Raw genomic sequence first — 55,631 nt, forward strand, 5'->3', positions numbered from 1 at the left:
CAGACGTCCATGCGGCTGACGGGGTCGTACCAGTGCATGAGCAGCACCCTGCCGTCGCGATCCAGGCAGACGACCCGGGCCGCGGGTCGATCGCTGCTGTCCGCTTGCCCCTCCATGGCATCCACCGACCAGACGTTACCCCTGTCGCTCCTCCTCCAGCACGAGCGTCAGCAAGCCCGGGAAGCGATGGTCGAACTCCTCCCGGCGCAGGCGGTTGAGCCGTCGGGCGCCTTCGTCGCGCTGCTCCAGCAGCCCCACGTTGCGTAACACCGAGAAGTGGTGGCTGAGCGTGGACTTGGCCACCGGCAGGTGGGAGAACGTGCCGCAGGCGCGCGTCCAGTCGGGGACCTCCGCCAGCTCCCGCACGATGCGGCGCCGGATCGGATCGCCCAGCGCGTCGAGGGCGGCCTGCAGCGAGACCTCGATCGGGGATGTGTGTGTCAGACCGCGCGTCCTGTTCGACTGCGATCGAACATTCGGGTAGTGTTCCATCTCGATCGAACATTCTATGCGAGGGGAGCGGCCGTGGACATCGGGCGCGTCGGAGTGTGGCATCCCATGATCGGAAAGGCCCCCGCCGAGGAGGCACGTCAGGCGGCGGCCACGATCGAGTCGCTGGGCTACGGCTCGCTCTGGGTCAATGAGGGCAAGGGCAGCAAGGAGCCGCTCGTCATGTCGGCCGTCCTGCTGGCGGCCACCCGGCGCATCGCGGTCGGCACCGGCATCGCCAACCTCTGGGTGCGCGACGCCACGGCCATGGCCGCGGGGGCGGCCGCGCTGGGCGACGCCTTTCCCGACCGTTTCCTGCTGGGCATAGGGGTCAGCCATGCCCCTCTGGTAGCCGGTCGCGGCCACGACTACGCCAAGCCCCTGGCCGCGATGCGCACCTACCTGGAGGCCATGGACCAGGCCGACCAGACGCTGCCCGTACCGTCGACCCCGGCTCCCAGGGTCCTCGCCGCGCTGAGGCCCAAGATGCTGGAGCTGTCCAGGGACCTGGCGGACGGCGCCCACAGCTACTTCGTGCCGCCGGAGCACACCGCGCAGGCCCGCCGGATCCTCGGCCAGGGCCCCCTCCTGATCCCCGAGCAGGCGGTCGTCCTGGAGTCCGACCCGGCCCGGGCCCGCGAGATCGCCCGCGCCCACATGTCCTACTACCTGACGCTGCCCAACTACCTCAACAACCTGCGCACGCTGGGCTTCACGGACGATGACTTCGCCGACGGCGGCAGCAACCGCCTCGCGGACGCCATCGTGGCCTGGGGCAACGCCGACGCCATCACCAAGCGCGTGCACGACCACCTGGACGCGGGGGCCGACCACGTCGTCATCCAGCCCCTCTCCCCGGACACCCCGGACCTCGCCCACGCCCTCACCCAACTGACCGACCTCGCCCAACCCCTCGGCCTGTGACACCCCCGCCATCGGGACGTTTGACCTAGAGTGCGCTCCAACTCGTAGCGTGAGTCGCATGACAACGCCGCAACACAAGATCGGGTCGGGATTCGGGGCCAGGAGCACCGCGGACGACGTGCTCCACGGGATCGATCTCGCAGGAAAGCTGGCGATCGTCACCGGTGGCTACTCGGGCATCGGGCTGGAGACCACGCGGGCGCTCGCCGGAGCCGGAGCGCGCGTCGTGGTGCCCGCGCGCCGGCGCGAGGCCGCCGAGGAAGCGGTCGGGGGCATCGGCGGGGTCGAGGTGGACGAGCTCGACCTCGCCGATCTGGAGAGCGTACGGCAGTTCGCCGAGCGCTTCCTGGCCACCGGCCGCAGCGTCGAGATCGTCATCGACAGCGCCGGGATCATGGCCTGCCCGGAGACGAGGGTGGGTCCGGGCTGGGAGGCGCAGTTCGCCACGAACCACCTGGGCCACTACGCGCTCGTCAACCGCCTCTGGCCGGCCGTCGCCCAGGGGCAGGGACGGGTCGTATCCGTTTCGTCCGCTGGGCACCGGCATGCGGGCATCCGGTGGGACGACGTCCAGTTCGAGCGGGGCTACGACAAGTGGCAGGCCTACGGCCAGGCGAAGACCGCGAACGTCCTGTTCGCCGTCCAGCTCGACGCGCTCGGCCGGGACGCGGGGGTGCGGGCGTTCGCGCTGCATCCGGGCGCCATCCTCACGCCCCTGCAGCGCCACCTCCGCAAGGAGGAGATGGTCGCCGCGGGATGGATCGACGAGGACGGCAACGCCCTGGACCCCACGTTCAAGACTCCCGAGCAGGGCGCGGCCACCCAGGTGTGGGCGGCCACCTCGCCGCAGCTGGCGGGCATGGGCGGCGTCTACTGCGAGGACTGCGACATCGCCGAGCTGACCGCGGAGGGCGCCGGGCCCGGCGTGCGCGACTATGCGATCGACCGGGAGCAGGCCGCGCGGCTGTGGGCGCTGTCCGCCGAGCTGACCGGGGTCAACGCCTTCGGCTAGCGCTTCATGGCGCCGTCGGCGATGGCGTCGGCGGCGTCGCCGATGGCGATGCCGACGATCTCGAGGCGGCGTACCAGTTCCCGCCTTTTCAGCGCCTCCGCGGTCACCTCGCCCGAGAAGATGCGCGAGATCTCGTACTGGTACATCCGCCGGATCGACCCGCCCACCTTCTTCGCCTCCAGCGCGTCCAGAGCCACCGCGGACGGGCGGGAGGCGAGGTCGCGGACCGCGTTCTCCAGGGCTTCGATGCCGACGATGACCTGGTCAAGCAGCGGAGTGAAGCGGATCTGGTCAGGGACCCGGTAGAGGTGGGACTCGCGGACGAAGTCCCGCAAGGAGTCCAGGACGTCGTCGATGGCGCGTGACAGGCGGAACAGGTCCTCCGGGTCGATGGGGGTGACCAGGGCCGTTCTGAGCTCCTCGACGAGACAGGCGCGTTCCTCGTCGCCGATGTGCTCGATCGAGCGCATCTGCTCGTGCGCGCCCGTCCTGCCCACCTCGCCCCCGATCATGGCCATCGCCAGCCAGGCGCCTTCCTTGGTGGCCCGGAGCTGGCCGAGCAGGGCCTCCGTGAGCGCGCTGTCCATGCGGCCGGTCATGAGGTTGCGGATCCGCCGCAGCCGCTTCATGGTCCGGCCGCCTTCGTCGAGCCGGGGCGGCACGTCATGGGCCGGGCCGCCCTTGAGGAGTGCTTCACTTTCGCCGTCCCTTCATGAGAGTTCAACGCCGGCGATCCCCTTCACCAGCGCCGCGAGTGCCGCGCCCAGCAGGGCGCTGGCCGGCAGCGTCAGGAGCCAGGCCGCGACGATCTTGCCGGTGGCGTACCAGCGGACGCGGCCGCTGCCCTGTGCCACGCCCGCGCCGATGAGCCCGCCGGCGATGGCCTGGGTCATGCTCACCGGCATGCCCACGGCCGCGCAGGCGATCACCGCCGTGCCCGCGGCCAGCTCGGCCGCGACTCCGTGCGGAGGCCGGGAGGCGGTGAGCTCGCGGCCCAGCGTGCGGCCCGCCTTGGGGAGCCCGTACATGGTGCCGAGCCCGAAGAGGACGGCCACCAGCGACGTGTACGGGAGCGGCGCACCCGAGAAACCGAACACGATCATGAACACGGCCAGCATCTTCTGCCCGTCGTTGGCCGAGTAGGCGAGGCTCTGCAGGAGGAACCCCACCTGATGCCAGCGCCGCAGCCCGCTGGCCGAGGTCGTGATCAGGAGCACCCGGACGAGCCCCCAGCCCAGCAGCCCGCCGACGAAGGGCGCCGCCACCCCGAACGCCAGCACCAGCAGCACCGAGCCGGCCGACACCGGCAGCCCCCAGCCCAGCCCCGCGCCGGTGAGCCCGCCCACGATGGCGAGCGTGAGACTGGTCGGAAGCCCCTTCATGCTGAGCGCGGCCACCACGGCCAGCGACGAGATCACCGCTATGGTCATCGCGATCTTGCCGCCCGGCGCGTGGAACGAGGCCAGCCTGGTCGTGAACGTCAGCGCCACCTGATGCGTGACCAGCGGGACCACCGCCGCCAGCACCACGAGCACGAGGATGCCGGTGGCCGGGCGCACCGAGGGCAGCTTGAGCCCGGTGGCGAGGAGGGCGCCCCCGTCGTTGACCCCGGACACGACGGCGAAGAGGCCGGCGACCACGATCAGTACGGCGACGTCCAAGAACCGCGCTCCATCCCAGGCAGCGGGACAACCCGGGGTTGCCCCTCCCGAATCCGCGTTCCCCCCTGACTACCCGGGATCACATGGATGATGGACGATCGGACGCGTAACGTGTGTCGGGTACTCTCTGTGATGGTCACCGGCCAGGATCAGCCCTACGGTGATCGACGATCCCACGCCCGCGAGAGTGAAGGCATGACCAGCCCCGCCGAATACATCCTGACGCTGTCCTGCCCCGACCGGCCCGGTGTGGTGGCCGCCGTCTCCGGCCTGCTGGCCCGGCACGGATGCAACATCATCGAGAGCCAGCAGTTCGGCGACCGGGTCGGGCAGCGCTTCTTCATGCGTGTCCAGTTCGGGGGGCCGATGAGCGAGGACGAGCTCAACGGCGCCTTCGCGACGCTCGCACCGGACTTCGCCATGGAGTTCAAGGTGCGCGACGTGGCCAGGAAGCCGCGGGTGCTGATCATGGTCAGCAAGTTCGACCACTGCCTCAACGACCTGCTCTACCGCGTCAGGTCCAAGGCCCTGGACATCGAGATCGTCGCGGTCGTCTCCAACCATCCCGACCTGCGGCCGCTCACCCAGTCCAACGGGATCGACTACCACCACCTGCCGGTCACCCCCGAGACCAAGGCGAGGCAGGAGGCCGAGGTGCTGGCGCTGGTGGAGCACTACCAGGTGGACCTGGTGGTGCTGGCCCGCTACATGCAGGTGCTCTCGGGCGAGCTGTGCGAGAAGCTGGCCGGGCGGGCGATCAACATCCACCACTCGTTCCTGCCGTCGTTCAAGGGCGCCAAGCCGTACCACCAGGCCCACAACCGTGGTGTCAAGCTCATCGGCGCCACGGCCCACTACGTGACCTCCGACCTGGACGAGGGGCCGATCATCGAGCAGGAGGTGGCCCGGGTCAACCACAGCCACTCTCCTGAGGACCTCGTGGCGATCGGACGCGACGTGGAGTGCCTGGCCCTGGCCAGGGCGGTCAAGTGGCACGCCGAGCAGCGGGTCCTGCTGGACGGGCACAAGACGATCGTCTTCCCGCGCTAGCCACCCCCTGATCATCAGCTTCCCGCACGTGCTCGTGCACCAGATCCCGGTACGCCCGCGCCGACTCGGCCGGCGGGTGGCGGCGGCTGACGGTGGAGGGGAGCGTGCCTTTCACGGCGAGGGCGGCCACCTCGTCCAGGTCGCCGGGACGGGCGTGGGTGTAGACGGTCCTGAAGCCGGTGGACGGGTCGGCGCCTGACCCCGCCTGGTGCGCCCCTACGGCGTCCTTACGGCCTGTACGTCCCGAAGTACCAGGGGTTCCCCTCCGGGTCCTTGCAGGCGTACTCGCGGGACCCGTACGGCTGGTCCGTGAGCTCCATCGTGATCGCGGCCCCCGCGGCCCTGGCGCGATCGTGATGGGCGTCGGCGTCCTCGACCGCGACGTAGATCCCCGGCCCGCCGGCCCTCCCGGGGCCGATCATGATCAGATCGTCCCCGACCAGCAGCTCCGCGTGCTTGATCATGCCCTCGTCGTCCTTGGACGCCTCATGCACCCGGAACCCGAACGCGCTGGTCAGGAAGTCGATCGCGGCCTGGCAGTCCTGGTAGCGGGCTATTGCGTAAACGGTTCGGCTCATGGGACTCAGGATGCCGGGTGCGCCGCCGAAGGTCTTGGACGAATCTGACCTGGCGTCGTGTCGCCCAGCACCCGGAACTCGCGGTTCATGTGCGCCTGGTCGTAGAAGCCGCACTCCGCCGCCACGGAGGCGATGGCCAGCCCCGACCGCAGCAGCCGCGTCGCCCGCCCGAACCTGATCACCCGGGCCGCCGTCTTCGGAGGCAGCCCGACCTCGTCCTGGAAGCGGGCGACGAGGTGACGGTGACTCCAGCCGAGCGACTCCACGAGAGCGGACACGCCCACGCGGCCGCCCGACTCCAGCAGCCGCGCCCAGGCCCACGGCACCTCGGGCCGCAGGGCGGGCCTGGCGGCGATCCGCGTGCGGAGCAGCCGGTCGGCCAGGGCCAGCCGGTCCGGCCACGACGGCGTCGAGGCCAGCCGGTCGAGCGCGGTGTCCGCCCAAGGCCCCAGCAGGTCGCCGAGCGGCAGCACGAGGTTCGTCAGGTGCCGCATCGGCACCCCGTACAGCCTCCTGGCCCCGAACGGCGTCAGCACCACCTCCACGCCCTCGCACGGCCCTGTGACGCGCGTGACGGTGAAGCGGTCGCCGAGGCCGCCCGAGAACGCCGTGACCCGCCGCCCGCCCGCCTCCATCGGCGCGCCGAACGCGAGGATGAGAACGGCCCCCGGCATGGCCGTCTCGGACCGGACCACGGGCGAGTCGTAGTGCTCGCGGTACGCGCACAGCCGCGTCACGTAGGGCCGCAGCGCCGCGCTGGGGGTGGCCTCGACCATGGCCAGCCCCAGCGCGCTCATGCCATCGAGGCTATAGGCCGGTGTGCCGGGCGAGGAAGGTGAGCGTGTCGGCCGACAGGTCGACCGACCTGCTCACCGACCGTGCGCCGTGCCCGACCTCGGTCTCGTTGCGCAGCAGCACCGGGCGGTCGCCGGTCGAGGAGTGCTGCAGCGCCGCGCACATCTTCCACGCGTGCAGCGGATGCACCCGCGTGTCGGACTGGAAGACGGTGAAGAGCGTCGCGGGGTAGTTCACCGACTCCTGGACGTGGTGGTAGGGCGAGTAGCCCAGCAGCCAGCCGAACTGCTCGGGGTCCTCGACGGTGCCGTATTCGACGTTCCAGGTGGCGCCGAGCCCGAACTGCTCGTACCTGATCATGTCGAGCAGCGGCGCCGAGCAGGCCACGGCCGCGTACAGCTCGGGCCGCTGCGTCAGCGCGGCGCCCACCAGCAGGCCGCCGTTGGAGCCGCCGGAGATGCCGAGCTGCTCGGGCGTGGTCACCCCGCTGGCGATGAGGTGCTCGGCCGCCGCGTGGAAGTCGTCGAACACGTTCTGCTTGTTGCCGAGCATGCCGGCGCGGTGCCAGTCCTCGCCCTCCTCGCCGCCGCCGCGCAGGTTGGCGATGGCGTAGACCCCGCCGGCCTCGACCCAGGCCAGGATCGACGCCGAGTAGCCGGGGGTCATCGACAGGCCGAAGCCGCCGTAGCCGTACAGGATGGTGGGCCGCGGCCCCGACGTGTCGTCGTCGGGAGAGATGATCAGCATGCGGACGTCGGTGCCGTCCTTGGACTGGTACACGACCTGCGAGGTGCGCACCGGGGGCACCTCGACCGCGCCCGGGGAGGCGGCCCAGAGCGTGGTCTCGCCGGTCCTGGCGTCGTAGCGCTGGATGGAGGGCGGCTTGGTGTTGTCGGTGTAGGCGAACCACGCCTCGTGGCCGCCCTCGGGACGCTCGGAGATGCCGCCGATGGAGCCGAGCCCCGGCGTGGGCACCTCGCCGACGCGCTCGCCGGTCTCCAGGTCGTGGACGGTGATCTCGCTGATCGCGTGGCGGGTCCAGCCCACCAGCATGACCGGGCGCTTTAGGTCGTCGAGGATCGCGAAGTCGTTCAGCACCGCCTCGGGGTCCTCGGGGATGAGGTCGCGCCAGGTCTCGAAGCCCGGCTCGGCCGGGTCGGTGACGCACACCCGGGCCCTGGACGCGTCGCGGTCGGTGTGGACGTAGAGCCTGCCGTCGCGGCCGAACACCAGCCCCGCCTGCGCGTCCACGCCCTCCTGAACGACCCGCAGCTCCGGCCGGTCGGCCGGGGACGCGGTCAGGTCGGCCACCCACAGGTCGTTGCGCGGCGCGGTGCCCTCGTGTGCCGAGACCTGCAGCCAGCGGCCGTCACGCGAGACCGAGACGCCGTAGTAGTTGGTCATCTTCAGCCCCTGGCCGAAGATCATCACGTCGTCCTCGGTGGAGGTGCCGACGCGGTGCAGGTAGACGCGGCGGTGGAACTGCGTCTCGTTCTCCGGGACCTCGGTGCTGGGCAGCCTGCGGACGTAGTAGTACGCCTCCCCGCCGGGCAGCCACGCGACGGGGGAGTAGCGGCAGCGGTCGATCGGCCCCTCGACCCGCTCGCCCGTGGTGACGTCCATGACGTAGAGGATCGACTCCTCGTTGCCGCCCACGGAGATCTGGTAGGCCAGCAGCCGCCCTTCCTTGTCGGGCTGCACGGCGTCGAGCGTGGTCAGCCCGGACGGGTCGATCGCCATCGGGTCGATCAGCGCCCGCTCGGTCCCGTCGGGTTCGACGACGTAGTAGACGGCGTGCTCCTGGTCGGGCGTGCGGCGGCTGAAGAAGTGCCGCTCGCCGCGCCAGGCCGGTGCGCCGACCGAGCCGGACCTGAGCAGCTCGGCGATGCGGCTCTTGAACCGCTGCGTCCCGCTGCCCCTGCCGAACAGCTCGGCCTGCTCGAGCAGCCACCCCTTCGTCTCGGGACTGTCGGGATCCTCGAGCCATCGATAAGGATCTGGCACGGGCGTGCCGTGCAGGGTGTCGACGGTGTCTTCGCGGCGTGCGGTCGGGTACGGCTCCAGCTTCATGCTGGGAACCCTACTGCCAAAGGACATGCGTAAAGCGCTGGTGAAGCGGGCATAAAACGTAACGTGTGTCCCTCTGGTCCATTCCGGTTGGAGGATTTTTGGGGTGGCGGGGACTGCGGTGCAAACGCCAGACTTGGTGACAGGACGGTGCCGTGGTGACCATCCGCTGGGCCGTCCGGCGGAGGTCCACGTGACGGAAGCACAAGTGCCCCAGGAGGGGCCGACAGTCGGGACATGCCGCGGCATGTCCCCTTTGATACGCGCGCAGCAGGGAGAGGCCCCATGATGCGCCAGGTCCTGCTGCTGAATGCCACCTACGAACCGCTGACCACCCTTTCCCTGCACCGAGCCGTGGTGCTGGTGCTACGGGAGAAGGCCGACGTCGTCCACCGTGACGGAAGGGGCGCGGTGCTGCGCTCCGCCAGCCACACGCTCGACGTCCCCTCGGTGATCAGGCTGAGAAGATATGTCCGCATCCCCTACCGGTCCCGCATCCCGCTGACCAGGGCCGCCCTCATGCGGCGCGACGACTACCGCTGCGCCTACTGCGGGCAGCGGGCCGAGACCATCGACCACGTCATCCCGCGGTCCAGAGGCGGCACCCACACCTGGGAAAACTGTGTCGCCTCCTGCACCACGTGCAACCACAGGAAGGCCGACAAGTACCTGGAGGAGCTGGGGTGGACGCTGCGCGTCAGCCCGGCGGTGCCACGGGGCGCTCACTGGAGGCTCATCGGCGCGTCGCTGATCGGAGACCCCCAATGGGCGCCTTACCTCGAGGCCGCGGCCTGAGATATCGCTTTGTAAGGGGAGGCCACCGCCTGACACCATGAGCAGGCATGTGGACCTTCACCTCAGATGTTGAGGAGTACGCCGCGGTCGCCGAGCCGTTCCTGCTCGGCGACCCGGTGCGCAACACGGTCGCCTTGACCGTTCTCGCCAACCTGCGGGCCGGCATGCCCGCGAAGGGTCCCCGGTTCGGCTGGTGGACGGTCGACGGCGAGATTCGGGGCGCGGTCTTCCACACCCCGCCGCATCCGGTCGGGCTCGCCGACATGCCTCTGGAGGCCGTCGCACCGCTCCTGGCCGCGCTCGGCGACCCCGCCGAGGTCGTGGGCAGGGTGGAGCTGACCTCCGAGGTCAAGCGGCTGCTGGGGGAGCCCGGGCGCCTGGTGCCCGAGCGCCTCTACCGCCTGGGCACGCTCGCCGTCCCCGGCACGCCCGGGCGCGGCAGGCTCGCCGCCCCCGCCGACTTCCCGCTGCTGGTCAGCTGGTACCAGGCGTTCGCCGAGGAGGTCCAGATGGGCATGGGCGACGACGTGGCCGAGTCGGTCGCGCGGCGGCTGGCGGCCCGCGAGCTGTTCGTGTGGGAGGCGGGTGAGGCGGCGGTCTCGCTGGCCGCGCTCTCCCCGGCGGTCGGCGGGGTCTGCCGCATCGGGCCCGTCTACACGCCGCCCTCGTGCCGCAGGAACGGCTACGGCGCCGCGGTCACCGCGTACGCCAGCCAGGTCGGCCTGGCCGAGCGCTGCGACCAGGTGGTGCTCTTCACCGACCTGGGCAACCCCACGAGCAACGCCGTCTACCAGTCGATCGGCTACGTGCCCGTGTCCGACTACGAGCACATGACCTACGATGGCCCGCGTCCAGCGGGGCATCGCAGCTAGCAGGGGTCTGCGGCTACTCTTAGGCCATGCCGCGTTACGACTTCCGCTGCCGCGCCTGCGGCTCCACGTTCGAGGTCTCCCGTCCCATGTCGGCCTCCGACGACCCGGCCACCTGCCCTGACGGCCACGACGACACGGTGAAGCTGCTGTCCACGGTGGCGATGACGGGCGGCGCGGCCGCTCCCCGGGCGAGCGGCGGCGGCTGCTGCGGCGGTGGGTGCTGCTCCTAGAACGGCCTGGGACAGCCTAGAACACCTGGGCGGCGGTGAAGGTCGCCTGCGAACGCGTCAGCCCCTCCACCGCCAGCTTGGCGAGCCGCTCGACCGTGGCGATCCCCGTCTCCATGGTCGGGCTGCGCTCCGACAGCACCGCGATGAGCACGTCGTGCCCGTCCACGCCGAGCTGTCCCACGCTGTTGATCGTCCACAGCCCGTCGTGCGCGTCCACGGGCAGCCAGCCGTTCTTGAGCGCCACGTCGCCCCCGGCCGCGCTGACCCCCCACGCCTGCGACGGCTCCACGGACGACATGAGCTTCAGCGCGTAGCGCCGGTCGGAGGCCGGCAGCGGCCCTGCGGGGTCCGTGAGCCGCTCCAGCACCTTGACCTGGTCGGACGGCCGGCTGCGGGTCGTCCCCCAGTACAGCCCGGGTCCCGGCCACGTGTGCTCGACGCCGAGCTGGCGCAGGACCCGGGTGAGCCCCTTCTGGCCGCCGATCGTCAGGTAGAGCTCGTGCGCGCAGTCGTTGTCGCTCTCGCGGATCATCTTGGAGGTCAGCGTGCGCTCGTACGCGCTCAGCTCGCCCTGCTTGCCCAGGAGGAACGCCAGCAGGATGTCCACTTTCGCCACGCTGGCCAGCACGAACGGCGTGCGCTCGCGGTAGGAGTATCTGGCGCCGGTCGTGCGGTCGTAGACGGCCAGCGCCGCGCGCCCCGGGCGTTCGCGCAGGTAGCGATCCAGCGTGCGGTCGAGAGCGCGCCGCGCGGCAACGGGCAGCACGCTCTCGACGACCACCCCGCCCGGCCGCTCGAAGGAGGCGGCCTGAGGCGGGACGACGGTTGACGGGTTTGCACAGCCGGCCACGGCCAGCAGGGCAACGACGAGCGAGATCCCCCGAACGCGCATGTGCGGGAGCCTGCCAGCCGCCACCCCAAAGGCCGGGGGCGCGCAGGGTCAAACGTCGGTCAGTTTCCTAGGCGGCCCTGGGGCGCTTGCGGCGCTGGAACGGGAGGAACCGGTCAGCCAGGTGCGGACGGGACGGCGTGAGCGTGGGCTCGACCGCGATGATCCGGTCGAACCGGAACGCCCTGATCGCCCGGCGCATCCTGCACACGCCGACCAGATACCAGTATTCGCGGTGGACCAGGCACGTCACCGGCTCGACGTCGCGCGAGGTGATGATGCCGGAGGCGTCGCGGTAGTGGAGGCGGATCATGAGTCGGCTGGTGATGGCGTCGGCCATGAGCCTGGCTCTGGAGGCGACCTCGACCGGCAGCGGCTCGGTCAGGGTCGTGAGCGTCGTGGCGATGACGTCGTCGTCGAGCTCCAGGTGCTCGAGTGCGTGTTGCAGGCCGCGCCGTGCGGTGACGGCCTGCGGGCCCGCTCCGAGGTGAGCGAGGGAGAGGGCGAGGGCGGCGATCTCGGCGGTCGTCAGCGGGCGAGTATCGTGCTTCACGACTGTCGTCATACCCCGATATTAGAGATGACGACCGACATTTTTCGAAAGCCTGTGCGGCAGGCAAGGTCCTTGTCACCTGCCGCAGAGGCCTTACTTACCGAATCAGCGTGACAGCTGGGACAGGTCGCGCGAGGCGCCCGTGGACGCGGACGTGGTCATCGCCGCGTACGCCTGCAGGGCCGCGCTCACCGGCCGGTTGCGCTCGCGCGGCCGGTATCCGCCCAGGTCGGCCAGGAGCCGCTCGCGCCGCTCGGCCAGCTCGGCCTCGGGCACCCGCAGCTCCATCGACCGGTTGGGGATGTCGATGTCGATGATGTCGCCGTCCTCGACCAGCGCGATCGCGCCGCCCTCGGCGGCCTCGGGCGAGGCGTGGCCGATGGACAGGCCGGAGGTGCCGCCGGAGAAGCGGCCGTCGGTGACCAGCGCGCAGGCCTTGCCGAGCCCCTTGCCCTTGAGGAAGGACGTCGGGTAGAGCATCTCCTGCATGCCGGGACCGCCCTTGGGGCCCTCGTAGCGGATGACCACCACGTCGCCCTCCTTGACGCGCCCGCCGAGGATGCCCTCGACCGCGTCGTCCTGCGACTCGAACACCACCGCGGGCCCGCTGAACTTCCAGATCGACTCGTCCACGCCGGCGGTCTTCACCACCGCGCCGTCGCGCGAGATGTTGCCGTAGAGGACGGCCAGGCCGCCGTCGACGGTGTAGGCGTGCTCCAGGTCGCGGATGCACCCGGCCGAGCGGTCGAGGTCGAGGTCGTCCCAGCGGTTGTCCTGCGAGTAGGCCTTGACCGTGCGCACGTTGCCGGGGGCCGCGTGCCAGAGCTCGACGGCCTCGGGCAGCACCGTCGGCGACTTGGCGTCCCAGGCGGCCAGCATGTCGGCCAGCGTGCCGCCGTTCACGGTGGGCACGTCGCGGTGCAGCAGCCCGGCCCGGTCGAGCTCGCCCAGGATGCCGGGGATGCCGCCGGCGCGGTGGACGTCCTCGATGTGGTACTTGTTCGTGGCCGGGGCGACCTTGCAGACGCACGGCACCCGCAGCGAGATCTCGTTGATCTCCTTGAGGCCGAAGTCGACGCCGGCCTCGTGGGCAGCGGCCAGGATGTGCAGGATCGTGTTGGTCGAGCCGCCCATCGCGACGTCGAGCGTCATGGCGTTCTCGAACGCGTCGCGGGTGGCGATCGCGCGCGGCAGCACCGAGGCGTCGTCGTCCTCGTAGTAGCGGCGGGTGATCTCCACGAGCTGGCGGCCCGCGTCCTCGAACAGCTTCTTGCGCGCCTTGTGCGTGGCCAGGATCGTGCCGTTGCCGGGCAGCGCGAGGCCGATGGCCTCGGCCAGGCAGTTCATGGAGTTGGCGGTGAACATGCCGGAGCACGAGCCGCAGGTCGGGCAGGCGCTCTCCTCCATCTCCAGCAGCGCGGCGTCGGAGACGGAGTCGTCGGCGGAGGCGATCATCGGGTCGATGAGGTCGAGCTTCTTGCCGGGGATCTTGCCGGCCTCCATGGGCCCGCCCGAGACGAAGATCGTCGGAATGTTCAGCCTGAACGCGGCCAGCAGCATGCCCGGCGTGATCTTGTCGCAGTTGGAGACGCAGATCAGCGCGTCCGCGCAGTGCGCGTTGACCATGTACTCGACGGAGTCGGCGATCAGCTCGCGCGACGGGAGCGAGTAGAGCATGCCGCCGTGGCCCATCGCGATGCCGTCGTCCACGGCGATCGTGTTGAACTCGCGCGGGATCGCCCCGGCCTCCCGGATCGCGGCCGAGACCACCTCGCCGACGTCCTTGAGATGCACGTGACCCGGCACGAACTGGGTGTAGCTGTTGGCCACCGCGATGATCGGCTTGCCGAAGTCGCTCCCGGCTACGCCGGTCGCCCGGAGCAGGGCCCGAGCACCGGCCATATTCCTGCCGTGGGTGACTGTACGTGACCTGAGGGCGGGCATTGCGCATCTCCCATCGCTAGCGAGTCTTCACATGTTACGGCCACTGCCCGGCAACTGAGACACGTGTCCACACATCGGACGGTTGGTTACCGGATCGAGGCCGAAAAAGCAGCCACCCGCGCCCGAACTCGTGTTACAGAGATCAAATGAGCAACGGGGCAGTCATGCTCGACGACCCCGCCAGGGTCGGCAACTTCATCCACACGATAGACCGCCTGTGCCGCAGACCGGCCAGGGGCGAGGGGGTGCAGGACTCGCCGCACGTCGCCAGGCAGCCGCGGCTGGCCAGATGGCGAGGGGGAGAGGACAAGAAACAGCACGTCGACCGGATGGGCATCCCGCTGGTCCAGCTGAGCGAGGCGGGGGACTGGCCGGAGATCCTGGCGGCGCAGGGCAGGCAGGCCACGCACGTCATCTCGCGCGGGATCCCGCGCGCCCGCCCCGACATCCAGCAGGGCGAGGGGGTGCCGAAGATCCTCTCCCGGGTCGTGTCGGCCCTGCGCGGCACGAGGCTCCGCTTCCCCCGCTATCAGCTGACCGCCCAGGTGGTCGAGCGGCTGGCCGAGTCGCACGGCAAGGAGGACCAGGCCCGCCGCGTGCTGCGCGAGTCCGACCACAACTGGGGGTGGGGCGTCGACACCGCGGGCAGGGGCGCCGAGCACGTCCCTTTTCCGCTCAACCTGCTGCTCAAGCTGTTACCGGGCTTCCTGCACGACCTGCGGCTCAGCGGGCGCGTGCCCGGGTTCGGCGGGCGTTTCCGCTGGCTGCGGCGCGCGCTGTCGGACGACGACACCAAGGCGCCCGGCGTCGCCGCCCTGCTGGCCGACCTGGACCCGGCCGACGAGCCGGCCGTCGCGCGGCTGCTGCTGCGCGCGTTCATGGACGACCTGAGCGGGCAGTACCGGCGCTCCCCGCTGCACGTGCGGGGCGCGGGCCACGTCTTCTACCCGCTCCTGCTGCTCAACGAGCACGGTGAGGCGCTCGTCAAGCTCGTCGAGGAGCGGCGCGCGAACCTCGGCAGGTTCGATCCGGTCGTGGTGGTCTCCTACACGCCGGACGCCGTGCTCCTGGAGGACGACGAGGAGCCGCTGTGGCGGCTCATCCGCTGGCGCCGTGAGCTGGTCACGGCCGAGGATCGCGACACGTGGCGCCGGGTGCTGGACACGCCGCTCACCATCTCGGCGCCGTCAGTGCCCGCCGACCTCACCAGGTACGACGTCGCCGACCCCGCGTGGGTGCCGCCCGCCCGCGTGGCGCCGTGGTGGTCGTCCTGGACCGCCATCGCGCTGTTCTGGATGGCCCTGGCGGGCGCCGTCGGCGCGTACGCGGGCCAGACCGCCGCCTGGCACCGCAACGCCTGCGCGACCGGCCTGTGGACGCCGTGGACGGAGAGCGGCAGGCAGCTGGCCGGCACCGAGTGCGTGGGCGTGGCCGAGCCCGACTACCTGTTCTCGCCGGGCAACGCCGAGATGCGGCAGGTCCAGGCCGTGCTCCAGCAGGAGAACGAGCGGGCCGCCACGCTGCACGAGGGCAGCGCCCGGCCGTACGTGACGATCGCCTACCTCGCGGCGCTGACCTCGACGGACCGGGACACGCTGGCCGCCGCCCGCGAGGGCCTGGCGGGCGTGGCCATCGCGCAGAAGCGGCAGAACAACTCCGCCGGCGCCAGCGAGCCGCTGGTCCGCATCCTTCTGGCGAACGCGGGCGGCAGGATGCAGCACGGCTCGAGCATCGCCCGGCTGCTGCTGCGCTACCGTGACGAGGAGGCGCCCATCGTGGGGGTGGTGGGCCTGGACCAGAGCCGCCAGGAGACCGTCGCGGCCATCCAGGAGCTGGGCAAGGCCGGGCTGCCCATGGTGGCCTCGACGCTGTCGGCCGACCGCCTCGTGAACGAGTCGCCGTTCTACTTCCAGGTCGCCCCGCAGAACTCCCGCCAGGCGTGGATGGCGGCCGCCTTCGCCGACTCCCTGGTCAAGAAGGGCGAGGTCAAGCGGCGGGCCCGGGTCTACTACTCGCACGACGTGACCGACTACTACGCCTCCAACCTCAAGGCCCGGGTCATCGCCCGGCTGGAGGAGCGCGGGTTCGCGGTCGAGGGGCTCAGGTTCACGCCCGTCGGAGGGGCCAAGCCGGGCCCCGACGACCGCAGCGACGACGCCTACGCGGGGGAGCCCAGGGACGCGGGGGTGTCGGCGTGCGGGTTCGACGGGCTGGTGTACTTCGCCGGGCGCGGGATCCCCGACTTCGCCGAGTTCGTGAAGGGGGTGGCCGACAAGTGCGCGGACGCGCCGCCGACCATCCTCGGCGGCGACGACGTCACCAGGTACGTCGCGGACGTGCGCATCAGATCGGCCGTCAGCGGCGTGGGCTACTACTACGAGTCGTTCGCCGCCGCGCCGAACAAGTGCGGCGAGCCGCAGCGGCACGACTTCTACGCGGCCCTGTTCGCCACGTTCCCCTTCGAGTGCGAGGAGCCGGGACCGGGGCGGACGCTGGACGGGCACGCCGCCCTGGCCTACGACGCCACGGAGACGATGATCACCGCCATCCGGCGGCTCGGCAGGGAGCGGCACCGCGTGCCGGTGAACTCGTACACCGTCTGGCGCCAGCTCGGCACGCTCTACACGCCCGACCAGAGCGGGCACGCCATCGAGGGCGCCACGGGCGCGCTCGATTTCGGCGCGGACTCGCCCCGGCAGTATCCCCTGGACAAGGCCGTGCTGATCCTGCGCGCCAAGGGGGCCGAGCGGCCGACCCAGGTCGGCCTGTGCGGCGACGTCACCCGTTCCAGCCGGAGCGAGGTCTTCCCGTGGTGCGCCTCGGCCCCGGAGATCTACCGCTAGGCCGGCAGCCGTACGGCGGCGAGCTGGGTCGCCTGGGCCACCAGGCGGCCCTTGTCGTCCCAGACGTGGGCCACCTCGTCCATCCGGTCGCCGCCGACGTCCGTGGCCGCCAGCCGCACCCTGATCGGCCCGGGGGCAGGCAGCCTGCGGATGTACGCCGAGAGCTGGATCGTCGGCACCCACCCGGACAGGCCCAGGTCGTACGACACCGGCGGCACCGGGTCGAGCGCCACCAGCAGGCTCAGCGGGTCCCAGTCGGAGCCGTCCGCCAGCCGCTGCCAGCTCGCGATGACGCCGGTCCGCGTGGGGGCCCCGAACGCGAAGGACAGGTGCTCGGGGACGATGCGCTCCTCGACCACGGCCATCAGCGGCACCGTGAGTTCCGTGCCGGGAGGGTTGGTGGGGGCCAGGAAGCAGTCCTGCTCGGGCGGCAGCTCGACCGGCTCGTGCGACGACCACCAGGGGCCGGTGTCGTCCAGCAGGCCGAGCGTGATGTGCGACTCGACGCGGACGCGGCCCTCCTGCACCAGCGCGGCCCTGACCTGGGCCACGCTCCTGCCGACCCGCAGCGTCTCCACCCGGGCCACGGCCTCGCCGGGCTCGGGCGGCTCGATGAAGGAGCCGCTGACGGCCGTCACGTGCGGATGGTCCGCGCCCGCCGGGCTCTCGCAGGCGGCCCTGGCGAGCACGGCCAGCAGGTAGCCGCCGTGCAGCCGGTTGCCGACGCTCCACTGGGCGTCCAGCACGGCCCCGAACTCGCCCTCGCCGCGATCGGTCAAGGCGGTCGCTTCGCTAAAATTCCCCATTTTTCAGTAAATCCCTTCCCCAGGGCCTCAGATTGACACCGTTAACCTGACGGCGTCAACCTGAGACCCATGACCACCAGACGCGTACGCGCCAGGCGCGGAGAGGGAGCGCTGCTGCGCGAGGAGATCCTGCGGGCGGCCGAGGACCTGCTGGACGAGTCCGGCAGCGAGGACGCGCTCACGCTGCGCGCGGTCGCCCTGCGGGCCGGCGTCTCCACGCCCTCCGTCTACCTGCACTTCGCCGACAAGGAGGCGCTGGTCGAGGCCGTCTGCCTGCGGGTCTGGGGCGAGTTCGGCCGGATGTTCAGCGAGAACCTGGGCGGCGACCCGTTCCTCGCCCTGGGCAGGTGCGGGCGCGCCTACGCCCGCTTCGCCCTGGAGCATCCCGTGCAGTACCGGGTGCTGATGATGCGGGCCACGACCGGGCCGGGCGTGCCGCCGGCCGCCGCCGAGTGCTTCCGTCACATGGTCGGCGCGGTCTCGGCCTGCGTGGAGACGCGCGTGCTGGAGGGCGATCCCGAGGAGCTCGCGCTGGGCATGTGGTCGGCCGTGCACGGCTGCGTCTCGCTGCTGATCGCTCAGCCGTCGTTCCCGTGGCCGCGCGACAGGGAGGCGCTCATCGACCAGATCGTCCGCGTCGCCGGGTTCGGCACCGCGCTGTACTCGCGCCTGCCGCAGGCGCTCCCGCCGAGCGCGGACCTGGCCGCCGCCCTGGACGACTTCGGGTCGCGCCTGGCCTCAGACGCCGACAAGCCCCGCGGGAACGAGCCCGGCGGGGCTGGGAAATGACCGTCGGCCCGGACCCCGCCATATCGAACGGGTATGCCCGGGCCGGGGCCTAGTCTTCGCCGTAGCGGGCCGGCAGCACCTGGGCGGCGATGTCGAAGATCCGGTCGATCTCGCCGTCGGTCAGGGCCCGCTCCCGCTTGGTGATCCATCTACGTGCGCGGTCGCCCTGGTAGACGTCCACGCCGCGGATGGTCATGATCTTCCATGGCACGGGCGGGCCGTAGATGGCGAGCGAGGGCACGACCGAGACCTCGCGGCCGAACGACTTGGTGATCAGCTCGCTGGCCTGCGACGCCTCCCACTTCGCCTCGGTCAGGCGGGCCTTCTTGTCGAAGGGGCCGTGGAAGAGCTTCTTGCCCATCTGCACCCGCACAGGGAGCCGCTTGTCCCACTTCTCGGAGTCGACCGCGTACACGCCGGTCGGGCCCACCACGAGGTGGTCGATCTGGGCCTCGCTGTTGGGGATCGCCCTGGCGTGGAGCGTGCGATAACCGCTGCGTTCGAGCTTGCGCAGCTGCGCCTCGGTGCGGCGCTCCGCCACGGACGTGCGCCGCCAGGCGGGCACGGACGAATGGGATCGCTGGCGATAGACCGCCTCGGCGACGGCCGCGATCACACCCGCGGTCACGCCCAGCCGCCAGTCGCTCACGAGGAAGCCCACCACCACCGCGACGGCGATCCCCACCAGCGCGCGGTTGCGCAGGCGGCGGAAGTGCGGTGTCTGCAGCAGGCTGCGCACGGACGCGCGCTCGACAGGCGCGTACGTGGAGGTGGGCGCCGAAGGCTTCGCGGCGGCGGTCTGCTCGCTCTCTGGCCGGTCGCTCACCCAGATAGGTGACGCATTGTGACCGTCTTCTCGCTGGATGTCGGAGTCCACGTAACTCACCGTAGCTCGGAGATCGGAACGATTCCTAGTGTTGCCCTGTCCATAGTTTTATGGCCCAGCTCATCGTGTTCCACGCATGTTTTCGGGGTATGTTCTACGTTCTTCTCTAGAGATGTCGTCTCAAAAAAGATCTTACCTGGTGGACACTCCCAGGTGAGGTCTGGCCCCCTGACCGCATCGGGATTACGTTCAAGATGTGTACAGCGCAGGCGAGATTCTGCTGTTTCTCATCGGGGTGTCGTTCGGGCTGTTCATCGTGATCAGCCTGCTGGTCATGCTGCCGGGGCGTAGCGCGCAGCGCCGGGTGGAGTCCGGCCCGGTGTGGCTGGGCGGCCCGTCCAGGAGCGAGCGCGGGGTCAGCACCTCGGACCTGGTGCTGGCCGACCGGGTGGCGCACTGGGCGGACGTTCCGGAGCACGACTGGGTGGCCGCCGCCGAGACAGCCGAGCCCGGCAGACACCTCGGCGGGGCCTCCGCGGGATGGTGATGTGACGATGCGAGGACTGACCGCCGCACAGGCCGACGACGTCAGACGTGCCCTGCACACCGCCGAGCGGCGCAGCGGGCTGCGGTTCGGGGTGTTCCTGGGGGATCCGGTGGGCTCGCGCCGCCACTTCGCCGAACGCCTGCACGCGGCCCTGGGCGAGGAGGCCGACGACGCCGTGGTGCTCCTCGTCGACCTGAAGGGCCGGGCGCTGGAGATCGTGACGGGGGAGAACGCCCGCAGGCGGCTGACGGACGGCGCCTGCCGGCTCACGGCGATGTCGATGGCGACGGCGTTCAGCGTGGGCGACCTGGTGGGCGGCCTCCTCTACGGCATCGGCGCCCTCGGGGAGCAGGCCACCGCCCGCCGCTAGAGACGTCGGAGCAGGTCGACGATGTGCTCGCTGACCCCGCTCAGCAGCGTCGCGGGCTCGATCGGCGCGGCCGCGACGGCCGAGAACAGCGAGGGCAGCCCGGGCAGCGGGAACCCGTCGTCCTTCATCGCCGCGGACCCGACGGGGTTCTTGTCGAGGGCGGCGCGGCTGCGCTCCCACGCGTCCAGCACCTCCTCGGGCGACGGCACCCCGAACCCGTGCCCCACCGGGGCCGCGTGCCGCAGCCGGACGAGGGGGGTGTCGGCGAAGGTGAGCGCCGTGCGGGCCCGGACATGGAGGTCGGCGCGCGGCTCGGGCGCGATCCAGTCCATGGCCGTGCACGGGTTGCGGCAGGTGGCGACGCAGACGGCCAGCGCGCCGGCGACCTGGCTGTGCTGCCGGTCGAAGTACGCGCGCCAGCCCTCGCCCGGCTCCACCGACACCCGCAGCGTCCGGTTGGTGGCGGACTGCTCGGACTTGGTGTGGTCGCACTCCCGGTCGCCGATCACGCCGAAGCGGCTGCCCGGCGCGCTCAGCCCGTCGGGCCAGCGGGCCGGGTCGCCGGCGTGGCCGAGCTGGGGCTCGAAGGCCAGCAGCGGCAGGTATTCGCTGGCGATGTGGACCGCGGCGATCATCGGGCTCAGCTCGCGCCGGTGCCACCGTACGGCGATCACCTCGAGCAGCAGGCCGTAGGCGGGCCGCAGCGACTCGAGCGCCCCGCGCGGCTGCTCGCGCGGCGTCTGCGGCATGTGGCAGGCCCGTGCGCGCCGCCGCAGGTCGGCCGGGACGCCCTTGGCCTCGGCCGCGAAGTCCTCGGCGTCGAGTGAGAGCAACCGGTGACCGAACTCGCAGACCTCGGCGATCTCCGCGGCCGGCGCGAGCGCGCCGAGGTCGGCGAAGGCATAGCGGCGGGCCAGGGCGACGAGCAGGTCACGAGTCGATTCCACCCGATGACTCTCTCACGATCGACGAGTGGCTGAGGACACGAAAAAAGCCGTCATCCCGGGCACGGAGAGCGGATGCACTGGATCTCGCCGGAAGAGTGGCTGATCGTGGGATCGGCGGTCGGGGGCTCCTCCGGACCGGCCGTGGTCGGCTCCGCCGTGGGCTCGGGCTCCGAGGTGGTCGGCGTGGGGGTGGGCGTCACGGTCGGGGTGGCGGAGACCGAGACGCTGGGGCTCGGCACGTGCGTCACGCTGCCGGTCGCCGTCGGCTTGGGGGTCGGCGCGCGCCTGGCCGGGGGCGTGGACGGCTTCCTGGCGCTCGGCGACGGCGGGGCGGCGGTGACCGAGGTGGCGTCCACGGTGGGCGGCACCTCCTCGACGGTGGTGGCCGGGCCCGCCGGGCGCAGCCAGACGGATCCCGCCACCACCCCGGAGACGATCACCGCGGCGGCGGCGGTGAGCGCCGCCCGCAGCGTGCGGTTGCGGCGCGGCGCGAGCGGCCGGTCCGGGGCGTCCATCGCCTTGCGCGCGGCCTCCGCCAGCGCCGCGGCCGACGGCCAGCGCCGGTCGGGCGTCTTCTCCAGCGCCCGCGCCACCACCTGGCGCGGCCCCGGGGGCACGTCGTCGGGCAGCTGCGGGATGGGGGCGTTGAGGTGCTTGAAGATGATCTGTACGGGTGTGTCGCCCTGGAACGGGAGCTCTCCCGTCAGGCACTCGTACGCCACCACGCCCAGGGCGTAGACGTCGACCGACGGCGTCACGTCGCTGGCCGTGGCCAGCTCGGGGGCGCAGTAGCCGGCCGAGCAGAGCATCGTGCCCGTGGCCGTCAGATGGCCGGCCGAGGCCGAGTGGGCGATGCCGAAGTCGGTCAGCACCACTCCGCCGTCGGTCCTGATCATCAGGTTGGCCGGCTTGACGTCGCGGTGGACGATGCCCTGCGCGTGCGCGGCGGCCAGCGCGTCGCCGACCTCCGCGATCAGCCGCATGGTGGCCTCGGCGCCGAGCGGGCCGCGCCGCAGGACGCGGTCGAGCGACTCGCCGCGCACGTATTCCATCACCAGGAAGCTGACCTGGCGGCCCTCGACCTCGCAGATGCCGTAGTCGTAGACGTCGACCACGCCGGGATGCCGGAGCGTGGCCATGGCGCGGGCCTCGTTCTGGAAGCGCTGGGTGAAGGCCGGGCTTTCCGACAAGGCGGGCATGAGCACCTTGACTGCCACCGCGCGCCCGAGAACCGTGTCGTCGGCACGCCACACCTCGCCCATGCCACCGCCGCCGAGGCGGCCGGCGAGCACGTAGCGATCATTGAGAGTGGTCCCGGCCCCTAGCACGTACCCGAGGCTAACATCGTGTCAGGTGTGCTTTCGGCAAGTCGGTGAACACTCCCGCGAGGCGTGTCCAGTGCTCCTTCGCGCAGGTGACGGGCGGGCGATCGAGGCCGGCGGGCAGCGTCACCTCCCGGCCGCCCGCCAGGTCACGCCCGGTCCAGACGTCGACCCAGTCGCCGTCCGGAAGGTAGACCGAAATTTCCGAAATACCGGGTTCGGTCACGGGAGCCACCAGGAGCGCGTCCCCGAGCTTGTACTGCAGGGGGTGGCGCCAGATCCTCGGGTCGCGCGGATGGTCGAAGAACAGGCCGCGCATGAGCGGCGCGCCGCCGCCGACCGCCGTACGGGCCTGCTCCACCAGGTACGGCACCAGCCGCTCGCGCAGCTCGGCCAGCCGCCGGAACACCGGGACCACCCGCTCGTCCCCGGTCCGGGCGGCGACGTTCCACGGCGTGCGATCCCTGAGGGGCGTGCGGTGGTGGTTGAACTCCGAGTGGTACTGCATGATCGGCATGAAGGCCGCCGCCCCCGCCGCCCGCAGGTACAGCTCCGCCTCCGGCACCTCGCCGGAGAAGCCGGCCAGGTCCCAGCCCCAGTAGACGATCCCACAGGCGGAGGCCGTGATCCCGGCCCTGATCGACGACCTGAACGCCTCCCACGTGGAGTCCTCGTCCCCGGCCCAGAACGCGCCGTGCGGCTGCGACCCGGCGAACCCGGCGCGGCTGAACGTCACGGGCGCCTTGCCGCACGACCGCAGCAGGTCGCCGAAGGCCCGGGCGTAGTGGACGGGGAACAGCCCGTTGCCCTCCGCGCCGTCGCGCCCGTCGGCGTAGCGCAGGTCGTGGCCCCAGGCGTGCTCGCCGCCGTCCGTCTTGAACCCGTCGACGCCCACCTCCTCGACCAGGTAGCGGCGCTTGGCCGTCCACCAGTCGCGTACCTCCTGGGAGGACAGGTCGGGCATGAGCGCGAGCGGGAACCACCAGCCCCGGTTGCGGTAGGGGCGGCCGTCGGGCTCGCGCACGCCGTAGCCGCGCTCGACGAGCTGCCCGGCGTCCACGGCGGCCTGGTGCCTCGGGTGGGGGCGCGTCTTCTGCAGCGGGATCTGCCAGAGCAGCACCTTGATGTCCCTGCGGTGCAGCTCGTCCACCATGCCCTTGGGGTCGGGCCAGGGCCCGTCGGGCGGGAAGGTGTAGTCGGCCAGGCGGTGCGGCTCCTCCGAGGGCTCGTACTCGGCGCCTCTGAACGCCGTGAAGGTGCTCTCGTCGCTCCACGCCTCGATGACCAGCGCGCCGACGGGGATGCCGTGCTCGCGGTGCCGGTCCATCTCGGCCAGCACCCGCTCCTGCGTGTTCCACTCGTTGCCGCTGGCCCACAGCCGGAACACCCACGGCGGCAGCTCCGTGGGCCGCCCGACGTCGTCGAGGAAGCCGCGCAGGACGTCGGCGGGCGCGGCGCCGTCGTGGAAGCGCACGCCCAGCTCGCCGTCCCGGCCCACCTCGGCCTCCACCCGCACCCGGCCGGGCGTGGAGGCCCCCACGTCGTACCAGGTGCGCCGCGAGGTCCGCACGTGCCAGCCCCAGCTCGCCCCCTCGCCGACGACCATCGCGAACGGCATCGGCAGGTAGGTGCGGCCGTGCCGCCCCTGCGACTTGTACTGCTCGAAGACGACCGCGTCGAGCTCGCGTCCGCGCTGGTCCACGGCGTCGAACCGCTCGCCGAACCCCACGACGTGCTCCTCCGGCCCCAGTTCCAGCTCGAAGCGCACCCGCAGCGGCCCGTCGCCGTCCGACAGCCACCGCACGCTCCCCGGCACGATCCGGTCGGCGCCGGTGACGTCGAGCTTCCCGCCGGCGTCCGACCAGCTCGCCGCCGACACCTCGAACCACCTGCCGGTACGGGTTCCGCCGTCGGCGGTCGTGGCGCGGAAGCGGTAGGCGTAGCGGTGCCCGGCCCGCAGCGCGGGTGTCCGCACGGCCCACGAACCGGCGGCGGCCCGCGTGGCCCGGGCCTGGGCTGCGGCGAGATGCCCGCCGTCCACGCCCGAGCCGGGCCCCGCACCGGCGTCGCGCCTGGTCAGGGGCAGCTCGATCGGCGGCGCGCCGTCGGCGGCCCACTCGCACACCACGGCGGCCACGTTCGCCGAGGCCCGTACCCGCAGCTCCACCGGCTCGCCGTCCACGGGCCTGGCCGGGACGCGCTGGTCCTCGGTCTCGGCGTACGGGTGCCCGGAGCCGTGCGGCCGATGCCGGATCATGCGTGTACTCCCAACTCGTCGGCGAGGATCAGATACATGCCGTGCGACCACAGCAGCGGCGTGGCCACGGGCCCCCAGCGGTCGAGCCACTCCTGCCGCCGCCCGGGCGCCAGCAGCAGGTCGGACACCTGCTCGGGCAGGTCACCGCCGGGCGCGGCCTGGGCGGCCATCCAGTCCAGGTAGCCCCTGGCCTCGGCAAGGCGTCCCGCCCTGGCGTGGTTCCAGCCGAGGAAACCGGCCAGCAGCACCCACCGGCCGCCGCCGTAGAAGGTGTCGGCGAGGTAGCGGTAGACCCCGCCGTCCCTGGCGAGCACGCGCTCCACCTCGGCGACCGTGGCCGCCCCGACCGGGTGCGCGGCCGGGTAGAGGCCGAACGGCTCCACGCACGCGAGCAGGCTGGCGTCCACGGCGTCGCCGCCGAGCCACTTCCGCAGCCGCGGCGGGCCGGACCCCTCCCGGGTGAGGCCGTCGCGCTCCACCAGCGCCGTGATGCCCTCGACCGCCTCGGCGGCCGACGCCTCCTCGGCCGCGCTCAGCACGCCGAGCGCGGCGGCGGCCCGCAGGCTGGCGTGGATCGCGCCGAGCGTGGCCACGTGCCGCTGCTCGACGTGCTCCTCCCACCAGTCGTAGCAGGGCAGGTGCCAGAACGCCGTCAGGTACCGGACGGTCGCCCTGACCCCCTTCTCGACGCCGGGGACCGCCCTGCCGTGCCGCGCGGAGTGCTCGCGCAGCGCCCAGAGCCACGTCCCGTACCCGTCGAGCTGGAAGTCCCACCAGTCGTCGTCCCCGTCCACCCCGTCGAGGGTGAAGCGGGTCGGCAACATCTCGGCGACCGGTACGGCCTCGCCCCGGGCGGCCCGCGAGACCAGCGAGTCCACCTGGCCCGCCCGGTCGGCGACCGTGCGGGCGCACCAGGCGTGGAAGGCGTCCGCCCCGGCCACGTCGCCGTGCCTGCTCACCCCCTCGGCGATGAACGCCCCGTCCCGCAGCCACGAGTAGCCGCGGTAGGCGGAGAAGGTGGGCGAGGCCGGATAGGCCCCGGTGGGGGACTGCAACCTCTTGATCACGTCGAGGCTGTGCGCGACGAGGGACAACGAGAACTCTCCTAATGATCAGCCGAGCAGGGCGTTCACGTCGGCGGCGGCGGCCTTGAGCGCGTCCGGCACCGGCTTGCGCCCGGCCGCGGCCTCGCCGAGCTGCTTGGTCACCGCGTCCTGCATCTCCTGCTGCCGCTTGATGACCGGCGGCAGAGCGATGGACTTGAGCGAGTCGAAGACGGCCTGCCGGTTGGCCGGCTTCGGGTCCTTGAGGTAGCCGGCGAGCACCTGCTGGTCGGCGACCGGCGGCAGCTCCCAGGAGGACTCGACGCGCGTGGTGGCCGCGGTGTCCGACGAGGACAGGAAGCGGGCCCACGCCCACGCCTCCTTGGAGTGCTTCGTGGTGGCGGAAGCGGCCACCGCGTTGTGGAAGACCGCGCTGGCCTTGGCGGCGTCACCGGGCTCGACGACCACGTCCCACTCGAACGGCACGTCCTTCAGCCCAGCGAACTGCCAGATGCCGTTGTGCCACATGGCGAGCTTGCCGGACTTGAAGAGGTTCGTGTCGTAGTCGGCGGTGCCGCCGATCTCCGTCTCGGTCGGCATGGTCTTGCCCACCTTGGAGACCAGCCACTGCGCCGCCCTGACGCCCTGCGGGCTGTCGAAGGCCGCCTTCTTCCCGTCGGCCGACAGGAACTCGCCGCCCGCCTGCTTGAGCGTCTTGTAGAACTCGAAGAACTGCACCGGCTGGAAGTCGCCGTACACGCCCTTCTTCCGGTCCGTCAGCTTCGCGGCCGCGGCCTGCTCGTCGGCCCACGTCCAGTCCGCCGTCGGCAGGGCGACCCCCGCCTTCTCGAACAGGTCCTTGTTGAAGAAGAGCACGACCGTCGAGAACGACGCGGGCAGGGCGTACTGCTTGCCGTCGCGCTTGAACGCGTTGAGCGACTCCTGGGCGTAGACCGAGGTGTCGCCGTCGCCCGCCACGCCGCCGAGGTCGAGCAGGGATCCGGCGCTGGCGTAGGTGACGAAGTTCTCGTAGTTGAGCTCGAACGTGTCCGGCGCGGTGCCGCCCGCGATGCTGGTCTGGAGCTTGGTGAAGTACTCGTCGAAGGGTGCGGTCTCGACGACCACGTCCACCTTCGGGTTCTCCTTCTCGAAGGCCTTCTCGATCTTGTCCAGGTCTTTGACGTGGTCGGGGGCCGCCGAGAAGGTGAAGTACCGCAGGGTCACCCTGCCGTCCGCGCCGGTCGTGGCCTTCGTGGCCGAACCCTGGGAGCAGGCGGAGGCGAGCAGCGCCGTGGCCGCCGCGATGATGAGGAAATGTCTGGACATGGGGGGATTCCTTTACTTGAGCCCGCTCTGCGCGACGCTGGCGATGACGTGCTTCTGCGCGAAGACGTAGAGGATGAGGATCGGTACGACGCTGATCACCGAGCCCGCCATGACCACGTCCCACTCGGTGGTGAACTGGCCGTGCAGCGTGGCCAGGCCCAGGGGGAGGGTCATGAACTCGGGCGACTTGATGATGATCAGCGGCCAGAGGTAGCTGTTCCAGCTGGCCATGAAGCCGAAGATGGCGAACGTGGCCAGCGCCGGGCGGATCAGCGGCAGCACCACGTGCAGAAAGATCCTGAAATGTCCGGCGCCGTCCAGCACCGCCGCCTCGTCGAACTCCCGCGGCACCTGGTTGACCGCCTGCCGCAGCAGGAACACCCCGAACGCCGAGGCGATCGTCGGCGCGAGCAGCGCGAAGTACGTGTCGACCAGGTTGAACGTACGCATCTCGATGAACAGCGGCACGACCAGCACCGGCAGCGGCATCATCAGCGTCGCGAGATAGACCGCGAACAGCGCGCCCCTGCCGGGGAACGGCAGCCGGGCGAACGCGTAGGCCGCCATCGCGCTCGTGACGAGCTGCAGCGCGGTGGAGGCGGCGCCGATCCAGGCGCTGTTGAGCACGATGCGCCAGAACGGCAACGTCTCCAGCAGCTTGCCGTACGCGTCGAGGCTCGCGCCCTCGGGCGTGAAGTCGGGCGGCACGGCCAGCACCGCGTCACCCGGCGTGACGGACGTGATCACCGCCCACGCGAACGGGAACAACATGACCAGCGCACCCAGGCCGACCAGCAGGTAGCGCAGGACCCTACCCATAGGTCACCCACCGCCTCTGGCCCCGGATCTGCACGATGGTCACCAGCAGCACCACGGCGAAGAGCAGCCATGACAGCGCCGAGGCCGCGCCCGCCCTGCCGTACCTGAAGGTGAGGTCGTAGATCTGCGACACCACCACCTGCGTCGCGCCCCCGGGACCGCCGCCGGTCATGATCTTGACCTGGTCGAAGACCTGGAAGCCGTTGATCAGCGAGATCACGATCACGAAGAACGTCGAGGGCGACAACAACGGCAGCGTGATGTGCCGGAACCTGCGCCAGGCCGACGCGCCGTCCACCATGGCGGCCTCCTGGTACTCGCGCGGGATCGCCTGCAGCCCGGCCAGCAGGATGATCATCACGAAGCCCAGGTCCTTCCAGGCCGAGGCCAGGATGATCGACGGCATCGCCCAGTCCGGGTCGGTCCACCAGCCGGGTCCGCTGATCCCGAGCAGGCCGAGCGCCCAGTTGACGATGCCGCTGGCGGGGTTGAGCAGCCACTTCCACATCAGCGCGACGACCACCCAGCTCGTGATCACCGGCAGGAAGTAGATGCCGCGCAGCAGGCTCCGGCCCCGCATCGCCCGGTTCAGCAGCACGGCCAGGCCCAGCCCGCCGGCGTAGACGAGCGGCAGGTAGCCGGCGATGAAGGAGAGCGTGTGCAGGAAGGCCGCCCGGGTCTCGGGGTCCCCGATCAGCTCGGCGTAGTTGTCCAGGCCGACCCAGCGCATGTCGGTGATGAGGTCCCATTCGTGCAGGCTCGTCCAGAACGAGCCCAGCATCGGAATGAGCGTGTAGAGGGTCAGGGGGACCAGGCTGGGGAGCAGGAACACGGCGACGGTGACCCCGTACCGCCAGCCCTTCCTGGGCGGGGCGGGGGTGAGGGTCACGGCGTCGCCCCGATCAGGCGGGCCCGCACCAGGCGGCCCTGCTCGCCCGCCGCCCCCGCCGCGTCGAACGGAGTGGCCAGCACCAGGGCCGCCGCGCCCTGCGCCCAACTCGTGTCGTCCCAGCTCTCCACCTCGACGGAGATGTCGCGCCGGCCCGGGTAGAGCTGCGCCCTGAGCGCCGCGTCGAAGCTCGCCCGCCAGAGCGGCCAGTCGGCCGTCCCCTCGCCGAGCACCACCACGACCTCCGGGTCGACGACGTTGATGAGCCCGGCGGTGGCCCGCCCCAGGATGGCCCCGGCCTCGGCGAACACCTCCCGCGCCCCCGCGTCACCCCCGGCGGCGGCCCGCCCGAGCGCCGGCAGATCGAGCTGGACGTCCTTGGCCCGGGCCGCGGCGAGCAGGCCCGCGGCGCCGACGTACGCCTCCAGGCAGCCCCGGGCCCCGCATCCGCACACCGGCCCGCCGGGGTCCACCGGCAGGTGGCCGAACTCGCCCGCGCCGCCCCGCGCCCCCCGGTACACCCGCCCGTCCGCCACGATCGCCGCGCCCACGCCGCGCCCGATCGTCACCACGAGGAAGTCCCGGTGCGTACGCCCCCGCCCGTACAGCCGCTCGGCCGCCGCCAGCGCGTTCACGTCGTTCTCCACCAGCACCGGCAGTTCGAGCCGCCGCCGCAGCCAGTCGCCCACCGCCATGGCCTGCCACCCGAGCGTGGGCGCGTTCACCGTCCCGGCCGCCTGGTCGTCCACGCTGCCCGGCACCCCGACCCCGATCCCGAGCAGCGGCGGCGTCCGCTCATCGGCCGAGCTCTCCGACACCACGGACGTGATCGCCCCGGCCAGCGAGTCGAGCGCGTCGGGCGCGGACGGGTCGAACGGCCGCTCCCACGAGCCCAGCACCTCCCCGTCGAGCCGCACGTCGACGAGCACCAGGTGGTCGGCCGTCACCTTGACGCCCAGCGCCCGCCCCGCACTCCCGACCAGCCCCAGCCGCACGGCGGGCCGCCCGCCGCGCGACGGCTTCAGGTCGAGCTCCTCGAGCATCCCGTGCCCCATGAGCTCTCGCGTGAGCTGCGTGACGGTGGCCGGGCTGAGGTCGAGCCGGCGCGCGATCTCGCTGCGGCTGAGCGGCCCGACCGTGCCCAGCAGGGCGAGGATCGCCGTCCGGGTGAGGTCTCCGCGATCGGTGCTTACCATGCGATGAGGGGACTTTCTTTAGAAGTAAAGTTAGTCCCGAAATATCCCTCTTGGTTCGCGTGCCTGTCAACCCCCGGAAACACGAGAGGACCCCCGCCCGCGGCGGGGGTCCTCTGTGAAGCGGCGCGTCAGGCGGACGCGGCGTCCTTCTCCCGGTTGCGCAGCGCCCGGCTGACGCCGTCGGCGCCCTCCAGGATCAGCCGCCGCAGCGCCTGCGGCGGCTGCTCGGCCTCCAGGTAGTCCTGCGCGGCCCGCACCGTCTCCGGCTCGATGAGCAGCGCGGGGAAGCACCCCACCGCGAACGTCGACGCCTGGTCGAACGTCCACTCCCGGTAGATCCGCCCCACCTCGGCGAAGTACTTCTCCCGGTACGGAGCCAGCAGCTCGGGGTGGTGCGGGTCCTGGAACCCGGAGATCGTCGTACGCGCGATGTGGTTGGCCAGCTTGCCGCCCACGACCCGCTCCCAGGCGGCGGCCTTGGCCTCGGCCGTCGGGATCGCGGCCCGGCACAGCGCCGCGGACCGCTCACCCGTCGCCGTAGGGTCCCGCTCCAGCTCGGCGTCGATGTCGGCCTCGCCCAGCCGGCCGCCGGTGACCAGCGCGTGCACGAGCGACCAGCGCAGGTCGGCGTCCACGCTCAGGCCCTCGGGCACCTCGGAGCCGTCGAGGATGCGCTGCAGCAGGTCGAGGTCCGCGTCGGAGGTGGCCACCGGCCCGAACGCCTGCAGGAACGCGAGCTGGTGGTCGGATCCCGGCGCGGCCTGGCCGAGCTGCTCGCGCAGCTCCGCGGCCAGCAGCGCCAGGCCCTCGGCCTGCCAGGCCGGGTCGGCGTACTGCTGGACGGCCATGCGCGCCTGGCGCAGCACCGCCTGCAGGACCGTGATGTCCTTGAGCGTGCCGGCGCCCGAGACGACCAGCCTGACGTAGTCGCGCGTGGCCATCTCGCCGTCACGGGTCATGTCCCAGGCCGCCGACCAGCACAGGGCCCGGGGCAGCGACTCGGTGAACGCCGCGATGCCGCCCTCGACCAGCGTCCGCATCGAGCGGTCGTCGAGGCGGATCTTGGCGTAGGTGAGGTCGTCGTCGTTGAGCAGCACCAGGTCGGGCTGCTCCTCGCCGACCAGCTGGGCCACGCTGGTGCGGGGGCCGACCACGTCCAGCTCGACCCGCTTGGTCCGCTTCAGCTCGCCGTCCACCAGCGAGTAGAGGCCGACCGCGACCCGGTGCGAACGCAGCGTCGGGTGCTCCGCGGGCGCCTCCTGCAGCACCTCGAAGCTGGTGAACCGCCCGTCGGACACCTCGAACGAGGGCCGCAGCGTGTTGACCCAGGACGTCTCCAGCCACTCCTTCGACCAGGACGACAGGTCGCGGCCCGAGGTCCGCTCCAGGGCGTTGAGCAGGTCCTTCAGCTCGGTGTTGCCCCAGGCGTGCTCGGCGAAGTAGTCGCGCACGCCGGCCAGGAAGTTGTCCAGGCCGACGTAGGCCACGAGCTGCTTGAGCACCGAGGCGCCCTTGGCGTACGTGATGCCGTCGAAGTTGACCTCGACCGCCTGCATGTCCGGGATGTCCGCGGCGATGGGGTGGGTCGAGGGGAGCTGGTCCTGGCGGTAGGCCCAGGCCTTCTCGACGTTCGCGAACGTGGTCCACGCGCCCTTGCCCCACCGAGTGGCCTCGGCCTGGGCCAGGACGGACATGTAGGTGGCGAACGACTCGTTCAGCCACAGGTCGTCCCACCAGCGCATGGTGACCAGGTCGCCGAACCACATGTGCGCCATCTCGTGCAGGATCGTCTCGGCGCGCCGCTCGACCACCGCGTCGGTGACGCGGGAGCGGAAGACGTAGTCCTCCAGGAACGTCACGCAGCCCGCGTTCTCCATGGCGCCCGCGTTGAACTCGGGCACGAAGCACTGGTCGTACTTCCCGAACGGGTAACGCACCCCGAACACCTTGTGGAAGAAGTCGAAGCCCTGCCGGGTGACCTCGAGGATGTTGTCGGGGTCGAGGTGCTCGGCCAGCGAGGCCCGGCAGTAGATCCCCAGCGGGATGCCGTCGTGCTCCGAGGTCACCTTGTGGTAGGGCCCCGCCACCAGCGCGGTGATGTACGTCGACATGGCCGCCGTGGGCGGGAACTCCCACCGCCTGGCCGGGGCCACCGCCCCGTGCTTGCCGCCCTGCTCCGGCAGCTCCTCGACCGCCGAGGCGGCCGCGTTGGAGACGACCTCCCAGTCGGCCGGGGCCAGCACGGTGAGCTGGAACGTGGCCTTGAGGTCGGGCTGGTCGAAACAGGCGTACATGCGGTGCGCGTCCGCCGTCTCGAACTGGCTGTGCAGGTAGACCTGCTTGTCCACCGGGTCGACGAAGCGGTGGAGGCCCTCGCCGGTGCGCATGTAGCTGCAGTCGGCGTCCACGCGCAGCTCGTTGGACTCGGCCAGCGACGGGAGCGGGAAGCGGCCCTTCTCCTCGTCGTAGGCGGAGACGTCGAGGTCCTCGCCGTTGAGTGTCACCTTGCGCACATGGGCGCCGTGCAGGTCGATGAAGGTGGAGGCGCCTGGCCGGGCGCTGCTGAAACGGACCGTCGTGACGCTCTCGAAGCGCTCCTCCCCCTCGGTCAGGTCGAGTGCGACCTTGTACGACTCGACCTTCAGCAACCGGGCGCGCTCACGAGCCTCGTCCCGGGTCAGATTGCCTGCCAAGTTGCGCTCCTTTTCACCACTTCATCGAAGTTTGTCGGTATCGTGCCACGCTGGGAATAGGACTCGATCCACCTCAGGTTACGGGTCCACATGAGCGAAAAGATTCCCGTGGATCTGTGGTTCGATCCTGCCTGTCCCTTCGCATGGGTCACGTCACGATGGCTTCTCGAAGTCGAGAAGGTCCGTCCCATCGAGCCTCGCTGGCGCATCATGTCCCTCTATGTCCTCAACGTGGACAAGGACATCTCGGACGAGTACCGCAAGTCGACCGAGCGGGCCAGGGGTACCGTCCGGGTGGTCGCCGCCGCGGCCGCCAAGCACGGCGAGCAGATCCTCGGCCCGCTCTACACCGAGCTCGGCACCCGCCTGCACAACCAGGGCCTGGGCAGGGAGCCTGAGCGCCTGCGCGAGGTCATCGAGAGCGCGCTGGAGAGCGCGGGGCTCGAGAAGGAGCTCATCGAGGCCATCGACTCCGACGAATGGGACGAGGCCATCACCACCTCCCACAACGAGGGCATCGACCTCGTCGGCCAGGAGGTCGGCACCCCGGTCATCCGGGTCGGCGCCAACGCCTTCTTCGGGCCCGTGATCACCAAGATCATCAGGGGCGAGGACGCGGGCCGCCTCTGGGACGGCGTGCTCGCCGTCACGTCCTTCGAGGACTTCTTCGAGCTGAAGCGCAGCCGGACCAAGCGCCCCGAATTCGACTAACCCTCTCATTCTCCCGGGGTCAATCATCGTACGCTGACGGAAGAACGCTGCTTGCGGTGTAGAAGACTTATCCCCGCATCAGGGCAAGCCTCTCACCGCCACCTGAGCTCCTGACAGGATGGTGGCTATGCGTCAGCTGTACATCGGCGGCTCCTGGACCGCTTCTGCGTCGGACGAGTCCATCGACGTCGTCAACCCGGCCACGGAAGAGATCATCGACCGGGTGCCCGCGGGGTCTCCCGACGACGTCGAGGCGGCCGCGGGCGCCGCCCGGAAGGCATTCCCCGGCTGGTCCGAAACGGCCGCCTCGGAGCGTGGCAAGCTGCTCGGTGACGCCGCCGAGCTGCTGAAACAGCGCTCCGAGGAGATCGCCAAGACGATCGCCACCGACATGGGGGCGCCGCTGGGCTTCGCGCGCAAGGTGCAGACGCTCATGCCGGCGACCGTGCTGTCCTCCTACGCGCAGATGGCCGAGACCCACCCCCGCGAGTCGCGCGTGGGCAACTCGATGGTGGTCAAGGAGCCCATCGGGGTGGTCGCCGCGATCACGCCGTGGAACTACCCGCTGCACCAGATCGTCTGCAAGGTGGCCCCCGCGCTGGCCGCCGGCTGCACCGTGGTGCTCAAGCCGAGCGAGGTGGCCCCGCTGGCGGCGTACGCGCTGGCGGAGATCTTCGCCGAGGTCGGCCTGCCGCCGGGCGTGTTCAACCTGGTCAGCGGGCGCGGCCCGGTCGTCGGCGAGGCCATGGCCGCCCACCCCGAGGTGGACATGGTCTCCTTCACCGGCTCGACCGCCGCCGGGCGCAGGGTGGCCGCGCTCGCCGCCGAGTCCGTCAAGCGGGTCGCGCTCGAGCTCGGGGGCAAGTCGGCGAACATCATCCTCCCCGACGCCGATCTGGCGCTGGCCGTCAAGGTCGGCGTCGCCAACTGCTTCGTCAACGCCGGCCAGACCTGCTCGGCGTGGACCCGGATGATCGTCCACCGCGACCAGTACGACGAGGCCGTCCGCCTGGCCGTCCAGGCGGCCCGCGGCTACACCGTCGGCGACCCCTTCGACGAGTCCACCAGGATCGGCCCGCTGGTCTCCGCCACCCAGCGCGACCGCGTGGTCCGCTACATCAACCGGGGCCAGGAGGAAGGAGCCCGGCTGGTGGCCGGCGGCACCGAGCGGCCCCTCGATCGGGGCTACTACGTGGAGCCCACCGTGTTCGCGGGGGTGGAGCCGGGGATGACGATCGAGCAGGAGGAGATCTTCGGGCCGGTGCTGTCGCTGATCCCGTACACGAGCGAGGACAAGGCCGTCGCGATCGCCAACGACACGAAGTACGGGCTGGCCGGAGCGGTCTGGGCGGCCACCGAGGACCGCGCCATCGCCGTCGCCCGGCGGCTGCGCACGGGCCAGGTCGCCATCAACGGCGGCCGCTTCAACCCGCTGGCGCCCTTCGGCGGCTACAAGCAGTCGGGGGTGGGGCGGGAGCTGGGGGAGCACGGCCTGGAGGAATACCTGGAGACCAAGGCCATGCAGCTGTAACGCCCACCCGGCCCTGCGCCGCACCGGGTGCGGCGTCGGTGTGGGGCGCCGCCCCTTGGGGGAGGGCGGCGCCGGTGGGTCAGATGAGGAGGCCGCCCGTGGCGACGAGGTTCTGGCCGGTGATCCAGCGCGAGTCCGGGCCGGCCAGGAAGGCCACCACGGAGGCGATGTCGTCGGGCTGCCCGAGCCGTTGCAGTGCCGTCATCGCCGCGGTCTGCTCCAGCGCCCCTGGCGGGTTGGTGCCCCGCAGCAGGTCGGTGTCGGTGGCGCCGGACGAGACCACGTTGACGGTGATCCCGCGCCCGCCGAGCTCCCGCGCCGCCACCTTGGCGAACTGCTCGACGGCCCCCTTGCTGCCGCAGTAGAGCGTCAGGGCGGGAGCGGGCACCTGGGTGTTGAGCGTGGAGATGTTGACGATGCGCCCGCCGTCGCGCATCACCCGCGCGGCCCACTGCATGGCCAGGTAGACGGCCCGGGTGTTGACCGCGAACACCCGCTCGTACTCCTCGTCCGTGATCTGCGCCATGGGCTTCTGCCCGAGGATGGCGACGGCGTTGTTGACCAGGATGTCGAGCCCGGGCAGCCGCGACTCGGCCTCGCCGAACAGCCGCGCCAGATCCTCCTTGCTGCCCAGATCCGCCTGTACGGCGTGCGCGCCCGTCTCCTTGGCGACCTGCTCGGCGGCCTCCACCGAGCGCTCGTAGCAGAAGACCACCTCCGCTCCCTCGGCGGTCAGCCGCTCCACGATGGCCTTCCCGATGCCCCTGGATCCCCCTGTGACCAATGCGCCTTTGCCGGAAAGTGTGCTCATGTGGCCAACCTATGCTCTGAGCATGATCTTGCGAGCTTCGTTTCGCGGCAGGCGATCGACGTACAGCCTGCCGTCGAGGTGCTCGGTCTCGTGCTGGAAGCAGCGCGCGAGCGACCCGCGCGCCTTGATCCGTACCGGCCGCTGGAGCCTGTCGATCCCCTCGACGGTCACCCCCGCGGCGCGTCCCACCGGGGCGTAGATCGGCAGCCGTGTCTGCCGGTCGGGCACGGACAGGCAGCCCTCCTCGTCCGTCACCTCCTCCGGGTCGTCGACGGTCAGCACCGGGTTGATCACGTGACCCTTGCGCCCGGCGATGTCGTACACGAACAGCCGGCGCGACACGCCGATCTGCGGGCCGGCCAGGCCCACGCCGTTGACCGCGTACATCGCCTGGAACATCTCGTCGATCAACCGGCGCAGCTCGCGGTCGAAATCCGTCACGGGATCGGCGGGCGTGCGCAGGACCGGATCGCCGATGACGCGGATCTCACGCATGGGCATCTACTTTCGTAAGGACTGGACAACGGTAGAGGTCCTTACTCTAGCCAGCGAGGCTCATCCGCGGGGGCTGTGGAAGACTGGGCGGGTGCGTGTCTACATCGGTGCCGACCATGCCGGCTATGAGCTCAAGAACCACCTCGTGTCCTGGCTGAAGGACCACGGTCACGAGGTCACCGACTGCGGTCCCTTCGTCTACGACGCCGAGGACGACTATCCCGCGTTCGTGCTGCGCGCCGCCGAGGGCGTCGCGGGCGACCCCGGCAGCCTGGGGGTGGTCATCGGAGGCTCCGGCAACGGCGAGCAGATCGCCGCCAACAAGGTGCGCGGCATCCGCGCCGCCCTGGCCTGGAGCGAGGAGACGGCCAGCCTCGCCCGCGAGCACAACAACGCCAACGTGGTCAGCGTCGGCGCGCGCATGCACTCCACCGAGGACGCCACCCGGTTCGTGGAGGTCTTCCTGGGCACGGTGTTCTCCGGCAGCGAGCGCCACAGCAGGCGCATCGCGCAGCTGACCACGTACGAGACGATCGGCCAGCTGCCCTCGCTGCCCTAGCCCTCAGCCCTTGCGCTTGGCGTCGCGCCTGGGCATCTCGTCGCGCAGAGGCCGCCGGTCGGCGGCCTCCTGCTGCTCCTTCGACGGTTTCGACACGTCGCGGGCGCGCATGGCGATGGTCGCGGTGATCTGCAGGCTTTGCAATGCCATGCCCTCGACCCTACGTCAGGATCATCAGAAGACGAGGCCGCACCACGGTTTCGGGCTCCATGACATCGCCGTGGCCAGCGCCCGTACCGAGCCGCTCGAGTGCTCGCGCAGCACGCCCGCCTCCAGCGACTCCACGAGCAGGCCGTCGCCCAGGTACGCCGAGCCGAGCGCGGCCACCGGCAGCGTCACGTCCGGCTCGTCCTCGACCTGCTTGCACTCGGCGCCGGTCTGGTCGGCGGTCAGCCGCCAGCGCCCGGCGTTCCACGGGCACACGTCGTCCTCGACCTCGATCACCACGTCCACCGGCGCCGAGTAGGCGCGCGAGGTCAGCGCCTTGTCGACCTCGACCACGCGTACCCACAGCTCGTCCGCCCAGGTCGCGCGGAGCTGGCGCTGGTCGGCGATCAGCGCGATCAGCGGGTCGTCCACCGGCCTGCCGCCCGCCTCGACCTTGGAGATGAGGTCGCGATCCAGGAGGTTGCGCCAGAGCAGGGCGTAGGCCGCCGGGTCGGTCGCCTCCAACTCGTGCAGCTTCAGCTCCCCGTCGGGGATGCCGTTGGCGTCCCAGGACCCCTTGATGCGGAACAGCGCGTAGCCGCGCACGCCGCCGTCGTCCTCGGCGAGCACCGAGCGCAGCGGCCCGTTGCCGCGCTGGTCGAACTCCTCGTCGGCCAGCACCGCGTCCCAGTTGTGCGGCTGACGGTCATAGCGGCCCGGCCGCCGGGTCGCGACGGAGGCGAACACCCGCTCCAGATCGGCGCGGACGTCGGCGGGCTTGGCCACCCTGATCCTGAGCGACGGGTCCGCGGGAGCGTTCTTGACGAACGCCGAGCCGGTCTTGTTGATGCGGAACGACAGCTCGTGCGAGGCCCTGCCGTAACCGTACCGGCCATAGATGACGGCCTCGGAGGCGTAGAGCGCGGCGACGCTCTCGCCGCGCTCGCGGATGTCGGCGAGCTGCCTGCGCATGAGCGCGGACAGGATGCCGCGGCGGCGGTGCGAGGGGAGGACGCTGACGCTCGTCACGCCCGCGACGGGGAGCCGGCCGCCCGGGACGGTCATGGTGAAGCTGAGGACGGCGGTGGTGCCTGCGATGACGTCGCCGTCAAAGGCCGCCAGTGTGCGATCGAACTCGGTCTCCGCCTTGAACCGTTCCTGTTGCTCGGGGTGCGGAGTCCAGCCGAACGCTTCTTCGAGGACCGGGAAGTAGACCGGCCACTCGGACTCGTCAATCGGACGGATCGGATACGTCATCTGTCCACGGTAGGAGCGGGCAAAGGGGGACGGCCACCCAATATACGTGCTTAATGATCAAGGCCTTGGTCAAGTGGGCTGCCCAAACACGGGTCAGACCGATACAGTCAGGCGCATCATGAGTACCCGTCCGGCGCCGCTGATCCCGCCACGGGTCCGCGCGGTCTTGGTGCGGGTGCCGTTTCTGGTGGCTGCCGTGCGGTTCTTCCGGCGTGGCCCGCTGGCCCGCGAACGCAACCTCCTCGTCGCGCTGACCACGCTCGCGCTCGTCATCGGGTTCCTGGCGGCGAAGGTGTCGACCGAATTCTTCTCGCCGTCGCTGCTCATCCTGGTCACCCTGATCGGCGGGCTCCAGCTCCGGCTGCGCAGCCTGGTCAAGCTGCTGGTGGGGGTCGGGGTCGCGCTCGGCTACATCGCGATCACGCTGGGCGTGGGCCGCGTCGGCCTGGGGCTCATGGTGACGATCGGGTTCACCACTGTGCTGGCCGTGCTGATGGCGCGCACCAGGGGCAAGCTGGGCGTCCAGGGGCTGCGCGGCGACGCGATGCTGCTGGAGCTGCGCGACCGGCTCAAGAGCCAGGGCGAGCTGCCCGCGCTGCCCAAAGACTGGGGCGGCAAGGTCGTCCTCAAGCAGGCGGGCGGATCCTCGTTCGGCGGTGACTTCCTGGTCTCCATGCGCGACGGCAACTCCGTCGAGATCGCGCTGGTCGACGTTTCAGGCAAGGGAGTCGACGCGGGCACCAGGGCGCTGCTGCTGTCGGGGACGTTCGGCGGGCTGCTCGGCTCGGTCGAGGACTTCCTGCCCGCGTGCAACACCTACCTGCACCGGCAGCGGGGCGACGAGGGCTTCGTGACGGCGGTGCACGTACGCCTCGACCTCGACACCGGCGACTACACGATCACCTCGGCCGGCCATCCGCCGGTGGTGAAGTTCGACGCGGGCACCGGAAACTGGCAGGTGGCCTCGGCCAAGGGCGTGGTGCTCGGCGTGGTCCCCGACCTGCACTGCGAGCCCGACAGCGGCACCCTGCGCAAAGGCGACGCGCTGCTGCTCTACACCGACGGGCTGATCGAGCAGCCGGGCCGCGACATCGACGCCGGGCTCGACCGGCTGCTGGGGGAGGCGGAGCGGCTGCTGCCGTCCGGCTTCCGCGACGGCGCCAGGGCCCTGGTCAACGCCATGGCCTCGGGGCACAACGACGACTGCGCGCTGGTGCTGATCTGGCGGCCTTAGGCCGGTTCCGCCCGGTGACGTTTCACACGGGGCGGTCGTGATCGTGCTCACTGGCAGCGTCCTCGCCGTGCTGAGATCCTCTAGGGGTTCGGGCCCGGCGGAGCGGCGCGGCTCCTCCGGACCCGTCTCAGATCCACCCGGAGTCGCTCGCGATGCGTACGGCGTCGAGACGGTTGCGGGCGCCCGTCTTGCACATGATCCGCGACAGATGGTTACGCACAGTGCCCACCGACAGGAAGAGCTGATCGGCGATCTCCGTGGAACGCGCGCCGCCCGCGGCGATCCGCAGCACGTCGAGCTCCCGCCGGGTCAGCGGGTTGGTCGCGCATTGGAACGCGGCCACGGCCAGCTCCGCCTCGATGGCCCGGCGGCCCTGCGCGACCTGGCGCACTCCTTCGGCGAGGCGCTCCGGCCGTACGCACAGGCTCATGAACCCCAGCGTGGGCCCGGCCAGCGCCTTGCGCACCTGCCCGGGGTTGGGACGGGCCGACAGCATCAGCACCCCGCACCGCGGCGCCTGCTCGGCGAGCTGGACGGCCACCGGCAGCCCCGGCAGGTCGAGGTCGACGACCGCCACGTCAGGACCGCACGCCAGCGCCGCCCGCACCGCCTCCTCGGGGCAGCCGACCTCGGCGACGACGCGCAGATCGGGCTCGGCCTCCAGGGTGGCGAGCAGTCCGCGGCGGACCAAGGGCAGGTGCTCGGCTATCAGTATCTGAATCAAGACGTCCCCCTCCGTCGTCACCCAGAGTGATTGTTCGAAAGCGGACTGTCAATCCTCTCTAAATAGCACGCAAGCCGTGGAGCGGGGGTTGTTCGACTACTCTGGGGCTGTCGGACGGTTCGTCCACCCCTGTCGTCGGCTACGGAGCGCGCATAGATGAACTGGCTCTACATCGTGGGGATCATCCTCTTTCTCCTCGGGCTGATGTTCTCCATCGCGTTGCACGAGATCGGACATCTCGTGCCGGCCAAGATCTTCGGCGTCAAGGTGACCCAGTACATGGTCGGCTTCGGCTCGACGGCCTGGTCGCGGCGGAAGGGCGAGACCGAGTACGGCGTCAAGTGGATCCCGTTCGGCGGCTACATCCGCATGATCGGCATGCTGCCGCCGCGCCCGGGTGACGACCCGGCCAAGCTCAGGAGCACCTCGACGGGGCCGTTCCAGGGCCTCATCGACTCCGCGCGCGAAGCCGCGCAGGAGGAGGTGCGCCCCGGCGACGAGGACCGGGTCTTCTACCGGAAGAAGTGGTGGCAGAAGGTCATCATCATGTCCGGCGGCCCGGCGATGAACTTCGTGCTCGCGTTCGTCTTCTTCAGCATCCTGCTGGTCGGCATCGGCCTGCCCACCTGGGCGCCGATCGTGTCGCCCGAGACCGACACGTGCGTGATTCCGATCTCGGAGCACCGCAACACCTGCAAGTCCACCGACAAGCCCACCCCGGCCGCTCAGGCGGGCATGAAGGCCGGCGACCGCATGGTCTCCTTCGACGGCCAGAAGATCGGCTCCTGGGAGGACGCGACCCGCCTGATCCGCTCCCACGGCGCCGGCCCGGTCGCGCTCGGCATCGTCCGCGACGGCAAGCCCATGACCCTCAACGTCACGCTCATCGCCCAGGACCGGCCCAACCTGCAGGACCCGAAGAAGATCGACAAGAACGTCGGCTTCCTGGGCGTCCTGCCCACCGAGGTCATGCAGCAGCAGAGCGTCGGCCAGGTCCTCGGCTACATGGGCGAGCTGATGGGCCGGGTGGCGGGCTCGATCGTCAACCTGCCGCAGAAGATGGTCGGCGTCTGGCAGGCGGCCTTCTCCGGCGAGGCACGCGACCCCGAGGGCCCGGTGGGCGTGGTCGGCGCGGGCCGCATGGGCGGCGAGATCCTCGCCTCCGACCTGTCCAACGAGAAGAAGATCGCCATCTTCGTCAACCTGCTGGCCGGGTTCAACCTGGCGATCGGCATGTTCAACCTCATCCCGCTGCTGCCGCTCGACGGCGGCCACATCGCCGGCGGGCTGTGGGAGGGCCTCAAGCGGGCGTACGCCAAGATCATGCGGCGGCCGGAGCCCGCCTACGTGGACATCGCCAAGGTGCTGCCGCTGACGTACGCGATCGCGCTCGTCATGATGATCATGGCCGGCCTGCTGGTCTACGCCGACCTGGTCAACCCGCTCACGCTGACGGGCTGACGCCGCCGCCGTGGACGCCCTGGAGCGGCTGCGCGCCCTCTGCCTCGCGCTGCCGGAGGTCACCGAACGGCTCAGCCACGGGGAGCCGACCTGGTTCGTCCGTGGGAAGAAGACGTTCGTGATGTTCGCCGACCACCATCACGACGACCGGCTCGCCTTCTGGTGCGCCGCGCCTCCCGGGGCCCAGGGGGAGTTGCTGGCGGAGGACCCGGAGCGCTTCTTCCGCCCGCCGTACGTGGGGCATCGGGGGTGGCTGGGGGTCTATCTGGACGTGGAGGTGGACTGGACGGAGGTCGCGGAGATCGTCGCCGACGCCTACCGCCAGATCGCCCCGAAGTCGCTGATCGCCCGCATGCCCTGACCGGCGGGTCCGAATGGCGTTGATTTCTCCTGGGCCTGGTCATGCGGAAGGCCACCTCCGTGATGGAAGTGGCCTTCTGAGCTGGTCGGGGCGACAGGATTTGAACCTGCGACTTCTTGCTCCCAAAGCAAGCGCGCTGCCAAGCTGCGCCACGCCCCGCCTCGCCGAGTGCGCATGCGCTCCGGGACTCCGGTACGCTTACGCCCTAACGACCGGATGAAGTCTAGACCAGAGTTCGACCGGTTCGCGCGGACGTAGCTCAATGGTAGAGCCCTAGTCTTCCAAACTAGCTACGCGGGTTCGATTCCCGTCGTCCGCTCCAGACGGCGAAAGGCCAGGTCACCCCGGGTGGGGGCCTGGCCTTTCGTGATCTCGGCCCTGGTGACGGGAATTCTGATCAGTACTGTGGCAATCATGCGTGTGAGGCAGATCGTGGTGGATTGCCGGGATCCGCAGAGGCTGGTTCGCTTCTGGGCCGCTCTGCTCGGCGGGGACCCGGTGGATCGCGCCCGGGGCTGGTCGCATGTCGAACCGCCCGGGAGCGTACGGCTGGCATTCCAGCCGGTCGCCGAGGACAAGGCCATCAAGAACCGGCTGCATCTGGACATCGAGGTCGACGTCATCGCATCGGCCATCGCCCGCACGCTGCAACTGGGCGCCACGCGGATCGGCGAGACGGTGACCGACGACCAGGGCTCCTTCCAGGTGATGGCCGACCCGGAAGGCAACGAATTCTGCCTGGTCTCTCCCGCCTGAACAGTCCCGGGGCCTCGTGCCGAGGATGACCTGGCCGCCGGGGTTGTGCCTATACTCCGCAAGTGGCTGCTGAGACGATCTTCGGAATCCCGATCCGGTACGAAGGCGATCCGTCTCGATTGCCGATCACGGACCCGGTCCGCTCGGTCGAGATTCTCAGGGGCGTGACCGTGGAGATGGACCGGTTCGTGGCGGGCCCGCGGTCGTAAGGCATGCGCGCGCGAGCGATCTCCCGTGAGGGCCTCGTCGAGGAGCTGGCCGAACTGGTCGCCGGGCGGCCGGGGTGGGTGCGGGTGGCCGTGGACGGGGCTCCGGCGGCGCGTCCCGGGACGCTGGCGGACGAGCTCGTCGCCCCGCTCCGGCTGCGCGGGCGGCCCGTGCTGCGCGTGTCGGCGGACGACTTCCTGCGGCCCGCGTCGCTGCGGCTGGAGCATGGCAGGACCGATCCGGACGCCTTCTACGAGGACTGGCTCGACGTCAAGGCGCTGCGGAGGGAAGTGCTGGAGCCCTTGGACGAGGGCGGCTCCGGGCGGGTGCTGCCGCGGCTCTGGGACAGCCGCGTCGACCGGGCGTACCGGGCGCCGTACGAGGAGCTGCCCCCGGGCGGTGTGCTGATCGTGGACGGGACGCTGCTGCTGGGACGGGGGCTGGCGTTCGAGGCGAGCGTGCACGTGTGGCTGTCGGCGGGGGCGCTGGAGCGCGGGACCCCCGAGGACGAGCGGTGGCGGCTGCCGGCGTACGAGCGGTACGAGCGTGATGCGCGCCCCCAGCAGACGGCCGACGTCGTGGTCAGGGCCGATCACCCCAGCAGACTCGCCGTCGTGACCCGCGACGCGTGATGCTGGAACGCGGCCCGTGAGCGGCGCAGACTGGGGCGATGATCCCCAGTCACTGGTACAACATCGTTCCCGACCTGCCCGCCCCGCCACCGCCGCCGCTGCACCCGGCGACGCGCGAGCCCGTGGGGCCCGACGACCTGGCTCCGCTCTTCCCGATGGAGCTGATCGGCCAGGAGGTGAGCGGTGAGCGGTTCGTCCCGATCCCGCAAGAGGTGCTCGACGTCTACCGGCTCTGGCGGCCGACGCCGCTGATCCGGGCGCGCCGGCTCGAGAAGGCCCTCGGCACGCCGGCCAGGATCTACTACAAGTACGAGGGCGTCTCGCCCGCCGGGTCGCACAAGGCGAACACGGCCGTGCCCCAGGCGTACTACAACGCCCGCGAAGGGGTGCGGCTGCTCACCACGGAGACCGGCGCCGGGCAGTGGGGGTCGGCCCTGGCGTTCGCCTGCTCCCAGTTCGACATCGAGTGCCGGATCTGGATGGTGCGCGCCTCGTACGACCAGAAGCCGTACCGCCGCTCTCTCATGCAGGTGTACGGCGCCACCGTCCACGCCAGCCCCTCATCCATCACCGGCTCGGGCAGCAAGGTGCTGGCGGACGACCCGGACTCGCCCGGCAGCCTGGGCATCGCGATCAGCGAGGCCGTCGAGGTGGCCGCCGCCACGCCCGACGCCCGGTACGCGCTCGGCTCCGTCCTCAACCACGTGCTCCTGCACCAGACCGTGATCGGTGAGGAGGCGCTGGAACAGCTGCCCGAGATGCCGGACCTGGTCATCGGCTGCACCGGCGGCGGCTCGAACTTCGCCGGCCTCACCTTCCCGTTCCTGCGCGAGAAGCTGGCAGGGCGGATCCGGACGGTGTTCAGGGCGGTCGAGCCGGCCGCCTGCCCATCGTTCACACGCGGCGTGTACGCCTACGACTTCGGCGACACCGCGGGCCTCACGCCGCTGCTGAAGATGCACACGCTGGGGCACGGGTTCGTCCCCGACCCGATCCACGCGGGCGGCCTGCGCTACCACGGCATGTCGCCGCTGGTGTCGCACATGTACGAGCTGGGCCTGTTCGAGGCGGTCACCCGCGCCCAGAGCGAGTGTTTCGAGGCCGGTGTCCGCTTCGCCAGGACCGAGGGCATCGTGCCCGCCCCGGAGCCCACGCACGCGCTCGCGGAGACGATCGCCGAGGCCCTGCGGTGCAAGGAAAGCGGCGAGGAGAAGGTGATCCTGACCGCGCTCTGCGGCCACGGCCACTTCGACCTGGGCGCGTACGACCGCTACCTGGCCGGGCACCTGGAGGACTACACGCTGCCGCAGGACCGCATCGAGCAGGCTCTGACCGAGCTGCCGGGATGAAAGCGGGGTGGCCGCCGCGAGAGGCGGCCACCCGGTCAACGCGCCGTGGGGCGCTTGCCGTGGTTCGCCTTCTTCTTCTTGCGTGCCTTGCCCTTGCGTGCGCGCCTGGCCATAAGCTCGCCTCCGGTGATCGGGTACGCCCCGAGCCTCCCCGCCCGTGCTGACCAGCGCAAGCGCAGCACGCGAACTAACATTCCCCAACAATTCCGTGTCATAATTTGGTGGAATCTGTTGGAAGGAGCGGGCGTGCTCGCACAGCAGCGTCAGCAGACGATCCTCGAACGCGTGCGCAGCAACGGCGGCGTCCGGGTCGCGGACCTCGTCCGCGAGCTCGGTGTGTCCGACATGACCATCCGCCGGGACCTCGAGGTGCTGGCCGAACGCGGGTTGCTGGAGAAGGTGCACGGCGGCGCCACCGCCCTCGGCCCAGGCTCCACCGAGGAGCCGGGCTTCACCGCGAAGTCGGCCCGCCAGCAGCAGGAGAAGGAGGCCATCGCGCGCCGCGCGGCCGGCCTCGTCCGGCCGGGCACGGCCGTGGCGCTCTCGGCGGGCACCACCACGTGGGCGCTGGCCCGCCACCTGATCGCCGTCCCGGAGCTGACCGTGATCACCAATTCGATCCCCGTCGCCGAGGTCTTCCACCGCAACCCGCGTCCCGACCGCACGGTCGTGCTGACCGGCGGCGTGCGCACGCCGTCCGACGCGCTGGTGGGCCCGGTGGCCGTGGCCGCGATCCGCCGCCTGCACGTGGACACGCTGTTCCTCGGCGTGCACGGGATGAGCGTGCGGGCCGGGTTCACCACCCCCAACCTGCTGGAGTCGGAGACCGACAGGGAGCTGGTGGCGGCCGCCACCCGGCTGGTCATCCCCGCCGACCACACGAAGTGGAACACGGTCGGCATCAGCACCATCGCCGAGCTGACCGAGGCCGACGTGGTCATCAGCGACGCGGGGCTGCCTGAGGACGCACGCATGGAGCTGGCCGAACGGGCCGGAGAACTGATCATCGCGGAGGGCTTGTGAAGCGCACCATCACCCACCTGGCCGACGGCCGTGAGCTGATCTATTTCGATCGGCGGGACGACGCCGACCGGAGCGCGATCGACCGGCGGGTGCTCGACCCCCGGCCGGTGGCCTCCGAGCTGCGCTACGACCCGCTGACCGAGGAGTGGATCGCGGTGGCGGGGCACCGGCAGACGCGGACGTTCCAGCCGACCGGCTCGGCGAACGAGTGCCCGCTGTGCCCGTCGTCGGACACGCGCTCGACGGAGGTGCCGGCGTACGAGTACGACGTGGTGGTGTTCGAGAATCGATTCCCCTCCTTCTCCGGCAATTTCGGGACTTATGCGGATGCGGGGGGCCTGAGTGAGGTCCGGCCGGGAGTGGGGCGGTGCGAGGTGGTCTGTTTCACCTCTGAGCATTCGTCGTCCTTTTCCAGGCTCTCCGACGACCAGGTGGAGCTGGTCATGGAGGCGTGGGCCGACCGGACGGCCGAGCTGTCCGGAATCGAGGGCGTGGAGCAGGTGTTCTGCTTCGAGAACCGGGGCGAGGAGATCGGCATCACGCTCGCCCACCCGCACGGCCAGATCTACGCCTACCCGTACGTCACGCCCAGGACCAAGCTCCAGCTCGCCGCCGCCAGGCGCTACTCGAAGGGCAACCTGTTCGCCGACGTGCTGGCCGCCGAGCGGGCCGCGGGGACGCGCGTGGTGGCCTCCAACGAGCTGTGGACGGCGTTCGTGCCCGCCGCCGCGCGGTGGCCGTACGAGGTGCACATCTACCCGCACCGGCAGGTGCCCGATCTGGCCGCGCTGACGGAGGAGGAGCGGTCGGCGTTCGCGCCCCTCTACACCTCGGTGCTGCGGGCCTTCGACGACCTGTTCGGCGTGGTGATGCCGTACATCTCGGCCTGGCACCAGGCGCCCGTGCGGCAGGACCGCGAGCTCGGCTATCTGCACCTGGAGCTGTTCAGCATCAGACGGGCGCCGGGCAAGCTCAAATACCTGGCCGGGTCGGAGTCGGCGATGGGTGCCTTCGTGAACGACGTGCTGCCGGAGGAGGCCGCCCGGATGCTTCGATCACAAGTAGATCACTATTAGATTTCTAATGGGGGTCGCATTACTCGTGATCTACCACTAATATCCCTTTTGTGTCGGCCGTAACGTCCGGCACACGCCTAATCCCGGGCGAGTCGCCCTGGAGCCGGGGACCCACCCGCACCTGGGGTGAATCCACTTCGGTGGTAGGGCACGCAGCTCCCAGCCCGAACCCGTCAGCTAACCCGGCCGGCAGAGGGAGAGGAACATCCACGTGGCGGCTCCGTCCCCCGCGACTTTCGCCATCGGCCTCGTCACGGCCGCCGCCGTCGCCCTCCTGCCGGCGACCGCGGCCGCGGCGGCCCCCAAGCCGTCGGAGGCCGAGCTCCGCGCCCAGCTCAAGCAGCTGAACGGCAAGATCGACAAGCTGATCGAGAAGTACAGCCTCAAGCGCGTCGAGCTGGCCAAGGCGCAGGCGGCGGCCAAGGCGGCCAAGGAGCGACTGGCGGCCGCGGAGAAGACGCTGGCCGCCGCCGAGCAGCGGGTCGGCGACCTCGCCAGGATGCGCTACCAGAACCACGACCCGTCGCTGCCCTCCGTCCTGATGGTCCAGAACGGCGGCGGCGCCGCCCTGCTCGAGCAGCTGACGGCCGAGCAGCAGGCGCTGGTCCAGGGCGTGGCCCAGGCCCGCGACGACAAGAAGAAGGCCTCCGACGAGGCCGCCGCGCTGGCCACCCAGATCGGCGTGGACGCCAAGGAGGTGTCCGCACAGCGCGCCGAGGCCGAGGACGTCATCGACGACATCAAGAAGAAGCTCCAGGACCTCGTGCCGTTCGGTCCCGGACGCAAGTCCGACGGCAGCTGGGCGCCCGAGCTGCCCGCCGGCTCCGACAACATCACGGCCCGTACGCGGCTGATGAAGGCGGAGCTGGAGAAGAACTTCAAGCTGCCGTACACGGTGGGCTGCTTCCGATCGGGTTCCAGCGGCGAGCACCCGCTGGGGCGGGCCTGCGACTTCATGATGAGCACCGGCGGCACGATGCCCGCGGCCATCAACAACGCCCTGGGCGACCGCATCGCGGACTGGGCGCTCAAGAACAAGGGCAAGCTCGGCGTCAAGTACGTGATCTGGAAGCAGCGCATCAACATGGGCTCGGGCTGGCGGGCCATGTCGGACCGCGGCAGCATCACCGAGAACCACTACGACCACGTCCACATCTCGATGTACTGAGGCTGGATAAGGTCGGACATCATGACTGACACCCGGATCCCGCCCCCTCTCGCCGGCGACGAGCGGACCACGCTGAACAACTGGCTCGAATGGCACCGCGGCACCCTCGCCGTCAAATGTGCGGGCCTGTCGGACGATCAGCTGCGCCTGCGCTCCGCCTCACCCTCGACCCTGTCCCTGCTCGGCCTGGTCCGGCACATGGCCCATGTCGAACGCTCGTGGTTCCGCCGCGTGCTGAACGGCGAGGACCTCCCCAAGCTGTGGGACAAGGACCGCGACAACGACGCCGACTTCAAGGAGGTGGACACCGCCTCGGTCAAGGAGGCCTTCGCCACGTGGGAGGAGGAGATCGAGCGCGCCCGCGCCATCTCGGACGTCAAGCCGCTGGACGCCGTCGGCGACCGCAACGGGCAGGAGTGCACCCACCGCTGGATCCTCATCCACATGATCGAGGAGTACGCCCGTCACAACGGCCACGCGGACCTGCTGCGCGAGCGCATCGACGGGGTGACCGGCGAATGACGGGACTGGATCAGGGCTCGGTGCGGAACAACGCCCACACGGCCTTGCCGCCGCGCGCCAGCGGGTCCCAGCCCCAGCACTGGCTGTAGGTCTCGACGATGTACAGGCCGCGCCCGTTCTCGGAGATGAAGTCCGGCTCCTTGGGTCGCGGCACCTCGTCGCTCGGGTCGGCCACCGCCAGCAGCACGTGCGGCTGTACGCGCATCAGCAAGAGCTCGATCTCCCGCCGCCCCGCCGCGTACATCGCGTACCGCACCGCGTTCGTCACCAGCTCCGACACCACCAGCGCGGCGTCGTCGCTGAGTTCGTGCAGGCCCCAGCCCTTCAGGGTCGAGCGGGTCACGTCCCTGGCCGTCTTCACGGAGTCGGCCTGAAAGGGCAACGGGCACGAGGTCGTGTACGGCTTGCCACCCATGAGCAGGTGGTCGAAGCCCACTTCGCGGGTGATTTGCAACGCATCGGCAGTGGCCAGAGGATCCTCCACCATGCTGCCGATACCTCCCCGTTCAGCCCGACTTAGTGCATGTTTGGCCCAATATGCACTAAGCCATCATGGGTCACGATCGCTGCAGCTGCAAGACCCAAATGCACGTGCACCTGCATTGTGCAGTAGCAAGCGGCGTTTTGGGGCATAACTCTGCTAATCGGACACGAGGTTGAGACCTTGTCATACCCGGCAATGTGGTGTCACTGTGTGTGCGGACCTTGATAGGAGGCAAAGTGACGCAGAACCAGCCGGGTTCCGGACCGACGGCGCTGCGCATCCTCCTGGGCTCCCAGCTGCGCAAGCTCAGGGAAGCGAAGAACGTCACTCGTGAGGAGGCGGGCCACCTCATCCGTGGCTCCGAATCCAAGATCAGCCGCATGGAGCTGGGCCGAGTGGGGTTCAAAGAACGGGACGTGGCGGACCTGCTGACCCTTTACGGGGTCGTCGACAAGCAGGCCCGCTCCGCCGTACTCGACCTGGTGGCCACCGCCAACGAGCCTGGTTGGTGGCACCGGTTCAACGATGTCCTGCCCACGTGGTTCCAGGCGTACGTCGGCCTTGAAGAGGCCGCCGCCAGGATCAGGACCTACGAAGTCCAGTTCGTGCCAGGACTGCTGCAGACCAAGGAGTACGCAAGGGCCGTCGTGACCGCCGGATCGGCGGGAATCGGGGCCGAGGAGATCTCCAGAAGAGTGGATCTCCGGCTGGAGCGCCAGCGGATGTTCGACAGGCCGGACGGGCCAGTGTTCTGGGCCGTGATCGACGAGGCCGCCCTTCGACGACCCATAGGTGGCGTCGAGGTGATGCGGGCCCAGATCGAGCACCTCATCGACCTGATGCGCCAGCCCAAAATCACGATTCAGATCATGCCGTTCAGCTTCGGCGGGCACAGCGCGGAAGGCGGGGCGTTCAGCGTCCTGCGCTTCCCCGACACCGACCTGCCCGACGTCGTGTACGTCGAGCAGTTGGCCAGCGCGCTCTACCTCGACAAGCGTGAAGACGTGGACCGATACACCGAGGTGATGGAGCGGCTCTGCGCCGTGAGCACCACCCCGGACGAGACGGTCGAGCTGTTGCGGACGATCGCGGACGAGTTCTGACGGACGGTTACGGATGATCGCGGGCGACTTGTGACGGCGCGGACGTCGTTGTTGGGTACGCATCTGCCCTAGACTGGCCATCGGCGTTGGATCCCGCCGTGGCGGAGCATGCCCAACGCCGCACATGTGGGCGCGGCGCGTGTGCCGTAACCGATGGACGCGCCCGCGATCACTCGTAGCTTGATCAAGGAGACCATTCCGTGAAGACCGCTGTCGAGGAGCTCAGCCCGACCCGGGTCAAGCTCACTGTCGAGGTGCCGTTCGACGAGCTGCGCCCGAGCATGGATGCGGCGTACAAGAAGGTCGCGCAGCAGGTGCGCGTCCCCGGGTTCCGGCCTGGCAAGGTTCCGGCCCGCATCATCGAGCAGCGCTTCGGCCGGGCGGTAGTGCTGGAGGAGACCCTCAACGACGCGGTGCCCAAGCTGTACGGCAAGGCCGTCGACGAGGTCGACGTGTTCCCGGTCGCGCAGCCCGACATCGAGGTCACGAAGATCGAAGACGGTGAGCAGATCGAGTTCACCGCCGAGGTCGACATCCGGCCCAACTTCGAGGTTCCCGACTACCAGAGCCTCGAGGTCACGGTCGACTCCGCCGAGGTCTCCGACGAGGACGTCGACGCCCAGCTCAACGCCCTGCGCCAGCGTTTCGCGACGCTGACCGGCGTCGAGCGCGCGGCCGCCAACGGCGACTTCGTCGTCATGGACCTGCGTGCCGAGATCGACGGCAACAACATCGAGGAGCAGCAGGCCAGCGAGGTCTCCTACGAGGTCGGCGCCGGCTCCGTGCTCCAGGGCCTCGACGCCGCGCTCGAGGGCATGTCCGCGGGCGAGGAGAAGAGCTTCAAGACCGAGCTGGTCGGCGGCGAGAACGCCGGCGAGGAAGCCGACGTGATCATCAACGTCAAGTCGGTCAAGGAGAAGGTCCTGCCCGAGCTCGACGACGAGTTCGCCCAGCTCGCCAGCGAGTTCGACACGCTCGACGAGCTCAAGGCCAGCATCCGCGAGCAGGCCCGCCGCAACAAGCTGATCGACCAGGTCGTGCAGGCCCGCGAGAAGGCCCTCGACACGCTGCTGGAGCAGATCGACATCCCGCTGCCGGACAGCGCCCTCAAGGCCGAGGTCGACGCCCGCAAGCACAACCTCGACCACCAGGTGGCCGAGAGCGGCCTGAGCCGCGACGCCTTCTTCCGTCTTTACCAGACGACGGAGGAGGAGCGCTTCGCCGAGTTCGAGACCAACTCCGCCCGCGCGATCAAGGTCGGCTTCGTGCTCGACAAGATCGTCAAGGCCGAGGAGCTGGGTGTCTCCGAGCAGGAGCTGACCAACTTCGTCGTGCGCCGCGCCATGGAGATGGGCGTGCAGCCCAACGAGCTGGCCAAGCACCTCGCCGACAACGACCAGCTCACGCTGGCCATGGTCGAGATCGTGCGCGACAAGGCCAAGTCGGTGCTCGGCGACGCCGCCAAGGTCGTCGACGCCGACGGCAACGAGGTGGACCTCAAGGCGATCTACGCCGAGATCAACGGCCAGGAGGTCGAGGAAGAGGCCGCCGCCGAGGACGAGCCCGCCGAGGAGAAGTCCGAGGCCTGACCGCCCTCTCGCTCTTTTCCGAAGCCCCCGAACCGTCCGGTTCGGGGGCTTCGACCTTTCCGGGGCGCTCCTGAGGAGGGCGTGCGGGCTGTGAGGCCCTGAGAGGGCTCGTGGGCACCCGAAGGGCTTCGACGGGCCTCAGGGTGCCGGGCCCGCGTTCAGCAGGCCGTGCGCGCCACCTGAGGGAACCACTACGCAGGAGGGCACGATGAACCTGCGCCGTCAGCGAACAGTACGGGGGACCGGGCATGAGCTGTGCGCGGCGCGCGTTAAGGTCACAAGCAAAGCCAATCGATTACGACGCATCGGAAGGTGACGCTGTGACCAGCCCGCCGACCTTCTATCAGCCTGAGTCGCGAGGCCGTGAGAACGGCTCGTCCTTCCGGCTTGAGGACCAGCTTTACCAGCGCCTGCTCCGGGAGCGCATCATCGTGCTCGGGCAGGAAGTCAACGACGAGATCGCCAACCGCATCTGCGCCGAACTCCTGCTGCTCGCGGCCGACGACCCCGACCGTGACATCACGCTCTACATCAACTCGCCGGGTGGCTCGGTGAGCGCTGGCATGGCCATCTACGACATGATGGAATACGTACCGAACGACGTTTCCACGGTTGTGATGGGCATGGCCGCCTCGATGGGGCAGTTCTTGCTCACCGCGGGCACCAAGGGCAAGCGATATGGCCTGCCCCACGCCCGGGTCATGATGCACCAGCCGTCTGGAGGCATCGGCGGCACCGCGGCCGACATCGCCATCCAGGCCGAGCAGATGCTCTATGTGAAGAAGACACTGGCCGAGCGGATCGCCCACCACACGGGCCAGCCGCTGGAGCAGATCGAGGCCGATTCCGACCGCGACCGCTGGTTCACGGCCGAGGAAGCCAAGGACTACGGCTTCATCGACCACGTGGTCCGCAGCGCGCGGCAGGTGCCCTCGCAGGGCCCGGTCTCCTAAGGGGGAGTAGAGAAGTGAACATCCAGAGCCGCTACGTTCTCCCCTCCTTCGTCGAGCGCACGTCATATGGCGTGAAGGAGATGAACCCGTACAACAAGCTCTTCGAGGACCGCATCATCTTCCTCGGAGTGCAGATCGACGACGCGTCGGCCAACGACGTGATGGCCCAGCTGCTGACGCTGGAATCGCTCGACCCCGACCGTGACATCAGCATCTACATCAACTCGCCGGGTGGCTCCTTCACCGCCATGACGGCGATCTACGACACGATGCAGTTCGTCCGGCCGGAGATCCAGACCGTCTGCCTGGGCCAGGCAGCCTCGGCCGCGGCCGTGCTGCTGGCCGGCGGCACCCCGGGCAAGCGTTTCGCGCTGCCCAACGCCCGGGTGCTGATCCACCAGCCGTCCACCGAGGGTGGCGGCCAGGGCAGCGACATCGAGATCCAGGCCCGCGAGATCCTTCGCATGCGAAACCTCCTCGAGGACATCGTGGCAAGGCACTCCGGGAAGACCGCCGCCCAAGTCCGCAAGGACATCGAACGCGACAAAATTCTCAACGCGGACGAGGCAAAGGCGTATGGTCTGATCGATGACATCATCCCGTCCAGGAAGAAGCGCGCTCAGGCCGTGGCTTCCTAGACGAGACGTGACGCACCGGAGCGCTGCCCAATAGGGCACGTTCCGGTGCGACTCGCCGCTAGGGGGCTCACTGAGGGCCCAGAAGACGGTAACGTCGAAACCTGAGCGGTTCGGCCTAGTCCGGAGGATGTCCGGAGACACTGCTCTCGCAGGAGCAGGGCGGTCCCACGCAAAGGAGTATCTGGGGTGGCACGCATCGGCGACGGGGGAGACCTGCTGAAGTGCTCTTTCTGTGGAAAGAGCCAGAAGCAAGTCAAGAAGCTCATTGCCGGTCCAGGCGTCTACATCTGCGATGAGTGCATCGATCTCTGCAACGAGATCATCGAGGAGGAGCTCTCGGAGTCCTCCGAGCTCAAGTGGGACAACCTGCCCAAGCCGAGGGAGATCTACGAGTTTCTCGACGCCTATGTCATCGGTCAGGACAAGGCGAAGAAGGCTCTCTCGGTGGCGGTCTACAACCACTACAAGCGGGTGCAGTCGGGCGACCGGGGCAGAGACGACGGCCTCGAGCTGGCCAAGAGCAACATCCTGCTGCTCGGCCCGACCGGTTCGGGCAAGACGCTGCTGGCGCAGACCCTGGCGAAGATGCTCAACGTGCCGTTCGCCATCGCCGACGCCACCGCGCTGACCGAGGCGGGATACGTCGGCGAGGATGTGGAGAACATCCTCCTCAAGCTCATCCAGGCCGCCGACTACGACGTCAAGAAGGCCGAGACCGGCATCATCTATATCGACGAGGTCGACAAGATCGCTCGTAAGAGCGAAAACCCGTCGATCACGCGCGACGTCTCCGGTGAGGGCGTGCAGCAGGCGCTGCTGAAGATCCTGGAGGGCACCACGGCGAGCGTGCCCCCGCAGGGCGGCCGCAAGCACCCGCACCAGGAGTTCATCCAGATCGACACCACCAACGTGCTGTTCATCTGTGGCGGCGCGTTCGCCGGTCTGGAAAAGATCATCGAGTCGCGCATCGGCAAGAAGGGCATCGGCTTCAACGCCATCATCCGGTCGAAGGAAGAGGTCGACACGGCCGACATCTTCGCCGACGTGATGCCCGAGGACCTGCTGAAGTTCGGCATGATCCCCGAGTTCGTCGGGCGTCTGCCGGTCATCACCTCGGTGCACAACCTCGACCGCGAGGCGCTCATCCAGATCCTCACCGAGCCGCGCAACGCGCTGGTCAAGCAGTACCGCAAGCTGCTCGAGCTCGACGGGGTGGAGCTGGAGTTCACCGACGGCGCCCTCGAGGCCATCGCCGACCAGGCCATCCTGCGCGGCACCGGCGCCCGCGGGCTGCGCGCGATCCTGGAGGAAGTGCTCCAGTCGGTGATGTACGAGGTGCCGTCGCGCCAAGACGTGGCCCGCGTCGTCATCACCCGCGAGTCCGTGCTCGAACACGCGATCCCGACGCTCGTACCCCGCGACCAGCTTGCCGCCAAGCAGCAGCGCACGCCGCGGGAAAAGTCGGCCTGATCCCATAAACCACGGCAAGCGCCCCGGCGGAGTCGATCCCTGGGGCGTTTTGCTTTCCCACCTCCCTAGAATTGGTCACCGTGACAACGCCAGAGCTGCCCACCCAGTACACCCCGGCCGACGTCGAGACCCGGAGCTATGAGCGCTGGGTATCCCAGGGGTACTTCACCGCCGACCCGGGCAGCTCGCGCGTGCCGTACAGCATCGTCCTGCCCCCGCCCAACGTGACGGGCGTCCTGCACATCGGCCATGCGCTCGACCACTCCATCCAGGACGCGCTGACGCGGCGCGCCCGCATGCAGGGACGCGAGACCCTCTGGCTGCCGGGCATGGACCACGCCGGCATCGCCACCCAAAATGTCGTCGAGCGCGAGCTGGCCAAGGAGGGCAAGTCGCGCCACGACCTCGGGCGCGAGGCGTTCGTCGAGCGGGTCTGGGAGTGGAAGGAGGAGTCCGGCGGCCGGATCCTCGGCCAGATGCGCAAGCTCGGCGACGGCGTCGACTGGACGCGCGAGCGGTTCACGATGGATACCGGGCTCTCGCGGGCCGTGCAGACGATCTTCAAGAAGCTGTTCGACGACGGGCTGATCTACCGCGCCGAGCGGATCATCAACTGGTGCCCGCGCTGCCTGACCGCGCTGTCCGACATCGAGGTGGAGCACAGCGAGGACGAGGGCGAGCTGGTCTCGATCCGCTACTCCGACGAGATCGTGGTGGCCACCACGCGCGCCGAGACGATGCTCGGCGACACGGCCGTGGCCGTCCACCCCTCTGACGAGCGGTACGCGCACCTGGTCGGCACGATGGTGGAGCTGCCGCTCACCGGGCGCATGATCCC

58 protein-coding genes, 2 tRNA genes and 1 riboswitch (2 of these 61 running past the window's edge) are annotated in these 55,631 nt (G+C 70.2%); of the genes, 31 read left to right on the forward strand and 29 right to left on the reverse strand.

Annotated features, from left to right (window positions below; translation table 11 throughout):
• Positions 1-116, reverse strand: partial view of an NUDIX hydrolase gene (locus ACIBI9_RS48250; RefSeq protein ID WP_397233471.1) — the beginning only. Its footprint begins 331 nt before the window's first position; only the first 116 of its 447 coding nucleotides appear in the window; its start codon is at positions 114-116; its stop codon lies beyond the left edge, outside the window.
• Between the two features lie 19 nt (positions 117-135).
• Entirely contained in the window at positions 136-492 is a 357-nt protein-coding gene (locus tag ACIBI9_RS48255; RefSeq protein WP_397233378.1) for an ArsR/SmtB family transcription factor, read from the reverse strand.
• A gap of 33 nt (positions 493-525) precedes the next feature.
• Between ACIBI9_RS48255 and ACIBI9_RS48260 the strand changes: the two genes are divergently transcribed.
• On the forward strand, positions 526-1,413 hold the full coding sequence (locus ACIBI9_RS48260) for an LLM class F420-dependent oxidoreductase (RefSeq protein ID WP_397233380.1): 888 nt from the start codon (positions 526-528) through the stop codon (positions 1,411-1,413).
• A gap of 58 nt (positions 1,414-1,471) precedes the next feature.
• Positions 1,472-2,425: an SDR family NAD(P)-dependent oxidoreductase gene (locus ACIBI9_RS48265; protein WP_397233382.1), complete on the forward strand. Its 954-nt coding sequence runs from the start codon at positions 1,472-1,474 to the stop codon at positions 2,423-2,425.
• Here the strand turns inward: ACIBI9_RS48265 and ACIBI9_RS48270 are convergent.
• Positions 2,422-3,054, reverse strand: coding sequence for a DUF47 domain-containing protein (locus ACIBI9_RS48270; RefSeq protein WP_397233384.1), 633 nt, complete (start codon positions 3,052-3,054; stop codon positions 2,422-2,424). The two genes, ACIBI9_RS48265 and ACIBI9_RS48270, sit on opposite strands and share 4 nt — an antisense overlap.
• 81 nt (positions 3,055-3,135) lie before the next feature.
• Entirely contained in the window at positions 3,136-4,086 is a 951-nt protein-coding gene (locus ACIBI9_RS48275) for an anion permease (RefSeq protein ID WP_397233386.1), read from the reverse strand.
• Between the two features lie 195 nt (positions 4,087-4,281).
• Between ACIBI9_RS48275 and purU the strand changes: the two genes are divergently transcribed.
• Entirely contained in the window at positions 4,282-5,136 is an 855-nt protein-coding gene (gene purU / locus ACIBI9_RS48280; protein ID WP_397233388.1) for a formyltetrahydrofolate deformylase, read from the forward strand.
• Positions 5,137-5,363: 227 nt separating this feature from the next.
• Here the strand turns inward: purU and ACIBI9_RS48285 are convergent, their stop codons facing one another.
• The 3 genes from ACIBI9_RS48285 to ACIBI9_RS48295 are packed head-to-tail and all read right to left on the reverse strand — an operon-like array spanning position 5,364 to position 8,579.
• Positions 5,364-5,714 carry a VOC family protein gene (locus ACIBI9_RS48285; protein WP_397233390.1) on the reverse strand — a complete coding sequence of 117 codons (351 nt, stop codon included), beginning with the start codon at positions 5,712-5,714 and terminating at the stop codon, positions 5,364-5,366.
• Positions 5,715-5,719: 5 nt separating this feature from the next.
• Positions 5,720-6,511, reverse strand: a complete 792-nt coding sequence (locus ACIBI9_RS48290) for a helix-turn-helix domain-containing protein (protein WP_397233392.1) — start codon at positions 6,509-6,511, stop codon at positions 5,720-5,722.
• A gap of 10 nt (positions 6,512-6,521) precedes the next feature.
• The gene (locus ACIBI9_RS48295; protein ID WP_397233394.1) at positions 6,522-8,579 is read right to left on the reverse strand and encodes a prolyl oligopeptidase family protein; all 2,058 of its coding nucleotides are present in this window, start codon (positions 8,577-8,579) and stop codon (positions 6,522-6,524) included.
• A 285-nt stretch (positions 8,580-8,864) separates the two neighbouring features.
• Here ACIBI9_RS48295 and ACIBI9_RS48300 point away from each other — a divergent pair, with 285 nt between their 5' ends.
• Genes ACIBI9_RS48300 through ACIBI9_RS48310 form a run of 3 tightly spaced genes read left to right on the forward strand, consistent with a single transcriptional unit; the run spans position 8,865 to position 10,473 of the window.
• Positions 8,865-9,371 (forward strand): HNH endonuclease, encoded by a 507-nt coding sequence (locus ACIBI9_RS48300; protein WP_185078202.1) that lies wholly within the window; start codon positions 8,865-8,867, stop codon positions 9,369-9,371.
• 47 nt (positions 9,372-9,418) lie between these two features.
• Positions 9,419-10,243, forward strand: a complete 825-nt coding sequence (locus tag ACIBI9_RS48305; protein ID WP_397233395.1) for a GNAT family N-acetyltransferase — start codon at positions 9,419-9,421, stop codon at positions 10,241-10,243.
• A gap of 26 nt (positions 10,244-10,269) precedes the next feature.
• Positions 10,270-10,473, forward strand: a complete 204-nt coding sequence (locus ACIBI9_RS48310; RefSeq protein WP_397233397.1) for a zinc ribbon domain-containing protein — start codon at positions 10,270-10,272, stop codon at positions 10,471-10,473.
• 16 nt (positions 10,474-10,489) lie between these two features.
• Here ACIBI9_RS48310 and ACIBI9_RS48315 read toward each other — a convergent pair whose 3' ends face one another.
• The 3 genes from ACIBI9_RS48315 to ilvD all read right to left on the reverse strand — a co-directional run bounded on the left by ACIBI9_RS48315 (position 10,490) and on the right by ilvD (position 13,859).
• Positions 10,490-11,365: a serine hydrolase gene (locus tag ACIBI9_RS48315; RefSeq protein ID WP_397233399.1), complete on the reverse strand. Its 876-nt coding sequence runs from the start codon at positions 11,363-11,365 to the stop codon at positions 10,490-10,492.
• Between the two features lie 67 nt (positions 11,366-11,432).
• Positions 11,433-11,927, reverse strand: coding sequence for a helix-turn-helix transcriptional regulator (locus ACIBI9_RS48320; RefSeq protein WP_397233401.1), 495 nt, complete (start codon positions 11,925-11,927; stop codon positions 11,433-11,435).
• Positions 11,928-12,020: 93 nt separating this feature from the next.
• Complete coding sequence (gene ilvD, locus ACIBI9_RS48325; RefSeq protein ID WP_397233403.1) at positions 12,021-13,859, reverse strand: dihydroxy-acid dehydratase; 1,839 nt, start codon at positions 13,857-13,859, stop codon at positions 12,021-12,023.
• Between the two features lie 146 nt (positions 13,860-14,005).
• Here ilvD and ACIBI9_RS48330 point away from each other — a divergent pair, with 146 nt between their 5' ends.
• Positions 14,006-16,702, forward strand: a complete 2,697-nt coding sequence (locus ACIBI9_RS48330; protein WP_397233405.1) for a hypothetical protein — start codon at positions 14,006-14,008, stop codon at positions 16,700-16,702.
• Here the strand turns inward: ACIBI9_RS48330 and ACIBI9_RS48335 are convergent.
• Positions 16,699-17,481 (reverse strand): thioesterase family protein, encoded by a 783-nt coding sequence (locus ACIBI9_RS48335; protein ID WP_397233407.1) that lies wholly within the window; start codon positions 17,479-17,481, stop codon positions 16,699-16,701. The genes ACIBI9_RS48330 and ACIBI9_RS48335 overlap by 4 nt on opposite strands.
• A 96-nt stretch (positions 17,482-17,577) precedes the next feature.
• On the opposite strand from ACIBI9_RS48335, the gene ACIBI9_RS48340 reads away from it, so the two are divergent.
• Positions 17,578-18,297 (forward strand): TetR/AcrR family transcriptional regulator, encoded by a 720-nt coding sequence (locus ACIBI9_RS48340; RefSeq protein WP_397233409.1) that lies wholly within the window; start codon positions 17,578-17,580, stop codon positions 18,295-18,297.
• Positions 18,298-18,346: 49 nt separating this feature from the next.
• Here ACIBI9_RS48340 and ACIBI9_RS48345 read toward each other — a convergent pair whose 3' ends face one another.
• Positions 18,347-19,123, reverse strand: coding sequence for a nuclease-related domain-containing protein (locus ACIBI9_RS48345; RefSeq protein WP_397233411.1), 777 nt, complete (start codon positions 19,121-19,123; stop codon positions 18,347-18,349).
• A 256-nt stretch (positions 19,124-19,379) separates the two neighbouring features.
• Here ACIBI9_RS48345 and ACIBI9_RS48350 point away from each other — a divergent pair, with 256 nt between their 5' ends.
• Together ACIBI9_RS48350 and ACIBI9_RS48355 are read left to right on the forward strand one after the other, a co-directional pair.
• The gene (locus ACIBI9_RS48350; protein WP_397233413.1) at positions 19,380-19,670 is read left to right on the forward strand and encodes a hypothetical protein; all 291 of its coding nucleotides are present in this window, start codon (positions 19,380-19,382) and stop codon (positions 19,668-19,670) included.
• A 7-nt stretch (positions 19,671-19,677) separates the two neighbouring features.
• A complete protein-coding gene (locus ACIBI9_RS48355; RefSeq protein WP_394498055.1) occupies positions 19,678-20,040 on the forward strand; it encodes a DUF5130 family protein in 363 nt (120 codons plus the stop codon).
• Here ACIBI9_RS48355 and ACIBI9_RS48360 read toward each other — a convergent pair.
• From ACIBI9_RS48360 to pepN, 9 genes are all read right to left on the reverse strand, one after another.
• Positions 20,037-20,987, reverse strand: coding sequence for a hypothetical protein (locus ACIBI9_RS48360; protein ID WP_397233414.1), 951 nt, complete (start codon positions 20,985-20,987; stop codon positions 20,037-20,039). The genes ACIBI9_RS48355 and ACIBI9_RS48360 overlap by 4 nt on opposite strands.
• Before the next feature lie 50 nt (positions 20,988-21,037).
• Positions 21,038-22,315: a protein kinase gene (locus ACIBI9_RS48365; protein WP_397233416.1), complete on the reverse strand. Its 1,278-nt coding sequence runs from the start codon at positions 22,313-22,315 to the stop codon at positions 21,038-21,040.
• Between the two features lie 10 nt (positions 22,316-22,325).
• Positions 22,326-24,566 (reverse strand): TIM-barrel domain-containing protein, encoded by a 2,241-nt coding sequence (locus ACIBI9_RS48370; RefSeq protein ID WP_397233417.1) that lies wholly within the window; start codon positions 24,564-24,566, stop codon positions 22,326-22,328.
• A complete protein-coding gene (locus ACIBI9_RS48375) occupies positions 24,563-25,660 on the reverse strand; it encodes a glycoside hydrolase family 15 protein (protein ID WP_397233419.1) in 1,098 nt (365 codons plus the stop codon). The genes ACIBI9_RS48370 and ACIBI9_RS48375 overlap by 4 nt, the downstream gene beginning before the upstream one ends.
• Before the next feature lie 18 nt (positions 25,661-25,678).
• Positions 25,679-26,935 (reverse strand): ABC transporter substrate-binding protein, encoded by a 1,257-nt coding sequence (locus ACIBI9_RS48380; protein ID WP_397233421.1) that lies wholly within the window; start codon positions 26,933-26,935, stop codon positions 25,679-25,681.
• 12 nt (positions 26,936-26,947) lie between these two features.
• Positions 26,948-27,754, reverse strand: a complete 807-nt coding sequence (locus ACIBI9_RS48385; protein WP_397233422.1) for a carbohydrate ABC transporter permease — start codon at positions 27,752-27,754, stop codon at positions 26,948-26,950.
• Complete coding sequence (locus ACIBI9_RS48390) at positions 27,747-28,643, reverse strand: carbohydrate ABC transporter permease (RefSeq protein WP_397233424.1); 897 nt, start codon at positions 28,641-28,643, stop codon at positions 27,747-27,749. The genes ACIBI9_RS48385 and ACIBI9_RS48390 overlap by 8 nt, the downstream gene beginning before the upstream one ends.
• Positions 28,640-29,839 carry an ROK family protein gene (locus tag ACIBI9_RS48395; RefSeq protein WP_397233426.1) on the reverse strand — a complete coding sequence of 400 codons (1,200 nt, stop codon included), beginning with the start codon at positions 29,837-29,839 and terminating at the stop codon, positions 28,640-28,642. The genes ACIBI9_RS48390 and ACIBI9_RS48395 overlap by 4 nt, the downstream gene beginning before the upstream one ends.
• A gap of 128 nt (positions 29,840-29,967) precedes the next feature.
• Entirely contained in the window at positions 29,968-32,532 is a 2,565-nt protein-coding gene (pepN, locus tag ACIBI9_RS48400) for an aminopeptidase N (RefSeq protein WP_397233428.1), read from the reverse strand.
• A gap of 90 nt (positions 32,533-32,622) precedes the next feature.
• On the opposite strand from pepN, the gene ACIBI9_RS48405 reads away from it, so the two are divergent.
• Both ACIBI9_RS48405 and ACIBI9_RS48410 read left to right on the forward strand, forming a co-directional pair.
• Positions 32,623-33,243 (forward strand): disulfide bond formation protein DsbA, encoded by a 621-nt coding sequence (locus tag ACIBI9_RS48405; protein ID WP_397233430.1) that lies wholly within the window; start codon positions 32,623-32,625, stop codon positions 33,241-33,243.
• A gap of 127 nt (positions 33,244-33,370) precedes the next feature.
• Complete coding sequence (locus tag ACIBI9_RS48410) at positions 33,371-34,774, forward strand: aldehyde dehydrogenase family protein (RefSeq protein ID WP_397233432.1); 1,404 nt, start codon at positions 33,371-33,373, stop codon at positions 34,772-34,774.
• A gap of 79 nt (positions 34,775-34,853) precedes the next feature.
• Here the strand turns inward: ACIBI9_RS48410 and ACIBI9_RS48415 are convergent, their stop codons facing one another.
• Together ACIBI9_RS48415 and def are read right to left on the reverse strand one after the other, a co-directional pair.
• Complete coding sequence (locus tag ACIBI9_RS48415; RefSeq protein WP_397233434.1) at positions 34,854-35,585, reverse strand: SDR family oxidoreductase; 732 nt, start codon at positions 35,583-35,585, stop codon at positions 34,854-34,856.
• A gap of 9 nt (positions 35,586-35,594) precedes the next feature.
• Positions 35,595-36,080, reverse strand: coding sequence for a peptide deformylase (def, locus tag ACIBI9_RS48420; protein WP_394498029.1), 486 nt, complete (start codon positions 36,078-36,080; stop codon positions 35,595-35,597).
• Between the two features lie 91 nt (positions 36,081-36,171).
• Between def and ACIBI9_RS48425 the strand changes: the two genes are divergently transcribed.
• Positions 36,172-36,639 (forward strand): ribose-5-phosphate isomerase, encoded by a 468-nt coding sequence (locus tag ACIBI9_RS48425; RefSeq protein WP_397233436.1) that lies wholly within the window; start codon positions 36,172-36,174, stop codon positions 36,637-36,639.
• Between the two features lie 3 nt (positions 36,640-36,642).
• Here the strand turns inward: ACIBI9_RS48425 and ACIBI9_RS48430 are convergent, their stop codons facing one another.
• Positions 36,643-36,789: a hypothetical protein gene (locus tag ACIBI9_RS48430; protein ID WP_394498025.1), complete on the reverse strand. Its 147-nt coding sequence runs from the start codon at positions 36,787-36,789 to the stop codon at positions 36,643-36,645.
• A 24-nt stretch (positions 36,790-36,813) separates the two neighbouring features.
• Positions 36,814-38,043 carry a GNAT family N-acetyltransferase gene (locus ACIBI9_RS48435; protein ID WP_397233438.1) on the reverse strand — a complete coding sequence of 410 codons (1,230 nt, stop codon included), beginning with the start codon at positions 38,041-38,043 and terminating at the stop codon, positions 36,814-36,816.
• Positions 38,044-38,161: 118 nt separating this feature from the next.
• Between ACIBI9_RS48435 and ACIBI9_RS48440 the strand changes: the two genes are divergently transcribed.
• The gene (locus tag ACIBI9_RS48440; RefSeq protein ID WP_397233440.1) at positions 38,162-39,277 is read left to right on the forward strand and encodes a PP2C family protein-serine/threonine phosphatase; all 1,116 of its coding nucleotides are present in this window, start codon (positions 38,162-38,164) and stop codon (positions 39,275-39,277) included.
• Between the two features lie 127 nt (positions 39,278-39,404).
• Here ACIBI9_RS48440 and ACIBI9_RS48445 read toward each other — a convergent pair whose 3' ends face one another.
• Positions 39,405-40,001, reverse strand: a complete 597-nt coding sequence (locus ACIBI9_RS48445) for a response regulator transcription factor (protein ID WP_397233442.1) — start codon at positions 39,999-40,001, stop codon at positions 39,405-39,407.
• A gap of 156 nt (positions 40,002-40,157) precedes the next feature.
• On the opposite strand from ACIBI9_RS48445, the gene ACIBI9_RS48450 reads away from it, so the two are divergent.
• Together ACIBI9_RS48450 and ACIBI9_RS48455 are read left to right on the forward strand one after the other, a co-directional pair.
• A complete protein-coding gene (locus ACIBI9_RS48450; protein WP_397233444.1) occupies positions 40,158-41,462 on the forward strand; it encodes a M50 family metallopeptidase in 1,305 nt (434 codons plus the stop codon).
• A 10-nt stretch (positions 41,463-41,472) separates the two neighbouring features.
• The gene (locus ACIBI9_RS48455; protein WP_397233446.1) at positions 41,473-41,823 is read left to right on the forward strand and encodes an MmcQ/YjbR family DNA-binding protein; all 351 of its coding nucleotides are present in this window, start codon (positions 41,473-41,475) and stop codon (positions 41,821-41,823) included.
• Positions 41,824-41,905: 82 nt separating this feature from the next.
• On the opposite strand, the gene ACIBI9_RS48460 is transcribed toward ACIBI9_RS48455, so the two are convergent.
• Positions 41,906-41,982 (reverse strand) — tRNA-Pro (locus tag ACIBI9_RS48460).
• Between the two features lie 89 nt (positions 41,983-42,071).
• Here ACIBI9_RS48460 and ACIBI9_RS48465 point away from each other — a divergent pair.
• The 5 genes from ACIBI9_RS48465 to ACIBI9_RS48485 all read left to right on the forward strand — a co-directional run bounded on the left by ACIBI9_RS48465 (position 42,072) and on the right by ACIBI9_RS48485 (position 44,767).
• Positions 42,072-42,145 (forward strand) — tRNA-Gly (locus tag ACIBI9_RS48465).
• A 44-nt stretch (positions 42,146-42,189) separates the two neighbouring features.
• A complete protein-coding gene (locus ACIBI9_RS48470; RefSeq protein ID WP_397233448.1) occupies positions 42,190-42,579 on the forward strand; it encodes a VOC family protein in 390 nt (129 codons plus the stop codon).
• 62 nt (positions 42,580-42,641) lie between these two features.
• Positions 42,642-42,788 (forward strand): hypothetical protein, encoded by a 147-nt coding sequence (locus ACIBI9_RS48475; RefSeq protein WP_397233450.1) that lies wholly within the window; start codon positions 42,642-42,644, stop codon positions 42,786-42,788.
• A 3-nt stretch (positions 42,789-42,791) separates the two neighbouring features.
• Complete coding sequence (locus tag ACIBI9_RS48480) at positions 42,792-43,418, forward strand: uridine kinase (RefSeq protein WP_397233452.1); 627 nt, start codon at positions 42,792-42,794, stop codon at positions 43,416-43,418.
• Between the two features lie 38 nt (positions 43,419-43,456).
• Entirely contained in the window at positions 43,457-44,767 is a 1,311-nt protein-coding gene (locus tag ACIBI9_RS48485; protein WP_397233454.1) for a TrpB-like pyridoxal phosphate-dependent enzyme, read from the forward strand.
• A 35-nt stretch (positions 44,768-44,802) separates the two neighbouring features.
• Here ACIBI9_RS48485 and ACIBI9_RS48490 read toward each other — a convergent pair whose 3' ends face one another.
• The gene (locus ACIBI9_RS48490) at positions 44,803-44,880 is read right to left on the reverse strand and encodes a 50S ribosomal protein bL37 (RefSeq protein ID WP_371252575.1); all 78 of its coding nucleotides are present in this window, start codon (positions 44,878-44,880) and stop codon (positions 44,803-44,805) included.
• 133 nt (positions 44,881-45,013) lie between these two features.
• Between ACIBI9_RS48490 and ACIBI9_RS48495 the strand changes: the two genes are divergently transcribed.
• The 4 genes from ACIBI9_RS48495 (at position 45,014) to ACIBI9_RS48510 (ending at position 48,556) form a co-directional block, all read left to right on the forward strand.
• Complete coding sequence (locus ACIBI9_RS48495) at positions 45,014-45,790, forward strand: DeoR/GlpR family DNA-binding transcription regulator (protein ID WP_397233456.1); 777 nt, start codon at positions 45,014-45,016, stop codon at positions 45,788-45,790.
• Positions 45,787-46,866 carry a galactose-1-phosphate uridylyltransferase gene (galT, locus tag ACIBI9_RS48500; RefSeq protein WP_397233458.1) on the forward strand — a complete coding sequence of 360 codons (1,080 nt, stop codon included), beginning with the start codon at positions 45,787-45,789 and terminating at the stop codon, positions 46,864-46,866. The genes ACIBI9_RS48495 and galT overlap by 4 nt, the downstream gene beginning before the upstream one ends.
• Positions 46,867-46,930: 64 nt before the next feature.
• Positions 46,931-47,072, forward strand: a riboswitch (cyclic di-AMP (ydaO/yuaA leader).
• A gap of 5 nt (positions 47,073-47,077) precedes the next feature.
• Positions 47,078-48,034, forward strand: coding sequence for a hypothetical protein (locus tag ACIBI9_RS48505; RefSeq protein ID WP_397233460.1), 957 nt, complete (start codon positions 47,078-47,080; stop codon positions 48,032-48,034).
• 21 nt (positions 48,035-48,055) lie between these two features.
• Positions 48,056-48,556 carry a DinB family protein gene (locus tag ACIBI9_RS48510; protein ID WP_397233461.1) on the forward strand — a complete coding sequence of 167 codons (501 nt, stop codon included), beginning with the start codon at positions 48,056-48,058 and terminating at the stop codon, positions 48,554-48,556.
• Positions 48,557-48,566: 10 nt separating this feature from the next.
• Here ACIBI9_RS48510 and ACIBI9_RS48515 read toward each other — a convergent pair whose 3' ends face one another.
• Complete coding sequence (locus ACIBI9_RS48515) at positions 48,567-49,043, reverse strand: ATP-binding protein (RefSeq protein WP_192786906.1); 477 nt, start codon at positions 49,041-49,043, stop codon at positions 48,567-48,569.
• Positions 49,044-49,276: 233 nt separating this feature from the next.
• Here ACIBI9_RS48515 and ACIBI9_RS48520 point away from each other — a divergent pair, with 233 nt between their 5' ends.
• The 6 genes from ACIBI9_RS48520 to ACIBI9_RS48545 all read left to right on the forward strand — a co-directional run.
• Complete coding sequence (locus ACIBI9_RS48520) at positions 49,277-50,143, forward strand: helix-turn-helix transcriptional regulator (RefSeq protein WP_185067264.1); 867 nt, start codon at positions 49,277-49,279, stop codon at positions 50,141-50,143.
• A gap of 200 nt (positions 50,144-50,343) precedes the next feature.
• Complete coding sequence (tig, locus tag ACIBI9_RS48525) at positions 50,344-51,732, forward strand: trigger factor (RefSeq protein WP_397233464.1); 1,389 nt, start codon at positions 50,344-50,346, stop codon at positions 51,730-51,732.
• A gap of 320 nt (positions 51,733-52,052) precedes the next feature.
• Positions 52,053-52,685 (forward strand): ClpP family protease, encoded by a 633-nt coding sequence (locus tag ACIBI9_RS48530; RefSeq protein WP_185078200.1) that lies wholly within the window; start codon positions 52,053-52,055, stop codon positions 52,683-52,685.
• A 14-nt stretch (positions 52,686-52,699) separates the two neighbouring features.
• Positions 52,700-53,323 (forward strand): ATP-dependent Clp protease proteolytic subunit, encoded by a 624-nt coding sequence (locus ACIBI9_RS48535; protein WP_192786903.1) that lies wholly within the window; start codon positions 52,700-52,702, stop codon positions 53,321-53,323.
• 186 nt (positions 53,324-53,509) lie between these two features.
• Positions 53,510-54,793 carry an ATP-dependent Clp protease ATP-binding subunit ClpX gene (gene clpX, locus ACIBI9_RS48540; RefSeq protein ID WP_138691280.1) on the forward strand — a complete coding sequence of 428 codons (1,284 nt, stop codon included), beginning with the start codon at positions 53,510-53,512 and terminating at the stop codon, positions 54,791-54,793.
• Positions 54,794-54,864: 71 nt separating this feature from the next.
• Positions 54,865-55,631, forward strand: the 5' portion of a protein-coding gene (locus ACIBI9_RS48545; RefSeq protein ID WP_397233467.1) for a valine--tRNA ligase. It continues 1,807 nt past the right edge of the window; the window shows 767 of its 2,574 coding nt (coding positions 1-767); it begins with the start codon at positions 54,865-54,867; its stop codon lies off the right edge, out of view.

It is taken from the genome of Nonomuraea sp. NPDC050451, from assembly GCF_044458585.1.

Coding starts and splice junctions, on each gene's coding strand:
- ACIBI9_RS48295 (WP_397233394.1), bottom strand. CDS start 8,579: ATGAAGCTGGAGCCGTACCCGACCGCACGCCGCGAAGACACCGTCGAC.
- ACIBI9_RS48515 (WP_192786906.1), bottom strand. CDS start 49,043: ATGGTGGAGGATCCTCTGGCCACTGCCGATGCGTTGCAAATCACCCGC.
- def (WP_394498029.1), bottom strand. CDS start 36,080: ATGCGTGAGATCCGCGTCATCGGCGATCCGGTCCTGCGCACGCCCGCC.
- ACIBI9_RS48450 (WP_397233444.1), top strand. CDS start 40,158: ATGAACTGGCTCTACATCGTGGGGATCATCCTCTTTCTCCTCGGGCTG.
- ACIBI9_RS48440 (WP_397233440.1), top strand. CDS start 38,162: ATGAGTACCCGTCCGGCGCCGCTGATCCCGCCACGGGTCCGCGCGGTC.
- ACIBI9_RS48285 (WP_397233390.1), bottom strand. CDS start 5,714: ATGAGCCGAACCGTTTACGCAATAGCCCGCTACCAGGACTGCCAGGCC.
- ACIBI9_RS48435 (WP_397233438.1), bottom strand. CDS start 38,043: ATGACGTATCCGATCCGTCCGATTGACGAGTCCGAGTGGCCGGTCTAC.
- ACIBI9_RS48405 (WP_397233430.1), top strand. CDS start 32,623: ATGAGCGAAAAGATTCCCGTGGATCTGTGGTTCGATCCTGCCTGTCCC.
- ACIBI9_RS48355 (WP_394498055.1), top strand. CDS start 19,678: ATGCGAGGACTGACCGCCGCACAGGCCGACGACGTCAGACGTGCCCTG.
- ACIBI9_RS48320 (WP_397233401.1), bottom strand. CDS start 11,927: ATGACGACAGTCGTGAAGCACGATACTCGCCCGCTGACGACCGCCGAG.
- ACIBI9_RS48270 (WP_397233384.1), bottom strand. CDS start 3,054: ATGAAGCGGCTGCGGCGGATCCGCAACCTCATGACCGGCCGCATGGAC.
- ACIBI9_RS48310 (WP_397233397.1), top strand. CDS start 10,270: ATGCCGCGTTACGACTTCCGCTGCCGCGCCTGCGGCTCCACGTTCGAG.
- ACIBI9_RS48415 (WP_397233434.1), bottom strand. CDS start 35,585: ATGAGCACACTTTCCGGCAAAGGCGCATTGGTCACAGGGGGATCCAGG.
- ACIBI9_RS48315 (WP_397233399.1), bottom strand. CDS start 11,365: ATGCGCGTTCGGGGGATCTCGCTCGTCGTTGCCCTGCTGGCCGTGGCC.
- ACIBI9_RS48395 (WP_397233426.1), bottom strand. CDS start 29,839: ATGGTAAGCACCGATCGCGGAGACCTCACCCGGACGGCGATCCTCGCC.
- ACIBI9_RS48300 (WP_185078202.1), top strand. CDS start 8,865: ATGCGCCAGGTCCTGCTGCTGAATGCCACCTACGAACCGCTGACCACC.
- ACIBI9_RS48480 (WP_397233452.1), top strand. CDS start 42,792: ATGCGCGCGCGAGCGATCTCCCGTGAGGGCCTCGTCGAGGAGCTGGCC.
- ilvD (WP_397233403.1), bottom strand. CDS start 13,859: ATGCCCGCCCTCAGGTCACGTACAGTCACCCACGGCAGGAATATGGCC.
- ACIBI9_RS48510 (WP_397233461.1), top strand. CDS start 48,056: ATGACTGACACCCGGATCCCGCCCCCTCTCGCCGGCGACGAGCGGACC.
- ACIBI9_RS48265 (WP_397233382.1), top strand. CDS start 1,472: ATGACAACGCCGCAACACAAGATCGGGTCGGGATTCGGGGCCAGGAGC.
- purU (WP_397233388.1), top strand. CDS start 4,282: ATGACCAGCCCCGCCGAATACATCCTGACGCTGTCCTGCCCCGACCGG.
- ACIBI9_RS48485 (WP_397233454.1), top strand. CDS start 43,457: ATGATCCCCAGTCACTGGTACAACATCGTTCCCGACCTGCCCGCCCCG.
- ACIBI9_RS48380 (WP_397233421.1), bottom strand. CDS start 26,935: ATGTCCAGACATTTCCTCATCATCGCGGCGGCCACGGCGCTGCTCGCC.
- ACIBI9_RS48305 (WP_397233395.1), top strand. CDS start 9,419: ATGTGGACCTTCACCTCAGATGTTGAGGAGTACGCCGCGGTCGCCGAG.
- ACIBI9_RS48385 (WP_397233422.1), bottom strand. CDS start 27,754: ATGGGTAGGGTCCTGCGCTACCTGCTGGTCGGCCTGGGTGCGCTGGTC.
- ACIBI9_RS48410 (WP_397233432.1), top strand. CDS start 33,371: ATGCGTCAGCTGTACATCGGCGGCTCCTGGACCGCTTCTGCGTCGGAC.
- ACIBI9_RS48490 (WP_371252575.1), bottom strand. CDS start 44,880: ATGGCCAGGCGCGCACGCAAGGGCAAGGCACGCAAGAAGAAGAAGGCG.
- ACIBI9_RS48370 (WP_397233417.1), bottom strand. CDS start 24,566: ATGATCCGGCATCGGCCGCACGGCTCCGGGCACCCGTACGCCGAGACC.
- ACIBI9_RS48340 (WP_397233409.1), top strand. CDS start 17,578: ATGACCACCAGACGCGTACGCGCCAGGCGCGGAGAGGGAGCGCTGCTG.
- ACIBI9_RS48430 (WP_394498025.1), bottom strand. CDS start 36,789: ATGGCATTGCAAAGCCTGCAGATCACCGCGACCATCGCCATGCGCGCC.
- ACIBI9_RS48255 (WP_397233378.1), bottom strand. CDS start 492: ATGGAACACTACCCGAATGTTCGATCGCAGTCGAACAGGACGCGCGGT.
- ACIBI9_RS48330 (WP_397233405.1), top strand. CDS start 14,006: ATGAGCAACGGGGCAGTCATGCTCGACGACCCCGCCAGGGTCGGCAAC.
- ACIBI9_RS48290 (WP_397233392.1), bottom strand. CDS start 6,511: ATGAGCGCGCTGGGGCTGGCCATGGTCGAGGCCACCCCCAGCGCGGCG.